The organism is Sphingobacteriales bacterium (assembly GCA_016700115.1).
Lineage (GTDB): Bacteria > Bacteroidota > Bacteroidia > Chitinophagales > UBA2359 > UBA2359.
Genome location: CP064999.1, coordinates 4,498,369 through 4,556,039, shown reverse-complemented (window position 1 = coordinate 4,556,039; position 57,671 = coordinate 4,498,369). Strand labels below are relative to the sequence as shown.

General features: G+C 41.2%; 28 protein-coding genes and 1 pseudogene (2 of these 29 only partly in view). 17 read left to right on the top strand and 12 right to left on the bottom strand.

Going from position 1 to position 57,671, the window contains the following annotated elements:
- From IPM47_16310 to IPM47_16300, 3 genes are all read left to right on the top strand, one after another.
- On the top strand, positions 1–98 hold the end of the coding sequence (locus IPM47_16310; GenBank protein QQS28407.1) for a thioredoxin family protein. 472 nt of this gene lie to the left of the window's left edge; only the last 98 of its 570 coding nucleotides appear in the window; its start codon lies beyond the left edge, outside the window; the stop codon is at positions 96–98.
- Positions 99–197: 99 nt separating this feature from the next.
- Positions 198–776, top strand: coding sequence for a hypothetical protein (locus IPM47_16305; protein ID QQS28406.1), 579 nt, complete (start codon positions 198–200; stop codon positions 774–776).
- A gap of 148 nt (positions 777–924) precedes the next feature.
- Complete coding sequence (locus IPM47_16300; GenBank protein ID QQS28405.1) at positions 925–1,551, top strand: DUF697 domain-containing protein; 627 nt, start codon at positions 925–927, stop codon at positions 1,549–1,551.
- A gap of 46 nt (positions 1,552–1,597) precedes the next feature.
- On the opposite strand, the gene gldH is transcribed toward IPM47_16300, so the two are convergent.
- Complete coding sequence (gldH, locus tag IPM47_16295) at positions 1,598–2,071, bottom strand: gliding motility lipoprotein GldH (protein ID QQS28404.1); 474 nt, start codon at positions 2,069–2,071, stop codon at positions 1,598–1,600.
- 56 nt (positions 2,072–2,127) lie between these two features.
- The gene (locus tag IPM47_16290) at positions 2,128–2,655 is read right to left on the bottom strand and encodes a putative metal-dependent hydrolase (GenBank protein ID QQS31505.1); all 528 of its coding nucleotides are present in this window, start codon (positions 2,653–2,655) and stop codon (positions 2,128–2,130) included.
- 106 nt (positions 2,656–2,761) lie between these two features.
- Between IPM47_16290 and IPM47_16285 the strand changes: the two genes are divergently transcribed.
- The 4 genes from IPM47_16285 to IPM47_16270 all read left to right on the top strand — a co-directional run bounded on the left by IPM47_16285 (position 2,762) and on the right by IPM47_16270 (position 11,043).
- Positions 2,762–4,069 carry a deoxyribodipyrimidine photo-lyase gene (locus tag IPM47_16285; GenBank protein ID QQS28403.1) on the top strand — a complete coding sequence of 436 codons (1,308 nt, stop codon included), beginning with the start codon at positions 2,762–2,764 and terminating at the stop codon, positions 4,067–4,069.
- 125 nt (positions 4,070–4,194) lie between these two features.
- Positions 4,195–6,180 (top strand): cation:proton antiporter, encoded by a 1,986-nt coding sequence (locus IPM47_16280; protein ID QQS28402.1) that lies wholly within the window; start codon positions 4,195–4,197, stop codon positions 6,178–6,180.
- Between the two features lie 318 nt (positions 6,181–6,498).
- On the top strand, positions 6,499–8,415 hold the full coding sequence (locus tag IPM47_16275; protein QQS28401.1) for a type IIA DNA topoisomerase subunit B: 1,917 nt from the start codon (positions 6,499–6,501) through the stop codon (positions 8,413–8,415).
- A 45-nt stretch (positions 8,416–8,460) separates the two neighbouring features.
- A complete protein-coding gene (locus IPM47_16270) occupies positions 8,461–11,043 on the top strand; it encodes a DNA gyrase/topoisomerase IV subunit A (protein ID QQS28400.1) in 2,583 nt (860 codons plus the stop codon).
- Between the two features lie 17 nt (positions 11,044–11,060).
- Here IPM47_16270 and IPM47_16265 read toward each other — a convergent pair whose 3' ends face one another.
- The 5 genes and pseudogenes from IPM47_16265 to IPM47_16245 form a co-directional block, all read right to left on the bottom strand.
- Positions 11,061–12,278, bottom strand: a complete 1,218-nt coding sequence (locus tag IPM47_16265) for a DUF4350 domain-containing protein (GenBank protein ID QQS28399.1) — start codon at positions 12,276–12,278, stop codon at positions 11,061–11,063.
- Entirely contained in the window at positions 12,278–13,060 is a 783-nt protein-coding gene (locus IPM47_16260) for a hypothetical protein (protein QQS28398.1), read from the bottom strand. The genes IPM47_16265 and IPM47_16260 overlap by 1 nt, the downstream gene beginning before the upstream one ends.
- Positions 13,061–13,107: 47 nt before the next feature.
- Positions 13,108–14,311, bottom strand: a pseudogene (locus IPM47_16255) (hypothetical protein).
- 73 nt (positions 14,312–14,384) lie between these two features.
- Positions 14,385–15,221: a GMP synthase gene (locus IPM47_16250; protein QQS28397.1), complete on the bottom strand. Its 837-nt coding sequence runs from the start codon at positions 15,219–15,221 to the stop codon at positions 14,385–14,387.
- A 145-nt stretch (positions 15,222–15,366) separates the two neighbouring features.
- On the bottom strand, positions 15,367–16,467 hold the full coding sequence (locus IPM47_16245) for a carboxylate-amine ligase (GenBank protein ID QQS28396.1): 1,101 nt from the start codon (positions 16,465–16,467) through the stop codon (positions 15,367–15,369).
- Positions 16,468–17,074: 607 nt separating this feature from the next.
- Between IPM47_16245 and IPM47_16240 the strand changes: the two genes are divergently transcribed.
- From IPM47_16240 to IPM47_16220, 5 genes are all read left to right on the top strand, one after another.
- The gene (locus IPM47_16240; protein ID QQS28395.1) at positions 17,075–19,177 is read left to right on the top strand and encodes an SUMF1/EgtB/PvdO family nonheme iron enzyme; all 2,103 of its coding nucleotides are present in this window, start codon (positions 17,075–17,077) and stop codon (positions 19,175–19,177) included.
- Positions 19,178–19,357: 180 nt separating this feature from the next.
- Positions 19,358–19,681 (top strand): hypothetical protein, encoded by a 324-nt coding sequence (locus IPM47_16235; protein ID QQS28394.1) that lies wholly within the window; start codon positions 19,358–19,360, stop codon positions 19,679–19,681.
- 119 nt (positions 19,682–19,800) lie between these two features.
- The gene (gene mazG / locus IPM47_16230; protein QQS28393.1) at positions 19,801–20,571 is read left to right on the top strand and encodes a nucleoside triphosphate pyrophosphohydrolase; all 771 of its coding nucleotides are present in this window, start codon (positions 19,801–19,803) and stop codon (positions 20,569–20,571) included.
- Positions 20,572–20,627: 56 nt separating this feature from the next.
- Positions 20,628–21,161: a DinB family protein gene (locus IPM47_16225; protein QQS28392.1), complete on the top strand. Its 534-nt coding sequence runs from the start codon at positions 20,628–20,630 to the stop codon at positions 21,159–21,161.
- Positions 21,158–21,766 (top strand): hypothetical protein, encoded by a 609-nt coding sequence (locus IPM47_16220; GenBank protein QQS28391.1) that lies wholly within the window; start codon positions 21,158–21,160, stop codon positions 21,764–21,766. Before IPM47_16225 ends, IPM47_16220 begins: the two co-directional genes overlap by 4 nt.
- A 14-nt stretch (positions 21,767–21,780) precedes the next feature.
- On the opposite strand, the gene IPM47_16215 is transcribed toward IPM47_16220, so the two are convergent.
- The 3 genes from IPM47_16215 to IPM47_16205 all read right to left on the bottom strand — a co-directional run bounded on the left by IPM47_16215 (position 21,781) and on the right by IPM47_16205 (position 25,731).
- Positions 21,781–23,295 (bottom strand): aminotransferase class V-fold PLP-dependent enzyme, encoded by a 1,515-nt coding sequence (locus IPM47_16215; GenBank protein QQS28390.1) that lies wholly within the window; start codon positions 23,293–23,295, stop codon positions 21,781–21,783.
- Positions 23,296–23,369: 74 nt separating this feature from the next.
- A complete protein-coding gene (locus IPM47_16210; protein ID QQS28389.1) occupies positions 23,370–24,425 on the bottom strand; it encodes a PhoH family protein in 1,056 nt (351 codons plus the stop codon).
- A gap of 220 nt (positions 24,426–24,645) precedes the next feature.
- The gene (locus tag IPM47_16205; protein ID QQS28388.1) at positions 24,646–25,731 is read right to left on the bottom strand and encodes an agmatinase family protein; all 1,086 of its coding nucleotides are present in this window, start codon (positions 25,729–25,731) and stop codon (positions 24,646–24,648) included.
- A gap of 109 nt (positions 25,732–25,840) precedes the next feature.
- On the opposite strand from IPM47_16205, the gene IPM47_16200 reads away from it, so the two are divergent.
- The 5 genes from IPM47_16200 to IPM47_16180 all read left to right on the top strand — a co-directional run bounded on the left by IPM47_16200 (position 25,841) and on the right by IPM47_16180 (position 30,806).
- Entirely contained in the window at positions 25,841–26,809 is a 969-nt protein-coding gene (locus tag IPM47_16200; GenBank protein ID QQS28387.1) for a hypothetical protein, read from the top strand.
- 11 nt (positions 26,810–26,820) lie between these two features.
- Positions 26,821–27,900, top strand: coding sequence for a chorismate synthase (gene aroC / locus IPM47_16195; GenBank protein ID QQS28386.1), 1,080 nt, complete (start codon positions 26,821–26,823; stop codon positions 27,898–27,900).
- A gap of 168 nt (positions 27,901–28,068) precedes the next feature.
- Positions 28,069–28,476: a hypothetical protein gene (locus IPM47_16190; GenBank protein QQS28385.1), complete on the top strand. Its 408-nt coding sequence runs from the start codon at positions 28,069–28,071 to the stop codon at positions 28,474–28,476.
- 553 nt (positions 28,477–29,029) lie between these two features.
- Complete coding sequence (locus IPM47_16185) at positions 29,030–29,182, top strand: hypothetical protein (protein QQS28384.1); 153 nt, start codon at positions 29,030–29,032, stop codon at positions 29,180–29,182.
- Positions 29,154–30,806, top strand: a complete 1,653-nt coding sequence (locus IPM47_16180) for a tetratricopeptide repeat protein (GenBank protein ID QQS28383.1) — start codon at positions 29,154–29,156, stop codon at positions 30,804–30,806. The genes IPM47_16185 and IPM47_16180 overlap by 29 nt, the downstream gene beginning before the upstream one ends.
- A gap of 245 nt (positions 30,807–31,051) precedes the next feature.
- Here the strand turns inward: IPM47_16180 and IPM47_16175 are convergent, their stop codons facing one another.
- Together IPM47_16175 and IPM47_16170 are read right to left on the bottom strand one after the other, a co-directional pair.
- Positions 31,052–31,936 carry an alpha/beta fold hydrolase gene (locus IPM47_16175; protein ID QQS28382.1) on the bottom strand — a complete coding sequence of 295 codons (885 nt, stop codon included), beginning with the start codon at positions 31,934–31,936 and terminating at the stop codon, positions 31,052–31,054.
- A 202-nt stretch (positions 31,937–32,138) separates the two neighbouring features.
- Positions 32,139–57,671, bottom strand: the 3' portion of a protein-coding gene (locus tag IPM47_16170) for a choice-of-anchor L domain-containing protein (protein ID QQS28381.1). The gene runs 744 nt beyond the window's last position; the window shows 25,533 of its 26,277 coding nt (coding positions 745–26,277); its start codon lies off the right edge, out of view; the stop codon is at positions 32,139–32,141.

Below are 57,671 nucleotides of genomic sequence, written 5' to 3'. Positions count from 1 at the left end.
AGGTGTTAAATGCTTTATTAAACGGCACAAAAATTGAGGAAAAACAATACCCTAGTATCGGATGTAGCATTAAATGGAAAAGTGAATCTCCTTATTAACAATTTTTAACTCACAAAAAACAGACAAACCAGAATTTGTTCTTATCTTGTCAGGCGATATTAACGATTTACAATTTTAACTTAAAATTAACAATTAACATGAAAAGATTTTTTAGTGTTTTATTATTAGCCGTTGCTTTATTGGCATTCAACCATGTATCTGCACAAACATATTCTGATGTTGATCAGAATCATAAATCTTCCTGCGCTGCCAAAAAAGCTGCCGCCAGTGCTGAAAATAATACAGACGAAAGCAGCACTAAAATGGTAGAAACTGCAGGTGTTTCAGAAGATGCAGCTAAAACCGGTACTTCTTGTGCATCTAAGGCTTCAGCTTCCGGTAAAAAATGCGATCCTGCTGCATGTGCTGCCAAAAAAGCTGCCGCCAGTGCTGAAAATAATACAGATGAAAGCAGCACTAAAATGGTAGAATCTGCCGGCGTTTCTGAAGGGGATGCTTCTAAAGTTGGAACTACCTGCGCTTCAAAAACTGCCGCTTCAGGCAAAAAGTGTGATCCGGCTGCTTGCGCAGGTAAAAAAGCTTCAGCAAACGTTGAAAACAATACCGAAGAAGGAAGCACGAAAATGATTGAATCTCCCGGTGTTTCATCTGAAAAAAAATCCGGATGCTGTGCAAACAAAGCTACGGGTTGCAAAAACAAAAAAGCAGAAAATTAAAATTGCCATTTGGTTTTTAAGTTTTTTTAGTGTTAATAAATTAGCATCGGATTCTTTAAAATCCGGTGCTTTTTTTATATTATGAATAGTTATTTACAAAGCGTTTAAAAAAACTCAATTATTACCAACCAAACCATTTGAATAAGTTATGACAGAGGAGGAGAAACGCCATCGCAAAGCCACTGATTTAATAACCCATCATGTTATCTTATCAATGGGAACAGCCATAATTCCTGTTCCAATGGCCGATATTTTGGCATTAACTACTCTGCAAATCAGGATGCTGAAAGAGTTATGTGATTTGTATGAAAAACCTTATTCTAAACAGGTTGCACAAAACATAATAACCGCTATTGCCGGGAATAGTCTTGCCCGGTTGGGGGCAAGTTTATTAAAAACAATTCCCGGTATAGGTACTATTATTGGTGGTGTTTCGGCGGTTATTTTATCGGGGGCATCCACTTATGCCATTGGAAAAGTTTTTTTACATAATTTCGATGCCGGTATATCGCCTGAAGAAATTGATTTGGATGAAGCGGAAGTTTTGTACGGGTCAGAATTTGAAGCAGGTAAGGAAGTGGCTGCGCAATTGGAAAATGAACTTGCTGTTGACCAAAAAGACTCTGAATTAGAAAAACTCAAAGTTTTAAAATCGCATATTCACAAATTAGAAACACTGGAATTAATCAAAGAACTGGGGGGTCTTAATGAACAAGGGTTTATTTCCGATGAAGAATTTAAAGCTAAAAAGCAGGAATTATTGGATTCAATTTAGTACTTCTCTGCGATAAGCTCTCTGTTTTGTTGATATTTCTTATATTTTACTCAGCCCGATATAGAGAAATGCCGATTTCACTGATAAAAAATACTTGTGCTTCGGGCATTAAATGGCTGATTTCAAAGGTGTATTTTCCGGGTTGTTTAAAAATATCCGTATTTTCTAACAAGGTAAATTCTTTATCCCAGATATTACCTAATCCATCTCCTGTAAGTTCGCCTTCTTGGGTTCTTATAGAAAGTTTGGAGGTTTCTTCTGCCACAAGAGATTTATCAGGCGCATAAATCAAAAATTTAACCTCAAACTCGCTATATTGAAAAGCGGAAGCATATCTCAAAAACAAGTGCAAATTTGTTTTTTCTGTTTCTTTATTAACTGGAATCACAAACCTGTATCTGTCACCGTTGTTCCAAACAGTTTCAGGAACTTTTATAACCCGATGGTAAAGCCTGTTTGAGTTACAGGATACGGTGAAGAGTATTAAAGTAAACAAAACGCCCTGAAATATGAATCGCATAAATTGAAAATGAGTAGCCCCGCAATTCAATGCTGTAAATAATTTGTTGATTGATTTTAATCCCATCCTTGTCTTTTTTTGAGGGACTGTATATGGGCAAGATGATGTTTCCCATGCCAGGCGTATAGACCAATGGCATATTGAAGCGTAAATTCACGCTTGTTTTCAGGGTGGTAATAGGTTTTGTTTAAATCTTGTTGGGTCAGAGAAAATAGCAGATGTACCCATCTTGCATGTAAATGAACGAGTAATTGAAAAGAGACCTGAACCGGCATTGAGTAATCTGGTAAATTGGCCCAACGCTCTTCAAAATAAGGCTTAATGGTGGGATTTTCTTCTGTTAAAGCCAACTTAAACCGGATAAAACTATTGAGATGACTATCTGCAATATGGTGGATGACTTGCCGAAGAGTCCATCCTTCCGGCCGGTAAGGTGTATTTAGCTGTAACTCGTTTAAATGCCCGGCTTCAGTTTGAAGCTGAACGGGCAATTCGTCAATTTCTTTTATCCATGTATTGATTAAACTTACCGGATATTCCTGAGGTTCTAAAAATTCTCCAATTGGAAAACGAAGTTGGTACAAATTTGTATTTTGCATGTGGGTAAATTGGTTTAAGAAGGAAGTAAGCGGCAAACCGAATTTTGCAAATATAGAGTTTTTTGAGTAAATTTCATCAAAACAAACAACTATGAAACCTAAAATAGCCATACATTGGTTCAGAAGGGATTTGAGATTGCACGACAATACCGCACTTTGGAATGCCTTATCGGGAAACTTACCGGTACTTCCGTTATTTATATTTGATAAAAACATTTTAGATCAACTTCCTGATAAAGATGATTCAAGGGTAAGTTTTATTTATCAAAGCATTATTTTGCTGCGGAGAGATTTGTTGTCTAATAAATCCAATATAATAATCGCTATTGGTAAACCTTTGGAAGTATGGAAAAAAGTGCTGGAAGAATTTGAAGTTGGGGCTGTTTATTTTAACCGCGATTATGAACCTTATGCTCAACAACGCGACCGTCAGATTTATGAATTTTTGTCTTCAAAAGGCATTCCCTTTTATGGGTTTAAAGACCATGTGATTTTTGAAAAAAGTGAAATATTAACCGGCACAGGAAAGCCGTACACTGTTTTTACCCCATATAGTAAAAACTGGAAAGCACAGTTCGATAAAAATCCGCCAATAATTACAGGCAATGCGCTCGACATAAAAAATTTTTATCCCTATCAACCTTTTATACTGCCTTCTTTAGAAATGATAGGGTTCTCCTCCAAAAGAAATGATTTCATTCCTATTACAGTCAAAGACAATTTGATTGAGAATTACGAAGTGTTTAGGGATTTTCCTGCTGTTAACGGCACTTCAAGATTGGGCGTACATTTCCGTTTCGGTACAATCAGCATCCGTGAAATGGTTCTGAAAGCCACAAGCTTTAGCCACAAATGGTTGAATGAACTGATTTGGAGAGATTTTTATCAAATGATACTATATCATTTTCCACATGTTGTTACTCGTTCATTCAAGCCGCAGTTCGATGCCATAGAATGGAGGAACAATGAGGAAGAGTTTGAAAAATGGTGTCAAGGAATGACCGGCTATCCTTTTGTAGATGCAGGAATGAGAGAACTCAACGCAACCGGGTTCATGCATAACCGGTTGAGAATGATTACAGCAAGCTTTTTAACCAAACACCTGTTAATTGACTGGAGGTGGGGAGAGGCTTATTTTGCCGGAAAGTTATTGGACTACGAACTTGCATCCAATAACGGTGGCTGGCAATGGGCAGCAGGTACCGGTTGTGATGCAGCTCCTTATTTCAGAATTTTTAATCCTGCAACTCAGGCAAAAGAATATGACCCGGATTTTACCTATATAAAAAAATGGGTACCGGAATACAATAAGGTAACTTACCCCAAACCAATCGTTGAACACAATTTCGCAAGGTTGCGAGCACTTGAAACATACAAAAAGGCAGCAAAAGACTTATAAACCAATTTTGTAAGTAAGAATTCAGACATTCCGGCCAGTTTTAAACTCACCTGTTTTTCCCCTTTGATGCAGAGATATATTGTCCTATCTTTGGCCATACAAACATTTAAAAGTTTTCAAGTGTTATGCAAATTCCATTGCTGCAAGATGTAATCGTAATATTAAGCCTGTCTGTTTTGGTGGTTTTAGCGTTTTACCGCTTCAAGCTACCATCCATCATCGGATTTCTGGCAACCGGAATCCTGATAGGCCCAAATGGTTTAAGTCTTGTTCATGCAACCCATGAAGTAGAATTATTGGCTGAAATTGGAGTCATCTTGCTGCTTTTTGTTATCGGATTGGAACTTTCACTTAAACAGCTTATTGCCATCCGAAAAACTGTTTTTATAGGAGGGGCTATTCAGGTCGGATTGACAATTTTAGCAGCAATAGTAACACTTGTTTTGTTTAAGATACATTGGGCATCCGCAGTTTTTATAGGTTTCCTGTTTTCGTTGTCAAGTACGGCTGTTGTACTTCGTATATTGCAGGAAAAGAACGAAATCAATGCACCACATGGTCGAATTTCATTAGGTATCCTCATTTTTCAGGATATTGTGGTCGTTCCTATGATGCTTATCACCCCAATTTTAGCCGGCAATTCTGAAAATGTGGCGTTAGAAGTTTTAATGTTATTGCTTAAAACAATCGGAGTTTTGGTAATTACGCTGCTTAGTGCAAAATATGTTGTGCCAAAATTGTTTTATTTAGTAACCAGAACTCGCAGTAAAGACCTGTTTATACTTACAACAATTGCAGTTTGTTTCTTAGTAGCTTTCCTCACATCTTTTGCAGGTTTGTCACTCGCTTTGGGTGCTTTTTTAGCCGGACTTATCATCTCTGAATCTGAGTATAGTCATCAGGCAACAAGCAATATCATTCCTTTCAGGGAGTTGTTTACAAGTTTCTTTTTTGTGTCAATCGGCATGTTGCTCGATATGAATTTTTTATTGTCCCATTTAGCCTTGATTTTATTCTTAGCAGTTATTGTCATTTTCTTAAAGGCAATAATTGCCGGATTAGCTGCTGCTTTTTTGCGTTTTCCCTTTCGGGTTGTCATACTAACGGGGCTATCTCTATTTCAGGTTGGAGAGTTTTCGTTTATACTCTCACAGACCGGCATCAAAGAAGGACTTTTAAGTTCGCTTCACAATCAATATTTTTTGTCAGTTTCTATTATTACTATGGGAATAACCCCATTTATCCTGCTCAATTCTGAACAGATATTTAGATTTTTACTAAAACTTCCTATATTCAAACAATTTAGTCTTAAACAGACCCCTCAGCCGGCAAGCCTTGGAACTTCAGAGAATTCATCCATTGACAATCATTTAGTAATTATTGGTTATGGAGTAAATGGAAGAAATGTATCACGGGCAGCCCGTTATGCCAATATTCCCACGCTTATTGTAGAACTGAATATGGAAGCTGTGTTAGAAGGTAAAGAAAGAGGGGAGAAGATGGTGTATGGTGATGCTACTCAAGAACATATCCTACATGAAGTGCAACTTGAAAATGCAAGAGTGGCGGTCATAGCCATTTCAGATCCACAAGCAACCAAAACGATGGTAGCGAACATCCGAAACTTATCTCCAACAGTTTACCTCATTGTTCGTACTCGTTTTGTAAAAGAAACAGATGAATTACTTAATCTCGGAGCTGACGAAGTTATCCCCGAAGAATTTGAAACATCCATCGAAATTTTTGCAAGGGCACTTCAAAAATTTTTAGTTCCTATAAACGACCTCGACAAATTGGTTCAGGACATACGTTCCGACAATTATCAAATGCTAAGGCCTATCAGAGCTTCTAATCCTTTGCCACAAACCGAAACCTTACCAAACTTTAATATTGAATGTGTCAGAGTGATTGCCGACAGTGGTGAAGTAGTAGGCAAAACCATTCACGAAGCAAATATCAGAAAGAATTATTCAGTCAATATTCTGGCAATTTCAAGAAACGGAGAGTTGATTTCCAATATCACTCCGGAATTGAAAATCCTTCAAAATGATTTACTTTACCTGAGTGGAAACACAAAACATATAGCCGCTTTTTACAAAGAAGTAAACTGAAATGGATTAGTCGGTTTTTCTGTTCAACAACTCTGAACAATCAGGTCTTTGTATCCTAAGGTTCATTTGTAATTACATTTTGTAATTAGTTGCTTTAGAATCATAATCTGGTTATTGATTTCCTTAAAGATGCAAAATATTTTTGTATTTTTTTTAAAAAAAGAATGAAATTCTTTTGAAAAGCTAATATTGTTGGTATTTTTGCCCCATAAGGTAAGAACAAGGGTTAATTTGCTAATTTTGCACATTCAATCAGACTATTTGAAAGCTTGTAATAACCTGACAATATTGAAAACACCCCCGGATAAAAAATAGAAAATGTCAAAAGAAAAAACCACAACACAAGATTTGCTTACGGTTGAATATACAGAAGACAATATCAGGTCGCTCGATTGGAGGGAGCATATAAGATTGCGTCCGGGTATGTACATCGGTAAGACAGGAGACGGTAGTTCGGCAGACGATGGTATTTACATACTCATCAAAGAAATCATAGACAATTCTATTGATGAATATGTAATGGGATTTGGGAAAAAAATAGAGATAAAACTAAATGGCCAGCGAATTGAAGTTCGAGATTATGGACGTGGTATTCCTTTGGGCAAAGTGTTGGATTGTGTTTCAAAAATCAATACAGGTGGAAAATATGATTCAAAGGCATTTAAAAAATCTGTCGGACTGAATGGCGTGGGAACTAAAGCAGTTAATGCTTTGGCAAAGAAATTTTCAATTTATGCGGTACGGGACGGTCAGATGAAAAAGGCTGAATTTGAACGAGGAGAATTGGTTAGTGATCCCCCGGTGATGCCAACCAAAGAGCCAAACGGCACATTTATCTCTTTTGAACCGGACGATCAGATTTTCAGGAATTACCATTTCATTGCTGAACATATTGAAAATCAGGTTTGGAACTATGCCTATTTGAATGCCGGACTGAGCATTTATTTAAATGGACAGCAATACTTATCAAAAAACGGATTGCTCGATTTGTTAGGTCGTAAAACCAATCCGGATGAATTGCGCTACCCGATTATACATCTGAAAGGGCATGATATGGAAGTTGCCCTAACGCACGGCGATCAATATGGGGAAGAATATTATGCTTTTGTAAATGGACAATATACTCCACTTGGAGGCACGCATTTGGTAGCATTCAAAGAGGCATTAGTTAAAACTATTCGTGAATTTTACAATAAAAACTTTGATACTTCCGATATACGTGCTTCTGTCATTGCAGCAATCAGCATCCGGATTGAAGAGCCTGTGTTTGAATCTCAAACAAAAACAAAACTCGGTTCAGCAAACGTTGGCCCTGACGGAGTAACCGTCCGATCTTTTGTTACGGATTTTTTAAAAGAACACCTCGACAATTATCTGCACAAAAATCCTGCTATTGCTGATGCATTGCTAAAACGAATAATGCAGTCAGAAAGAGAGCGAAAAGAATTGAGTGGTATTAAACAATTGGCCAAACAACAGGCCAAAAAAGCAAATCTTCACAACAAAAAACTGCGGGATTGCCGCTATCATCTTAACGAAGACGGTGGAGGTGAAAAAAGGTTTGATAGTTCTTTATTTATAACAGAAGGAGATTCCGCAAGTGGTTCAATTACCAAAGCCCGGAGTGTTGAAACTCAGGCAGTGTTTAGCCTTAGGGGAAAACCCCTGAACTGTTTTGGCTCAAGCAAAAAAATTGTCTATCAAAACGAAGAGTTTAACCTCCTCCAACACGCCTTAAATATAGAAGATGGATTGGATGGACTTCGGTACAACCAAATTATAGTGGCTACTGATGCCGATGTGGACGGAATGCATATCCGCCTCCTTCTTTTGACTTTTTTCCTTCAGTTTTTTCCGGATTTGGTTCGAAACGGACATGTCTATATTCTCGATACTCCTCTGTTCCGGGTGCGTGATAAACAACAGACCTTTTATTGTTACAATGAACAGGAAAAACAAGAGGCTATCAATCGCCTGAGAGGAAAACCTGAAATTACACGATTTAAAGGTTTAGGTGAAATATCCCCCGATGAATTTGGCAAATTTATTGGTAAAGACATCCGGCTTCAACCTGTTTTACTTAGTCAGGATTCTACAATTTCCAAACTCCTTTCTTATTATATGGGCAAGAATACACCTGACAGACAGGAGTTTATCATCGAAAACCTCCGCTTAGAAGAGGAATTGGCAGAAGTTTTTCTTCAGGAAGAAGAAACTGACCTTTTAGCAGTTTAAGATGTATATTACTATTTTATAGACTTTCTAACTACTTTTTCCACAATGTCTGAAAAAAACGGAACCCCTCCCCATAGTGGCAGTCATGAAGTTACCCATGTCAATGATTTATACAAAACCTGGTTTTTGGAGTATGCATCCTATGTGATTTTAGACAGAGCAGTTCCTACACTTGAAGATGGACTGAAGCCTGTTCAGCGCAGATTAATGCATGCTTTGAAAGAAATGGATGATGGACGCTACAACAAGGTAGCCAATGTCATCGGTCAAACTATGCAATATCATCCCCATGGTGATGCCTCAATTTATGAAGCACTGGTTAACTTAGGACAAAAAAACCTGCTCATTGATACTCAGGGAAACTGGGGAGATTTTAGAACAGGAGACAGTGCCGCCGCTGCTCGTTATATTGAAGCAAGGTTGTCAAAATTTGCCCTTGAAGTTGCTTTTAATCCTGACATTACGGAATGGCAGCTTTCTTATGACGGCAGAAAAAAAGAGCCTGTCAACCTGCCTTTAAAATTTCCTTTACTGTTGGCACAAGGCGTTGACGGAATTGCCGTAGGTCTTTCGACCCGGATTTTACCGCATAATTTTCAGGAATTGTGTAAGGCTTCGATTGCCATTTTACAGGGAAAAGACTTCACCCTGTATCCGGATTTTATGACCGGAGGGATGGCAGACTGCTCTGATTATCGGGAAGGACAACGTGGCGGTAAGGTTAGAATCAGGGCAAAAATTGAAACCCCGGATAAAAAAACGCTTATTATACGTGAAATTCCATTTAGTACAACTACCTCCAGCCTTATTGAGTCAATCATAAAAGCCAATGATAAAGGAAAAATTAAAATCAAAAAAGTAATTGACAATACTGCAAAAGAAGTAGAAATCAGCATAGAACTTCCTCCGGGGGTATCTCCTGATGTTACAATTGATGCCCTTTATGCATTTACAGACTGCGAAGTATCTGTTTCGCCTTCCTGTTGTTTGATTATAGACAAAAAACCGCGATTTATTGGAGTAGATGAGTTGCTCAAATTTTCTACCGAACATACCTTGTTGTTGCTGAAAGCAGAGCTTTCTTTTAAACTTAAAACCCTGTTGGAGCGGTTGTTTTTTGCATCGCTTGAAAAGATTTTTATAGAAAAACGCATTTACCGGAAAATAGAAGAATGTGAAACTTTTGAGGCAGTCATTGATACTATAGACAAAGGATTGAAACCTTATGTCAAAGACTTCATCAGAGAAGTAACCCGCGATGATATTATCAGGCTGACAGAAATTAAAATTAAGCGCATCAGCAAATATGACTCATTTAAAGCAGAGGATGCTATTAAATCTTTAGAAGAAGAAATTGCCTTAATCAGACATCATCTTGATCACTTGACTGAATATGCCATCGGTTATTTTAACGATTTGTTAAAGAAATATGGCAAAGGCAGAGAGCGTAAGACCGAGTTGAGAAATTTTGATACCATTGCAGTTGCTCAGGTAGCACAAGCCAATCAAAAATTGTACGTCAACAGAAAAGACGGTTTTATGGGCTATGGTCTGAAAAAGGACGAATACGTTACAGACTGCTCCGATATTGATGATATCATTGTGTTTCGTGCTGACGGCAGGTTTTTGGTTACTAAAGTTTCAGAAAAAACATTTGTAGGAAAAGACATTGTACATATTGATGTTTGGCGGAAAAACGATGAACGGCGAATTTATCACGCCATTTATTTAGATGCAACAGCCGGCAAAAACTTTGTCAAACGATTCGCAGTAACTGCCATTACCCGCGATAAGGAATACGACATGACTTCAGGAGCAGGTAAAGGTTCAAAACTCCTCTATCTTTCCGTCCACCCAAACAGCGAAGCAGAAAAAGTTTTGATTTCTCTCCATCCTACAAGCAAGGCTAAAATAAAAGAATTCGAATACGATTTTGGCGAATTGCTTATAAAAGGCCGGGATGCAAAAGGCAATATTCTGACTCCGCACCCCATCAGAAAAGTGGTGCAAAAAGGAGTAGGAGCTTCCACTCAGGGGGGGAGAAAAATTTGGCTGGATGAAAGTATTGGCCGCCTCAACACAGATGGACGTGGAAAACTGTTGGGTGAATTTGACACGGGAGACCGCATTACCATTATTCACAAAGATGGCAGTTTTGAGTTGACGGATTATGAACTGAGTAACCGTTTTGATTTGCCGACGATTTCAATTGTTGAAAAGTATAACCCTCAAACCGTAGTTTCTGCCATTTATTACCATCCTGAGAAAAAGGCTTATTATGTAAAGCGCTTTCAGATTGATGTGGTGAAAACCGGGCAAAAGTTCTACTTTACAGGAGAAGATAAAAAATTCGAACTATTGTTTGTGTCCACATCTTCACAAGTCAGTATTGTCTATCATTATATCACCGACAAATCTAAGACCAAAGGACATACAGTTGTGGATTTAGATGAAGCCGTCAATGTTCAGGGTTGGCGTACTTTGGGCAACAAAATCACATCCTATAAAATTACCAAAGTAGAACAAAACAGCATTGAAGCCAGAAAAAAAGTTCATTCAGAAACAGCACTACCGGTAGAAGATTCTCCGGCTGAAACTTCAGAAAAAGAACAGGGAGAGTTGTTTTAACAGAAACCTGTTTCTGGTCAGGATTCAAAATGTTTGTAAAAACGTTCTATGTTACGGCTCAAAACCATTAATTCTTCGGCATGAATTGATGTTTTTTGATTGATGTCTTCTATGGTATTGAACAAACGGACAATTTCGTTCAGTGGTATCCCTGTTTTTGAAGAAATATATTGATAAGTTGCCTGAGAAAAGGTCAGGTCTTTTAGGAATAGTTTTGTTCTGAGCCACGACAAAAAGTAAGTTATTTTCTTTTCTGCTAAATCTTTATGGTTGCCATGTTGAAAATAGAGGTTCCCGACTGTTTTGGTAAACTCTAATGTTGTATTTGACAAGGGCTTGATTACCGGAATGATGCGCTGCATACGTTTTGATTTAAAAAAGATGAACAGAAGTAAAGTGGAAAGACCTATATAGATAGCCCATCTTAATGCCTCAATCGAAAGAACATACCTAAGCGGAGAATCCCCTTTGCGTCCAAAAGCCTTGTTATTTGGTTTGTAATATTCATCCCAAAAGACAGTTGCAACCGGCAAATAGGACAAGATTTTTTCAGCGTATGTATGGTTGATGCCATTCACTAAGTAGTAATTGGTAAATGCTACAGGAACTGAACTTAAATAAAAGTTTCCTTCACCATATTCTATCTGTAAAAAATTAGCCCGGTCTCCAATATTCATACCCAACACTGTAGTGCTGTCTGTTTTGAATTTATCGAAATAATAATTAGCTCTGTGGAAAGTTTGAAAATTATAGTCTTCATTTGAAGCTAACAGGGTGTCGGTAAAATTCAGTCCGATTAGCGTATCATTGAAAACAAAATAATAGTCCAGACTAAATTTAAGGGTATCTTGAATTTTATATCCAAAATTGGAAGCAGCAATAAAAACGTTGTTGCCTTTATCCACATATTTTAACAATTGTTCAACATCTGTTCGATCAGGCTCAAAGCTATCAGTAATGATGATATAATTAGAAGTAAAGGAGCTATCTAACATGCTTAATTCACCCTGTGGCGATAAATAAAGTGATTCATATAAAGTAACTGATACCGGATTGATATCTACAGAGGGGAAAACACTGTTTAACAAACTAAACATCACTTCACAACCAAAAGGGTCTTTTGAAGCAGAGGTGTAGTCAGGCTCCCATTTTATACTCTTGGGTTGGTTCAATTCCAGGACTATTAACAGGATAAACAGGAGTGCGATTGCCGCTATGATTAATTTATTGCGCATCAAACTTTTTCAGCTTTAATCATTGAACCGAACTGTTCAAATGCCAGACTTATTGAAGAGTATTCAAATTCTTTGATGGTAAAATTTCCGTACCAAACATAGTTAAATGCACGGGTTATATTTGTAAATGGTTTGTACAATCTGCTTTGTCTGAGTTCAGATTGGTAATCTTTATTGGTTTTATAGGCTTCCCAGGCAATCAATTCTTTATCGCTCAACTGTTTCAGTGCTTTAAGATAGTTTAATCTTACTGCCTTGCGGTAATCTTGTTGTTTTAATGATTCAGAAATCAGGGCTTCGAAATCAAGCTCATGAATATTTTCGTCAAATACCTCATAAGCCGGACCAACTGACCGGGAATTGCGGCGAAAAAAAAGTTTATTGATTGGCACATTCAACAACAAACTGACCAACAAAACCAGTATGAATGCAATTAAGACATATTGAAGCACATCGAAAGTTTTATTTACTCCGGCACGAGGGAAAAATCTTTCGATTAAACTATGTAACCACTGTAAAAAACGACCGATAAAAGAAACTTTTTCATCAGAGCGGTGATATTGGTAATCAGGGTCAGATTGAAATTTTTTTAAGGCAGCCTCATCAAAATTGCGCAATTCGGGCGATTTATAACCTGAGACTTTATCCGGGGTTAAAAACTTATCAGACTCTTTTTCGAATACATTAGGGGGATCACCACCTTTGATATGGGAAAAAGTACAAAAAACAAAGAAAACCCAAACCCAAAATGAAAAAATTGGGCGTTTAATTTTCTTTTTCAAAATGACTGTTGATATCATAGATTACCGCCTAAAAAAGGTAATCCGTTTCAGTCTTTTTCAAACAGTGCGACTGAACCGCCTACCCAGGGTTTTGTTTTTATTGTATTTTACCCCGATTAAATCAGCGCGACTGAACCGCGCAAGACTGATAATTTTTTCAGGTCTTTTAAGTTCAGGTTCCCAAAAATACATGATACGCACTTCTGTTTTTACCAATCCTTCGTCAGTGGTTTGTACAACCGGCTCGTATTTTACCTTTTTCTGTAAAAGGAAATTTTTCCGCTCGTCTTGAGGAATGGAATCTATATCTTGTTGGGTCGGATGAAAAATTACACCGGAACCCGAAAATGAGAAAAGCGGCTTTAGCACATAATTGTCCAAATCTTCAGGAAATACTTCAAAATCATTCAGAAACTTACAGGCAGGAATATATCGGCTTTTCATAAACGGCATGATGAATTTGCTGATTCGCAAAAACCAATTAGGATGTCCCGCCCATTCCACATCCACTTCTTCTGTCATGTTGAATTGACAGGTTAAGTCGGTTCTTTGGACAAATTCGTCAAATATTACCCGGTTATAGATGCGATAAACCGGTGTTTTTATCCCATTCCTTAAATAATACAATTTCCTTCCTTCCCGGATTAGTTCACTGATACAAACCGGTTTAATTCCGGTATAATGCTCATTAACTATAAAGTCAATAGCTGTATTTTGTTTGAGAGGTTCAATTTCGAGCAGGATTACATTTTCTGGAGCAAAGTTGTTGAGCAATACTTTTTTTAAGCGTTCACGGTAAGTTTCCGGGTTTAGTCCTGAGAACAAATGTGAAAAATTTTCGGGAACCGGGAAATGTTCGCGGTATTTTGCCGTCAAAAAGTCCTGATAGGCAAACAAAGAGGGAAACCCTTGCAATTCTATCAATTGTGGAATTAAATGACCTTCCTCATCCCGGCAAATCGCAAAATCAACTCCAAGAAACAAAGTATGTTTATCCTCATTCGGAACGTTTAATGAAGGAGGTATTGCGTGAACTGTCAGCTCATTGATGTTGGTGTCAACTAAAAAATCAATGATTTCATCACAGGCTGCAAACAAATGACGTTTAAGGTCTGAAGGTATAAACACAGGCGATTCGGCAACCCTGAATTTAATAGGGAACTGATAGGAGGAGTCCAGATCTTTTAAAAAATCCTGGTATTTTTCTTCGGTAAATGCCCGGTTATACTGCTGACGCAATGCAGGAATCATAATTGTAGCACTGAAATTTAAAAGATGGACTTAACTTAGAACAAGAATAGGCCTGAAAATCAAAATATCAGCATTAAAAGATAAGAACTTCGCTGCTTGTCTTGATCGTCATATCCAAAAATTTTGGTAAAATAGTGTTGTGAGTATGAACCAGTTTATCCGGGTCTTCAAGATGAAACAGGGTGTCGTAATACTTTTGCTCCCCATGTTGTTTGATGAGCAGATTTCTCTTTTCCTCCAATTGTAAATAATGAAAAAACCCGAAGGGATCTGCTTCGGGATGAAACTGTGTGCCGATGATAGAATCATTGAAACGGATACACATGACCGCTCTTTCTAAAGGAACGTGGGGACGAAATTTTTCGATACAGAGCACATTACCGCCCATTGCCTTTATTTGTTCAATATTGGGTTTAGTAACCTGATAATCGCGGGAGTCCACCGCCCAAAAAGGATTGTTAAGATCTTCAAACAAGGGTTCGGATTTACCCATCTCCGTTTTATGAATTGGCATAATGCCAAAAGAAGTGGATTTGCGGAGCGATACATGAGCAAGACCATAATATCTGCAGAAAATCTGGAAGGAATGGCAGATCAGAAAAACGCTTTTTTTGTTGTAAGGGCAGAGTAAATTATGCCGCATGATGTTATCTATAAGAGCAAAATACCGCTTTTCCCATAAACTGCCGGCACTATCTAAAGGACTACCGGGGCCACCGGTAGAAATATATAAATCGTAATCCAAACCGGGAACCTCAGCGTTACCTCTGGTATTAAAAACCTTGTACTCTATATCGGCATCTTTTTGAAGAGAAAAAGTGTCAATAATTTCGAGTATGCTTCTCATGCCTTGATTGGCATGACCGTCATACATATCAATAATTGCGACACGCGCATAAGGAGAAGGCATATTGAGTAATAATTTTCACTAAAAATGTTTTGACTTGCCTGTTACCAATAAGTTACTGCGGAGGAGTTATGACTTTCGCTGTATTTTTTCTCAGTAAGGCGGCAAGTTTTGTTGTTTTTTAAAAGGAGGTAAAAGTTAGCGCATGTTAAACTCCTTGCAAAGTTTGTTCCAAAATATAATCAACTACTTTAATCAGGCTTCCGGATTCTTCGTAAACTGCAAGCTGACGATCTGCACCGGTTCCGTTTTCCAAAATGGTGTGTACATAATTCACGGCATTTCTGCTGCCGAGATCATCCACGACATCATCAATAAATTCGAGCAATTCGATGATTAAAGATCTGGCGCGAACTTCCATTTCTTTTCCAAAATCAATCAAATTGCCATCAATGCCGTATCTGCTTGCCCGCCATTTGTTTTCGTTTATCAGAGCGCGAGGGTATATCATAAAGTTCAGGTTTTGGCTTCTCAGTTTATAAATTTTGGCGACCAAAGCCTGAAAAATTGCAGCGATAGCAATGGTTTCTTCGACTAAAAGAGGGATATCGCAAATGCGAAACTCGATGGTATCGAAAAAAGGATGCACTCTGATGTCCCACCATATTTTTTTGGCATTGTCAATACATCCGGTTTTTACCAAAAGATTAACATAGCTGATAAATTCGGCGTAGCTGTTAAAAAAGTCAGGTATTCCTGTTCGCGGAAACTTATCAAAGACCTTGGTTCTGAAAGACCGGAACCCTGTGTTTCTGCCTTCCCAAAAAGGGGAATTGGTAGAAAGGGCATAGACATGAGGTAAAAAATACCGCACCGTATTGGCTATATGGATGGCCAGATTTTTATCGGCAATTCCAACATGTACGTGTAATCCGAAAATGAGATTTGAGCGGGCTGCCTCCTGCATCTCATTGATGATATCTTCATATCGCGGATTTGGGGTGATGAGCTGGGTTGACCAATGTGAAAAAGGATGGGTGCCTGATGCACCTATTCTTAATCCGATACTTTGTGCTATGTCTGAAACCGCACGTCTTAAATGGGTGATTTCCCTTCTTGCATGTTCGACATCATCACAAATTGTCGTTCCTACTTCAACAACTGCCTGATGCATTTCGGCTTTTACCTTGTCATCAAGGGTTTTAGCAGCCATTTCAACAATTCGTTGGTCGTGCGATTTCAGTTCTCGGGTTTCGGGGTCAATCACCATATACTCTTCTTCGATTCCGAGTGTAAATTTTGGCTGCATATAAGCTGATTGGCTGGAAGAATGATTGTTGCTTTATATAATCAAGGCAAAGTTAAAACATTAAGTGCAAATATAGTAATACCCTTTAAAACCGAAGAATACTTTTGTCAAATACCTTTAATTCCTATGTGATTTTTTAGGACAACAAACCATGCAAATGATAATGTCTTAGAATCAGTGTTACCGTTTTTATTCGATAACAGTTCAACAACTATAAGGTTTTGCAAAAAGCACCCAAAACCGTGTATTCAGCAAGGGGTTCAATTCGATGCCATCTTACAAGTAGATGACCACTAATAATTGACCATTGAAAATGCAATAACTATCTCATTATCAACCATTTATAAAAATCGGAAGTCCATACCAATTTTAACGAAGTCCATAATTTTAATGTTTAACGCCAAAATATCACACAGCATATTGCCTAAACGGAACAACAACAAACATCAATAATAAAACATAATAGAGATAATTGATTATTTTTGCAAACCCAAAATCTAACCCAAGCAAAACACATAGCTCCCATTATATTTCACCATAAACTTTTAGTTTTTCACTTTTAGTTTTTAGTTTTTCACTTTTAGTTTTTCACTTTAAACTTTCCCTCATGCTGTTAAACGACCGTTACGAATACAATCCCGATACCGACCTGATTGGCAAAGGAGGGCTTGCCGAAGTGTTTAAGGCCTACGACAAGCAAAGGGGTATATTCGTAGCCCTAAAAAAGTTTCTTACTGCCGATAGCCTAAAGTACGGCATTAGGGAAGAGTTTCAAAAGTCTATCCAATTTGCACATGGAAACATCGTGCGGGCTTATGACTTTTTCACGGTCGTCAGAAAATTTGATGACGGAGAAACCCACGAAACGCAGTACGGGGTGATGGAACTGATAGAAGGTGGCGACCTGACAGGTTACCTGAATAAGAAACCGGATAATGGGGAGTTGCTGGAAGTGGTTAAAGGCATCCTTCGGGGATTGGACTACCTGCACAAACCCGACTCTACGACTGATAAGGGCAGCATCATCCACCGCGATATCAAGCCGGGTAATATCCTGATTTTTTACAACAACGAAGGAAAACCCATACCCAAGATTGCCGATTTTAATGTGGCCAAAGAAATGAGCGGTAATCTGGAAAGCAGCGTGAGCATGGTCGGAACTTATGAATATATGGCTCCCGAGCAGTTGAACGTTACCAAGTACGGCATGGGAAATCACGTCCACGCCAACGCCGACTTATGGGCATTAGGAGTTATTTTGTGTGACTATTTTATGGGAAAGTCGCTGTTTGGCAGGCGGAGCGAAGGAAACACACAGGGGCAAATTATAGGGAATATTTTAGATAAGCCGATACCCTCCGAGGTCATTAAAAGTTTCCCTGCCCCGTTTAACGGCATCATTGCCCGGTGCTTGGTGCGAAACGCTAAAGACAGGGTGCAGAGTGCCGGGGAGTTGTTGGAGTTTATCAGTAAGAATTTGGTTTTGGATACAACATTTATTGATGAGAAGAGTGCTAAAGGCAGGAATACGGAAGTTACGACGGAGAATAAAAACAAACCGAAACCTAAATATACTATCGTATTTGCCACGGCAGCACTACTATTCGCAATATTATTGGGGTTAATTATTTTTTTGCCTAATGATACTGATGAGCCGATTGTCATCCAAAAAGACACAACAACCGATAGCATTCCTATTGCATCTGTTCAGACAAACAACGATACTGTCGAACAAGTTGAAAGATTGCTAAACGAAGCGAATGCCTTGTTTGTAGAAAATCGCTACAATGAAGCTAAAGAGAAAGCACAATCAATCTTAAAAATTGAACCCAATAATTTGCAAGCCAACAACTTAGTAAAGAAATGCGAAGCACAATTAAACCCTCCCAAGAACAATGAAACAATAACAGAAAAGAAAACCCCTCTTAACGATAACATAAATGGCAACAGCATTAATAATCCTAAACCTGCAGACAATAAAACTTCCCCAAGTAATAAACCAAGCAGTAGCAGCAGTACGAAAGTAAACGACCCCTTTGCCGCCGATATGGTCTATGTAGAAGGGGGAACATTTATGATGGGCAGCCCCGACTTCGAAGCTGGCCGCAGAAATGATGAATATCAACATCAAGTTACAGTGAGCAGTTTTAAAATGGGAAAATATGAAGTAACGCAAGCACAATGGCAATCTGTGATGGGGAACAACCCAAGTTACCATGAAAGCTGTAACCAATGCCCGGTAAAACAGATATCATGGAACGACATTCAGGAGTTTTTATTCAAGCTGAACAACAAAACCGGTAGAAAATATCGCCTTCCTACCGAAGCGGAATGGGAATTTGCTGCGCGAGGGGGTAATAGAAGCAGAAGTTACCTATATTCAGGCAGCAACGCTTTGAGCGAAGTGGGATGGTACTACGAAAATTCGAGCGGTACAACACATCCTGTAGGGGAAAAAACTCCCAATGAATTAGGTTTGTACGATATGAGTGGCAACGTTTGGGAATGGTGCAGCGATTGGTTTGATTCGGAATACTACAAAAACAGCCCCTCTAACAACCCAAAGGGTCCATCAACCGGTGCGTTACGCGTTTTGCGCGGCGGTGGTTGGGACGGCGGTTGGCGGTTCTGCCGGCTGGCTTACCGCCACCTCTTCCTCCCCGGTAACCGCTACGGCAGCGGCGGCTTCCGCCTTGTGGTCGTCCCGTAGTTCCGGCTGTTATGCTTTTCCTTTTTTTACCTTTAAGCTGAAGTTGTGACATGAGTTTGCACTTAAATAGGCAAAGCGGAACGAAGCGGTTGCAAAGTGTAGCAAGTTTTTTTTAACTGGCAAACGAAGAGATAACCTGAAGAAGGGGAGGGCAGAATTTTAAAACAGACATTCTGGGTTTTGTCTGGAATTTCGTTGGATTCAACCGATAAAACGCTGACAGCGTTAAAAACCGTCAATCATCCATCAAAATTTGTCAATCATCAATCCATCCCACGATGTTTTGATATGGGTTACTTCACCTCCTCTTTACCGCAGGCTTCCCCGCTTTCCCGGCCGCAAACCGTGCATTTGCCGATTTGTTTTTCCAACATCGGATTGTTACTGGAACATGACCCTCTGTATTGCCCGTCTTTGATAAGTAAAATTCGCATTCCGATACCTGCCACTGCAATTACAAGCAAAATAAGAGTTAGAAGAAGTGTTACCGGGAACATGATTTAGTGTTTGGTATAAAAACGCCGGAGATATGCGATAAGTTTAAAAAAATGTAATTTTGCTTCTAATCGGGTTGTGAAACTGAATGAAACAGGTACCCCATTTAAAAAAAAATATAGAGTAGTATGCAAAACAAAACGGCGGCATTTGAACGGCTTCTGTTGATTATGAACGACCTGAGAGAACAATGTCCATGGGATCAAAAGCAAACCATCGAATCGCTAAGACCACTGACCATTGAGGAAACTTATGAGTTATCCGATGCAATTGCAAAAGGCGATATGAACGCAATTAAAGAGGAGTTGGGGGATTTACTGTTGCATATCGTATTTTACTCAAAAATCGGAGCAGAACAAGAATCATTTGACATTGAATCGGTGATCAATTCCTTATGTGATAAGTTAATCCGAAGACATCCGCACATTTACGGTGGGGTAGAGGTGTCGGGAGAAGAAGAGGTAAAGCGCAACTGGGAACAAATTAAATTAAGCGAGGGTAAAAAGTCAGCCTTAGAAGGCGTACCTTCCTCTTTACCGGCATTGATAAAATCTGTCAGAGTTCAGGAAAAAGCCCGAAAAGTAGGTTTTGACTGGGACACCGCAGATCAGGTTTGGGAAAAAGTAGAAGAAGAACTGAATGAATTTAAATGGTCGTTATTGCATCAAACCAAAGAAGAACAAACCAAAGAATTTGGAGATGTATTGTTCGCTTTGGTCAATTATGCCCGGTTTGTTGACATTGACCCGGAATTGGCTCTTGAAAAAACCAACCTGAAATTTATTTCCCGTTTTCAGAAAATGGAAATTATAGCGGAGGCAAACGGCAAACGATTGTCCGATATGACCCTTCAGGAAATGGATGAAATCTGGAATGAGGTGAAGAAAGTTTTCCCCTGATTTTATTTACAGACATGCCCCACTAAATTAATAGATTAACAACAATTCTTAAAGACATGACCCCTTTTTCAAAACCTGAAATTCAACAAGCCCTGACCGAAGCATTTACCCGGTTTTCCAATTATATGGTTCATTTATCCGACGAGCATTTTGTGGCTACGGCAACCGGTAAATGGAATGCAGGGCAGCATTTGGAGCATCTCATTAAAAGCATAAAACCCATTAACCGCGCCCTTCAGTTACCGCGTTTGGTACTTCGCACGATGTTTGGAAAAAGCGGCAGGGAAAGCAAGACCTATTCCCATGTAGTAGAGATTTATACAAAGGCTTTGGCCGAAGGTGGCGTATCAACCTCTGAATACCTGCCTAAAAGGATTACCAAAGACGATAAAGAAAAGTTATTGCAATCTTATCAAAAACAATTAGATCTGATAAAGGATAACCTGGCTACAGTAACCGAGAAAGAATTAGACAGTATTTTGCTTCCTCATCCGTTATTGGGGAAATTAACGCTGCGGGAAATATTGTTTTTTACCATCTACCATACACAACACCATTTAGTTTCTGCTAATCAAAATACCGGAACATGAGAACAATTGAATTTTCACATATTCTCTTCCTGGCTTTTTTGTCTTTGAATGTATGGTTCAATTTAAAGGCGCAGGAACTAAATCCGAAAGTAAAACCGGAACAATACTTTCTGAATTTTGGAAGTGGAGGTGGAACCGGAGGTACTATGGGGGCTGGATTTAGTATTTTACCTGCCAAAAACAAGGGTATTCATTTTGGGTATCGCTTTATTACTCATGATGCATCCAACAAACCCGATGATTATCATGCAGGGCTTTGCATTTTTGGAAATTGTCAGCCTCAGGACTATTTCCACCTGGCAACAGTAGCTTATAAAATGATGTTCAATACACGCAAAGAGAGGATAAAATATGGTTTTGAAACCGGACCCTCCCTTGTGTTCAACAATAAGGCCTATTTCACTCCTCAAACTCCCGGATGGTTTGGCAGCAATTATCAGATAAACCGCCGGATTGAAACGACAGTTGGCTTAAACTTAAGGGGAGTGGTTGACTTTAATTTACTGAAAAGGTTTGGACTTGAAATAGCGGGTTTTACCAACTTGAATCCTGAAAGATTTATAGGCGGAGCAGAATTATGCTTGTTATTGGGGAAAATCCGGTAAAAGCCACGTAGAGTTTAATCCCAGTCAAACCAACTGTTCACAATTGTTTGAACGCTATCTGTTCCTGAAAGATGACAAAACTCGTTGGTATGGGAGTTATAGGTATAATCTTTACCCCATTCTTTGTGATGGATGGCCAATTGTTTGATTGCACTGACCAAAAAAACAACCTCTTCGTCGGTCATAACCGGATGAATGGAAGCGCGAATCCATCCCGGTTTGTTTGATAAATCGCCTTCATCAATCTGATGGGTGATATTATGAGAAATTGATTCCGGAATATTCAACAGGAAATGCCCGTAAGTTCCGGCACAAGAGCAACCACCGCGCACCTGAATTCCAAAACGGTCATTTAAAATTCTGACCCCGAGGTTGTAATGAAGGTCTTCAATATAGAAGGAAATCACCCCTAACCGGTCTTCGATGTTTTCGGCCAAAATATGGAGTTTGTCTATTTTTTTCAGTCCGGTAAATAAAATTTCCAGCAACTCTTTTTCACGAAGCAACATTTTTTCGGGGTTCATCAACTCTTTCAACTGTATTGCCATGGCTGCTTTGATGGTTTGCAGAAAAGCAGGAGTGCCTCCGTCTTCCCTTGCTTCTATATCGTCCCAAAACCGGTGTTCGCCCCAGGGATTGGTCCAGGCTACGGTGCCCCCTCCCGGACAATCGGGCACTTTGTTGGTATAAAGTTTTGAATCAAAAATCAGCACTCCCGGCGTTCCGGGACCTCCTAAAAATTTATGCGGTGAAAAATAAATGGCATCTAATTTTGCTTCTTCGTCCTGTTCCGGGTGCATGTCAATTTTAATATAAGGAGCCGAGCAGGCGAAATCTACAAAACACAATCCCCCGTGTCTGTGCATCATCCGGGCAATTTCATGATAAGGAGTTTGAACTCCCGTTACATTTGAACAAGCAGTAACGGAAGCAATCTTGACTTGCCGGTCCTGATATTTGTCCAACAATTGTTCCAGGTTATGGAGGTTCACCAATCCTTGTTCGTCTGGTAAAATACATTCAACCGTAGCGATTGTTTCTAACCAGGAAGTATGATTGGAATGATGTTCCATGTGCGTTACAAAAACAACCGGACGTTCAATTTCGGGAATATTACAAAGCGGCGACCATTTTTCAGGCAACCGAAGCCCGAGTATTCTTTGTAACCGGTTAACTGCTCCGGTCATTCCCGTTCCGGCAAGCAGCAAAACATCATTTGCGTTGGCGTTGACATGCGATTTTATGATTTTTTGAGCTTTGTGATAAGCTAATGTCATAGCCTTTCCGGTTTCTGTGGTTTCTGTGTGGGTGTTCCCAACATAGGGGCCAAGTTCTTCGGATAAACGATGTTCTATAGGAGCATAAAGACGACCGCTTGCCGTCCAGTCGGCATAAAGCAGTCGTTGTTGTCCATAAGGGGTTTGAAAAAACTGTTGATAACCGACAATTTGATTTCTGAAAGCGGTAAAATACGCTTCTAACCGGCTTTTGTGCGGGTGTTTTAAAGGAATGACAGTATTGGCGGTCATTTTGATAGAATTTACCGCAAAAATACAATAATTATAGTGAAACCTGAACAGACTGAACAAGTATCACTTCTTAGCTATTTATTTTCGAGATCAGGGGCTTCTTTTTTAACCGGATTTTGGTTGTCGGAGGTTGTGAGTTCGGAATTATTCATTAACTCCCGCTTTTTTTCCCGGTATGCCTGTTCTTCTAATTCCACATTTTCGTAAGCCTTGATGATTTTCTTCACCAACCTATGCCTGATTACATCTTCCTCGTTTAAATAAACCACGCCAATACCTTTAATATCTTCAAGTATCCGGATGGCTTTATCTAATCCCGATTTTTGGTTTTTCGGCAAATCTATCTGGGTCAAATCACCGGTGATGATGCTTTTTGCAGAAGGGCCTAATCTGGTTAAAAACATCTTTAACTGAAGGTTCGTCGCATTTTGTGCTTCGTCCAAAATGATAAAAGCATTGTCAATCGTGCGTCCCCGCATAAAAGCAAGGGGTGCAATTTCGATGACTCTGTTTGCCATAAACTCGTTGAGTTTTGGGATTGGAATCATATCGTCAAGCGCATCGTAAAGGGGGCGAAGGTAAGGGTCAACTTTGTCTTTTAAATCTCCGGGAAGAAAACCGAGGTTTTCACCGGCTTCTACCGCCGGACGGGTCAGGACAATTTTTTTGACCAATTTGTTTTTTAATGCCCGGACTGCCAACGCAACTGCCGTATAAGTTTTACCGGTTCCTGCAGGACCGATGGCAAACACAATATCGTTGTCTTCAATTTGGTGAACCATTCTTTTTTGGTTCGGTGTGCGTGCTTTAATCGCATTGCCATAAGGGCCGTAAAGTATCAGGTCTTTATTGTGTTCGACCGGTACATTTGTAGGAGCAGTTCCGGCGAGAATCTCTTCTATATTGATTAAAGAGATGGAGCCAAACTGAAAAATAAAATCGGTAATGACATTCACCTTCTCTTCAAAAATCATGATCTGCTCGTCATCTCCGATAGCCTGAATTATATTTCCTCTATTGACTAATTTTAACTTAGGGAAAGCACGGCGGATTACATCAAATTTAGAATTATTTACTCCGAAAAACTCTACCAGATTAACGCCTGCAACGGTAATTTTTACTTCGCTCAAATTGATGATGGGGTTTTAAACCAGAGAAAAGGTTTGTTTGAATGTTCGCAATTAATTTTTTAAAAAAACCGGGCTATCCGGAAAAATCATGGGTTCGAGATGCAAAGTTAAATTGAAAACCTACAAAGTCTTGACAGAATCGCGACTTAAGGAAATATTTTACAAAATATAAAATGGAATTATCAAGATGAAAACAGGTAAATGCTGCATAAACAAACAATTATTGCTTTGCTAATCGTTGAATTCCAGCAAGTGCAGATAACTTATACAATACCCTTGCTCCGACATTTGCATCCCATTCGTTCCCGTTATTGGACGATGGAGCTACTTCACAAAGATCAAAACCTATGATTTCTCTACCTGAAGCAACTACTTGCGAAAGCAGATAAAAAACCGGTTGTAACTCAAACCCTCCCGGAACCGGAGTGCCGGTATTGGGGCACAGTTTGGGATCTAATCCGTCTATATCAAAACTGATATAGACCTTGTCAGGTAAATGGCCGATGATTTCATTGCAAAGTTCTGACCATGAAATACTGTTTTCGATGACTGTTCGTCTTTTGATGTCATGGTCGTAAAAAGTGATAATTCTATTTTCGGAAGATTCAATCATGTTAACCTCTTCTTCACAAATATCCCGAACCCCTACCTGTACCAATTTGCTGACCTGAGGATACTTTAAGGCATTGTACATAATGGAGGCATGAGAAAAAACAAATCCCTCGTAACTTTTCCTCAAATCGGCATGAGCATCAATTTGTAAAATACCGAAACCGGCATGTTTTTTTGATAGTGCTTCTATCAGGCCTAACGGAGTGCTGTGATCACCACCTAATACGGCAGGAATTTTACCATCGGCCAAAATTTTAGAAGCCACTCTGATTAACCATTGATTCAAATGATAGGCGGTGGAGTTTATCTCCGCCAATATCGAATACAAATGAATGTTGTTTTCTACCTTTCCGCCTAATTCCAAAAAATTAATGTAATGGATGGCCTTTTCGCGAAGAATTATGTTTTTCTGTTGCCATTCCTGACTGATAGGCAATAAATGAAAGCCGATTTTCCAGGCATCCGGAACGTCAAAATCATATAAATCTAATTGGGGCGATGCTTTCAAAACAGCCTCCGGACCCAAAGCGGTGCCTCCTCCGTAAGAAGTGGTAACTTCCCAGGGAACCGGGATAATCACAATTTCAGAATCGGAATAATCAAAGGGCAACCCGAATATTCCTGAAGAAGTATTGCCAACCCCACTTGGGTTAAATTTGGCAATTTTGTCTGCTTTTGTGGGCTGAATGGGCATTTAAGATGGGTAGTTTCGTGCAATATTAGCTATTTTTTATTGCTTATCAGAACAAACCCTTAACTTTGCATCTAATATTATTTTTCTTCTGCTTCAACACCTATTCATAATGAAACAGTTGTCCTTAATTTTTCTGGTTGCCTTTACATTTAATTGTGCCGGACTTGTTGCTCAAAATCCCGGTAAAATCCGTTTGGTGATTACAGATTCAAATAAAAATGGGGTAGCAACCATTGATACCATATTAAAAGCTGGAACAGATATTGAAATGGTGCTGAAATCTTTGGGTTATGATCAAAAAAGTATCGCAAATGAAGGCGTTGACGGAAAACGTCAGGTAACCATAGCAACGGAAGAAATCATGGAAGACCCCGCAGTATGGAAAGACCGCGAAGGTAAAACTTTCGGTACAACAGAGAAAACGGTTACTTTAGACATCTCACCGAGCATTTCACACGAAAACACGCTGAAACCTGAAGACTTTGTCAAAATACCTGAAGGGGCAGTAGTCGAGGAATTGCCCGATGGCACCAAAAGATTTACTACCACCGAAACCGATGCGAACGGAAAAACCTATACCAAAAGAACAACCATCTCTCCGGCAAAAAAAGAGCGCATTGCAGATGAAGGAGGATATACCAATAGTTGGGTCAATATGGAAGGACAACCTATTCCTCCTTTGGCCGAGTCTTTGAGTTGGGAAACTGAAACCTATTCTCAATCTACCGGAACTTATCCGACTGTTCAAATCACTTTGGCAGAATGTGATATGTTCGATATGTCCACCCTCAATTCCAGAGATAAATCCATCCTAAATTATGAACAACTGCCGGTTGAAAAATTTACCGTAAAACCGGATTACAAAGAAGGATATTTCAGATTTTCTTTTTCTGTTCCTAATGCAGAGCCGGCCGATTTTGTAATTTACGATGTTGTTGGCAGTTTACTTTACTCTGAAAATGTAACAGGAAATTACAGCAAGTTTATTCCCGACTTCAACCTTTACCGCAAAGGAACCTTCCTGATTTTGATTAAACAAGCCGGCAAAAAATTTACCCACCGCCTCACTATTGACTAAAACTTTTGGATATGCCGGGCAACAGTTTCGGAAAGATTTTTCGCATTACCACTTTTGGCGAATCTCATGGCCCGGCTATAGGTGTGGTGATTGATGGATGTCCTGCAGAATTGACCATTGACCTCGATTTTATTCAATATGAATTAGACCGGCGAAGACCCGGTCAATCTTCTTTGGTATCTCAGCGAAGGGAAAAAGATAAAGTCGAAATCTTGTCGGGCATTTTTGAAGGGAAAAGTACAGGCGCGCCTATTTCCATGTTGATTAGGAACACCGATCAACGCGAAAAAGATTACAACCATCTGAAAGACAAGTTTCGCCCGTCTCATGCCGATTTTACCTGGCAGGAAAAATACAAAATCAGGGATTACAGAGGCGGAGGACGCTCATCTGCACGGGAAACTGCTGCCAGAGTTGCAGCAGGTGCAATCGCTAAAATGTTATTGGCAAAACATGGAATTAATGTTTGGGGATATGTCAGTCAGGTAGGGCATTTGATTTTAAAAACGCCTTATACCCAACTTGACAAAAACAATGTCGAACAAAACGAAGTTCGTTGCCCCGATGTGGAAATGGCCGCTGACATGTCCGATTTGATTAAAAAAATCAGAAAACAAGGTGATACCATCGGAGGAGTGGTCAGTGCCGTGATTTCAGGACTTCCTCCCGGTTTGGGAGAACCTGTTTTCGACAAACTACATGCCCGGCTCGGAATGGCTATGTTAAGCATCAATGCTGCAAAAGGTTTTGAATTTGGATCCGGTTTTAATGGCGTTTCGATGAAAGGTTCTGAGCACAATGACTTGTTTTTTGTTAACTCAGAAGGCAAAATTGACACTCATACCAATTATTCCGGAGGTATTCAGGGAGGTATCAGCAACGGAATGGATATTTATTTCAGGGTTGCTTTTAAACCTGTAGCTACAATATTAAAACCTCAACCTACCATTGATATATATGGAAATCCGGTGATGGTAGAAGGTATTGGCAGACACGACCCCTGTGTCTTACCCCGGGCCGTTCCAATTGTTGAAGCGATGGCAGCATTAGTCATTGCCGATTTTCTGTTACTGAAACAGGCTGTTGTTTAGCAAGTGGTCAAATTGCAGGTGTTCTTCAAGAAATTTAAAACGACAGGTTATAGCTTTAACCATTTGTTTGAAAATTTACAAAAACTGAAAAGTCCGGCATTTTAATAAAACCCTATTGATTGCTAATGCTAAAGAGGTTTTAAAACAAATCACTACTATCCGTAAAATTTGAAAACCCAAAGAAAGATAAGGGTGAATAATGAAACAAGAAACACCTCATTTCTTACTTTAAAAATCATTCATGAAACAAGAAACGGTTCATTTCTAACTTCAATAATCTTCCATGAAACAAGAAACGGTTCATTTCTAACTTCAATAATCTTCCATGAAACAAGAAACGGTTCATTTCTTACTTTAATAATCTTCCATGAAACAAGAAACCATCCAATTCTTATTTTAACAGCTTCAAATGAAGAAAGAAACAGGTTGTTTCCTGCTTCAAATTCTAACAAGGAAGTAAGAAACGGTTCAAATCCTGTTTCAAAAATTTTTGGAAAGTCAATTTTATACTTTATAAAGTCAAAAAAATTTGCTTTGTTTGATTTAAATCACCCTATTTCAATGATTATGGGCTGATAAATTGGCATCAAATTAAAATAAAAGGACTATTTACATAGGGGTTTCAACACTTTTCACAAGATTGTTAAGTTTGCGTTCCCATTTAATCTCTCAAAAAGTTTGGCATAATCCAAATCAAGCTTATTGCATAAGTTAAGGATAATACTGTCTTAACTTCCTGCTTTCTAGAACAGTCCCTACTAAAACTTTCCGGCATTATCAGCCACTTTTAGTCAAGTAAAATTGTATTATACAACAGTCCTTTGTATTTACAGCAAAAGGAGAGATAGCGGTTCTGTTAAGATTCCATAGTTTGAGATACCTAAGAAAATATATTGAGTATCAGTGCGAAATGATTACGGAGGTATTACAGAAGTGTCTGTATTAAATATGATACAATTTTTATTGATTTCTCTTTTGATTTAAGAAGAAGCATACTTATCAATTTTTTATAGCTTTGTGTTTATCGCAGATGAATATTAGTAGTACAAATGGTTTGTCCTTGATAAACTGCTCTCCATTTGAGATAAATTGACTAAATGCAAATCCTGTATTTAAAACTGACTTTATAATGAGATACTTATTTATCTTTTTTCTTGTCTTTAGCATACAAGTTACAGCTCAATGGAATAATGAAGTTATGGAGTTAATTAACAAGTATGATACAACAACAGTGGACAGTCTTCGTATGACTTATGCCCGAAGCATTAAAATATCTGAATGAAGCCAATAAACTAATACATGAGGGGGTTGAGTTTTCAAAAACTGGGCACTCCAAACTAAAAACCAAGATTGATATCTATAATCTGTTGGCGACAGCTTATGAGTATGTTGGCGATATTAAAAAGTCAATTCAATTTCACATGGAAGAAGTTGCCATTGCAGAAAAATCTGAAATTAAGAGTTCGGTAAGTCTTGCCTACAACAACCTCTCATCATCACATAAAAATCAGGGCAATATTGAGGAAGCTTTAAAATACCAAATCAAATCATTGGATGCAGCATTAAGTCAGGACGACCCCTATTTTATTGGGATTGCTTATGGAAATCTTGGATCAATATTTATTGAATTACAAAAAATTGATTCAGCACTGTATTATAATGAATTATGTATTTCTTACCTGCTTAAAATAAAAGACAACAAAGAAGGTCAGTATGGCGCTTTGGGTTGGGTGTCAAATATCCAGGGCAATATATACTTAAAAGAGTCAAAATTGGATTCGGCATATCGTTTTTATCATCGTTCAAGAAAATACAGAGAAGAAATCAATCACAATCTTGGGAAGTTTTTAATCTACAGAGATATTGCCAATTTGCACCATCAGTGGAAAAGCAATGACAGTGCCTTTTATTATATCAATCAAAGTATTGCATTGGGTAGAGAAAATGGATTTCTTCGTGATTTGGACCATTCGTATTTGCTTCGAAGCGAAATGTTGCAACATAAGGGAAGGTTTAAAGAAGCACTTTCTGATTATGTTACAAGTATTCAGATTCGCGATTCTGTTATCAACGAAGAAAATGGCAAAAATTTATTACGCCAATCTCTACAGTACGAACACAATTTACAACAGCTGGCCGACTCGCTTCAGTATGCCGGTAAAGAACAAGTGCTAAAAGAGCGAACCCAAAAACAGCGATTGGGTTTATATGCTACAGTTTTAGGTTTATTTTTAGTGATTGCGCTCGCATATTCAATTTACCATGGTAAAAAAATCAGCGATCAGCTTTTACTCAATATCCTGCCTGAAGAAACAGCAAAAGAGCTTAAACAAAAAGGGAGTTCAGAAGCAAAGCTTATTGATCAAGTTACAGTGTTGTTCACCGACTTTAAAGGATTTACACAAATTTCAGAAAAACTGTCTCCGCAAGAATTGGTTACCGAGATTGACACCTGCTTTCGAGCCTTTGATAATATAGTTCAAAAATACGGTGTGGAAAAGATAAAAACGATTGGCGACAGTTACATGTGTGCAGGCGGATTGCCGGTGCCAAATGCCACACATGCTGTTGATGTTATTCAAGCAGCATTGGATATGCAGCAATTTATGATCAAACATAAAAATGAAAGGGAAACAGTAGGCAAGTTATTTTTTGAAATAAGAATTGGAGTTCATACAGGGCCTGTAGTTGCTGGAATAGTCGGGATTAAAAAATATTCTTATGATATTTGGGGAGATACTGTTAATACTGCTAGCAGGATGGAATCCAGCAGTGAAGCAGGGAAAGTAAATATCAGTGGAACAACTTATGAGTTGGTGAAAAATAAATTTAAGTTCGAGTATAGAGGAAAAATCGAAGCTAAGCATAAAGGAGAGATAGACATGTATTTTGTAGAAACTATATAGTTAATATATTCAATAACCCGGACCTAATGAAATGGCAGTTGAATATGTAAAAACAAACTCTGTGTATAAATTACTTTAGTACCTAATCTGAGTGAAATAAGAAAATACGACTTTTTGCGATTTTATCTCCTCGAAAAATCAATCTGAAATTGTCTTTTGAACCATCTCAATTATAATTTTATAAAATAGACAATTTTAAAATACAAAATTACTATTCAAAAGATTTAGAGCTATAGCTTAGTAAGCTAAAGCAAATCCTCAGTTTTAGATTCTGATTCTAAAAATGATAATATTGCCTGACCTACCAAAGCGGGTTGTTCTTCCTGCGGGAAATGTCCGCAGGTTTCTAAAGTAATGGTTTTTGAACTGGTAAAACCGGACTGGAATTTGGTTAAATATTTTGGGGTAATAAAAGGGTCTTTCATTCCCCAGATAAAGAGGGTTGGCTTATCGGCTATCATCCCTCTTTGGTTCCAAAGTTCTTCAAACCAAGGTTGGTCATTTAACAAAGATTTTGCGAATGTCAGGGGGCCTTTGCGGCTGTTGCTGTTCGGAAAAGGTCGGGTGTATTGAGTTAATAATTTTTTACTCAACTTATTTGCGCCAAAGGATTTAGGCAATAAGAAGCGCGAAGAGAAGTTTAAATACAGGTAAAGAAAAGGTAAAAGCGGACTTTTTAAGATTTTAGCAAACTTTATAAACTCCGGTTCATTTGCACTGCTCCACATCCATGTATTCAACAGAACTAACTGTTTTACCTTTTCCGGAAACCTGACCGCATAGTTTAAGCCGATTGGTCCGCCAAAATCATGAAGAACTAAGGTAATTTTGTCCAACTTCAATTCTTCAATAAATTTTACAAGGGTTTCACTGTGATTTTTGGTGCTGTAATCGTAGTTTGAAGGTTTATCGGAAAGTCCAAAACCGATATGATCAATGGCTATACAGCGGTAATGCGGAGACAACAGTTTAATTACATTTCTGAAATCAAAACTCCAGGAAGGGGTTCCATGAACAAATAAAATGGTATTTCCCTGCCCCTCGTCAATATAATGAAGCCGGCTTCCATTTACAGTAAAATAGTTTGAGGTAAATGGATATTCGTATTTGTCCAAAAAATCTGTTTTCATTTTTTTTTTGCAAAGATGCAGGGTTCAAATCTTAAGAATCTTGGTCTATACCAAACATTTACTCAACAAAAATTGCCTGCAAAAAAAATCAGTCATACCTGCAATTATTGATGCCTGTATGACTGATTTTAAGTTTTTGATAGGTTATGGGAGTAATAAATACATTGCCCTATCAAAAAATAGATGCAATTTTTTCGAAAACCTATCTTATCAAAGTAACATTTCCTTTGAGAACTTCTGTTGTACCGTTTGTAAAGGTAACGATGGCATAATACACATAGACACCTAATTCGCAGTCAATACCCCGGTGAGTTCCATCCCAACCTTTGCCGATATCGGTATCTTCGATAGAAAACATTTCTCCACCCCAACGGTCAAATACATGCAACTCGAACGAAGCGATATTGACCCCGGCCAATCTGAAAATGTCGTTTCTTCCATCTTCATTTGGTGAGAATGCGTTGGGAATAATCACCAGATTTTCATATTGCCAGGTAGCAGATATAGTAGCAGAGGCACTACATCCGTTCGTATTATAGACGGTTAACGTATAAATCGTATTGTGTTCAGAGGGGATAGCAGTAGTCGTTGGACAAGAAGGGCAGTCAATCGTACCGCTTGTTGCTGTCCATTCATATATAACACTACCTCCGCCACCGGCAGTTATTACGGCAGTAAGCGTAACAGCATCTCCCGGGAATATCAATCCTTCGGGGCTGATTGTTGCGATAACATCAATTTCTGAAACGGTAATATGTTGACTGTAGCTGCTTGTACATCCATTAGCATCGGTTATGTTTAATGTAATGGTATGTACACCAGTATTTGTCCAGGTTACGGTATGAGGTCCTATTCCGTTGAATTGTCCGGCAGATCCAAAATTCCATTGGTAAACAGCGCCCGGAGTTGCAATTCCGGTAAAGGTAAAGGTGGCATTGTCGCCAAGACAAACCGAAGATGGCCCGCTAAAGAAAGCAACCGGTACAGGTAAATCAATAATGATTGCACTTACTATAGTAGTACATCCGTTGGCATCAGTTACCGTAACTGTATAGGTGCCGTCCGGTAAACCGTCAATATCTTGTGAGGTTTCGCCATTACTCCAGTTATAGGTGTAAGGGATAGTTCCCCCGGTAACAGTTAAATCAATGCTTCCATTTTCCAATCCACAGGTTGCATCAGTAGTAACCGTTGATGCCATTGCTCCTGCGGTATCCGTAACTGTCGCATTGGTGGTATAGAGACAGCCATTGGCATCCGTAACGGTTACAGAATAGTCGCCTGCAAAAACATTGGTTAAATCTTCCGTTACGCTGCCGTTATCCCAAATGTAAGTAAAAGGAGCCGTTCCTCCGGTTATTGTCAGGTCAATGCTGCCGTTTGCCGCTCCACAAGTACTACCGGTAGCAGTTGCAGATGCGGTTTGTCCTGCAATATTGTTGACTGTAGCAAAAGTGGTTGCTGTACATCCGTTCGCATCGGTTACGGTAACCGTATAAGTACCGGCTATGAGGTCGGTCAGGTCTTCTGTAATTCCGCCGTTATCCCATAAATAGGTAAAGGGTTCAGTGCCTCCATTTACAGTAAGGTCAATACTTCCGTTTGCATCTCCACAGGTACTTTCTGTCGGAGAAGCAGAAGCAGTCGGCCCTGCAATATCAATCACGGTAATACCAATCGAAACGGAACAACTATTGGCATCGGTAACAGTAACAGAATAGTCGCCTGCGGGAATGTTGTTCAGGTCTTCGGTAGTCGCAGTATTGCTCCAAACATAGGTAATGGGAGGAGTACCACCCGAAATTGTCAGATCAATCGCTCCATTTGCATCTCCACAAGTGGTGTTAGTAGCAGATATTTCTGCTTCAGGACCTGCTATATCGCTAATAACGGCACTGACGAAAGCCTCACAACTGTTGCTGTCTGTGATTGTTACGTCATAATTGCCTGCTGCCATATTTGTTAAATCCTCGGTATCAGCACCGTTGCTCCATATAAAATCATAGGGCGCAGTTCCACCGGCGACGGTTAGATCTATACTTCCATTTGCATATCCGCATGTACTTTCTATTGCAGAGGAACTTGCAGTAGGGCCGTCAAAATTGGTAATTGAAACGGAAAGAGATACTATACAACCATTGGCATCTGTAACGGTTACGGAGTAAGTTCCTGCAAAAATATTGTTCAGATCTTCGGAAGTGGCACCATTGTCCCAAATAAAATCAAAGGGTGCAGTTCCACCGGAAACGGTGATGTCAATACTGCCATTGTCATTACCACAGGTGCTTTCAACTGTACTTGCACTAATGGAAGGTCCTGCTGTATTTTGAATATCAACAGCAACTTCAACGGAGCAGTTGTTGGCATCAGTAACGGTAAGATTGTAACTGCCTGCTGCAACATCGGTTAAATCTTCGGAAGTTGCTCCATTATCCCAAACAAATTCATAAGGGCTGGTTCCTCCGTTTATTGTTATATCCGCGCTTCCGTTGTCATTTCCACAGGTACTGTTTGCAGTTAATACACTGACTGTTGGGCCGGAAACATTGTTGATGGTAACTGAAGCAGTAACCGAACATCCGGCAGCATCTGTAATTGTAACAGTATAATCTCCGGCTGAAATATTTGTCAGGTCTTCCAAAGAACTTCCATTGTCCCAGCTAAAATTATAAGGGATAATTCCACCGGAAACGGTGATATCCACACTGCCGTTTGAATTACCACAGGTACTGTCTGTTGAAGTAACTGTGACCACCGGAGAATCTGAATTATTTACCGTAGCACTGAAAACTGCCTGACAATTCATCGCATCTGTTACAGTAACCGAATAAGTTCCTGCAGGCAGATTTGACAAGTCTTCAGTAGTGAGGCTATTGTCCCAGACAAACTCATAAGGCGCAGTTCCGTCTGAAACTGTTAAGTCAATACTTCCATTTGCATCCCCACAAAAACTATGACCGATCAATGCCAAAATTTCAGGGCCATCAGTATTGTTAACAATTGCACTTGCAAAAGCGGTGCAATTGTTTGCGTCTGTAACCGTAACATCATAAGTTCCTGCAGGCAAATCAATCAAATCCTGAGTAGTTTCGCCGTTACTCCAGTTGAAGGTAAATGGTGAAACACCTCCGGAAATAGCAAGTGTAATGGCACCAACGGCATTGCCGCAAGTCGAATCGAAAGCTGTAGCCACCACTGTTTGAGCAGGTAAGTCGTTGACGACTGCGTTTGCAGAGATAGAACATCCATTGCTGTCAGTTACTGTTACCGTATAAGAACCGGAAACTACACCGGTTAAATCCTGATTTGTAGTTCCGTTGCTCCATTCAAAATTGAAAGGAGCGTTGCCTCCGGTAATAGTTATTGCAACACTACCATTATCTTGTCCGCAGGTAGAATCAAGGGTTATGGCAGAAATAGCTGAAGCCCCGTCTGTATTGTTGAGTGTGGCTGTAAAGTTGGCTATGCAACCGTTTGCATCTGTAACGGTCAGTGAATAGGTGCCTGCAATTATATTTGCCAAATCTTCAGAATTTGCCAGATTACTCCATTCAAAGTTATAAGGAGCAGTACCGCCGGAAACAGAAACATCAATATTTCCATTAGAATCACCACAAGAAGTATCTGTTAAAACAGCACTTAGAGTTGGACCACCAATATTTGTAACCGTAGCATTTGTTGTGGCGGTGCAACTATTTGCATCGGTAACAGTTACCACGTAAATACCGGCCGGAACATTAATTAAATCCTGAGTATTGTCACCATTACTCCATTCAAAGGAATAAGGCAAAACTCCACCTGAAATAGTTAGAGTTACACTTCCGTCAGCATTGCCACAGGAAGCATCCGTAGCCAAAGCTGAAACAGTAGGACATCCAATATTATTGACATCAATGCTCAATATAGCCTCACAACCATTGGCATCGGTTACAGTTACGGAATAGGTTCCTTCAGACAATCCGGAAATATCTTCGGTTATTTCTCCATTGCTCCAGATATAAGTATATGGGAAAGTACCTCCTGAAACAGTAAGATCAATGCTGCCGTTATTGTTTCCATTTGTCGCATTTGTGGCTACAGCGGTCAAGGTTTGCGTTCCAAAACTGTTAATGGAATCAGAGGTAATGATAGCACAACCGTTACTATCTGTTACCGTAACTGTATATACTCCCGGCCCTAATCCGGTTATATCTTCAGTGGTATCACCATTACTCCAGATATATGAATACGGGGCATTGCCATCAGTAACCGTTAAATCTATACTGCCATTCAATAAATCACAAATAGCATCAGTTGCGACAGTACTTGCCAAAGGAGCTCCTGAATTGTTGACAACAGCCATTACTGACGTTGTACATCCATTGTTATCAGTTACAGTTACAGTATATGTACCGGCGAGAACATTGGTTAAATCTTCGGTTATTGAACCGGCCGCATCATCCCAGATAAAGGAGAAAGGAGAAGAACTTCCGGTTACTGTAACATCAATGCCGCCATCTGAATTTCCACAGCTTGCATCCGTAACAACAGCAGATGCGACAGGAGTTGCAGAATCATTAATCGTTACTGTAAGTGTAACCACACAGTTTGAAGCATCGGTAACAGTTACAGTATAATCTCCTGCCAAAACATTGGTTAAGTCTTCAGAAGTCTGACCATTGTTCCATTGGAAACTGTAGGGAGAAGCGCCGCCGGATACACTCAGGTCAACACTTCCATCCGGATTGTTACAAGTGGCATCTACAGTAGTTGCGATAGCAGTGGGCGCTCCTTCATTTGTAACAGTTGCCGTTGCTGTTACAGTACAATTATTAACATCTGTTACGGTAACAATATATATACCTGCACCGATAGCGGTTAAGTCTTCCGATGTAGCCCCATTGCTCCAGTCAAATGAATAGGGTGAATTGCCGCCTGACACTACGAGATTTATGCTTCCATTGTTGTTTCCACAAGTAGCATCAATTGCTGTTGCACTTGCACTCGGTCCCGGAATATTCACAACTGTTGAGCCGGTAGAAGCGCTGCAATTGTTTGCATCTGTAACTGTTACAGAATAAAATCCGGATACTACGCCATTCAGATCTTCGGTAGTTGCCGAATTACTCCAGTTAAAAGTGTAAGGCAGTGTACCACCGGAAACAGTAAGATTTATATTTCCGTTAGGATCGCCACAAAAAGCATTAGAAGCAGTAGCAGAAACAATTGGTCCGGTAGCATTGGATATAGTGGTGCTGACTGTAACAGTACAGCCATTAGAAGAAGTTACTGTTACAGAATAAGTTCCGGCACCAAGGTTATTTAAATCTTCAGTGATTGCCGTATTACTCCAGTTATAGGTATAGGGGGCAGTACCACCTGCAACCGATAGATTAATGCTTCCATTGTTAAATCCACAAATAGCGTTTACTGATGCTAAACTTGCGGTTGGTGCTGAAGAAGGGGAGAGCGTAACACTCTCAACTGTACTACAACCGTTTCCGTCAGTCAGCGTTACCGTATAAGTTCCTGCTGCAAGTCCGTTTGCAGTGGCGCTGCTCAATGATGAATTGTGTGACCAATCATAAGAATAACCACCATTTCCGCCCACTGCGAAAGCTTGTATAATACCGTTTGAATCGCCGCAAGTTGGATTTGTTGGATTGAAGAACAATTCAGGGCCATCCGCATTTGGAACAGTTATACTGACAGTTGCAGTACAATCGTTAGCATCTGTAACCGTTACACTATATAATCCTCCGGCTAACCCGTTAGCCAAACCACTTGTCAATGTAGAACTATGCGACCATTCATAAGTAACGGCACCGGAGCCTCCAATTGCTATAACAGAAGCACTACCATTTGATTCGCCGCATGTAGCGGTTATCACATTGGCAATATTTAAAGTAGGACCGTTTATTTCAGGAACAGTTAGGTTAACTGTTGAGATGCATCCATTGCTGTCCGTTACAGTAACTGTGTAATTTCCTGAGAATATACCGGACGCTGAGCTATTGTTCAACGTAGTGTCGTGTGACCATTCAAAGCTATAACCGCCCGAGCCACCACTTACAGTAACTGCTGCACTTCCATTAGGCATTCCACAGGTAGCACCGGTTGTATTCAGGACACTGATATTTGGCCCGGGAGTATTTCCTAAACTTGCAGTTAAAGTGGCAGTACAATTATTGGAATCAGTAACTGTAACTGTATAAAACCCAACCGTTAAATTTGTTGCACTTCCGCTGTCAAGTAAAATATCGTGAGACCAACTATATGAATAGGGAGGTATTCCTGAATTTGCAGTCAAAATAATACTGCCAACACCTTGGCTACATTGATCATTGCTCAGAGATTGCAATAAAATGGAAGGGCCATTGATAACAGGAATATCTATTGTTTCAACTGAGGCACAACCGGCTTCATCAGTAACCGTGACGAAATAACTGCCTGCGGAAAGGTTTGTTGCAATCGGATCATTCAGAGTTAAGTCATGAGACCATGTGTATGTATATGCTGAACCTGATCCCCCCGTTGCATTAACTTCTGCACTGCCGTTTAATTGTCCACATGCTTCTCCGGAAATATTAACGATTGAAACATCAGGTGCACCAATATCTCCGATGGCAATTGGCAATACTGCTTCACAGCCACTTTCATCCGTAACACTTACTATATAACCCCCACTTGACAAATTAGATGCTGTCGGGCTATTAAGCGATAGATTGTGTGACCAACTAAAAGTGACAGTTCCAGTACTTCCACTGACACTAACAGTAGCACTTCCTGTATTTTCACCACAACTGGCATCAATTAAATCAATCAGAGAAATTACAGGACCGCTTGTATTATTTACGGTAAAGGTTGATTCTGCTGTACAATTATTGGCATCAGAAATTGTTACGGAATAGTTTCCTTCGCTTAATCCTGTTGCTAAATTGCTGTTCAAGGTGAGGTCATGTGCCCATAAATAGTTGATAATTCCGGTTCCCCCTGTTACAGTTACATCAATACTTCCTGCGTTGGAACTACAGATATCATCAACCACAATAAAAGAGGATATTGAAGGAGGTGGCAAATCGGTAATAATAGCTGAAATGACACTCGTACAACTATTAGCGTCCGTTACAGTTAAAGTGTAAGTACCTGCTGACAAACCAAATGCTGAAGGACTGTTCAATCCGGAATCATGCGACCAAAGATAATTAATGGCACCTGTTCCACCGGTTACTAAAACTGAAATGCTGCCGGTAGCCTGTTCACAATAGGCTTGAGTTATATTTGATACTTGAAGTGTGGGCGCTGCCTCATTGAATACATCAACTGAAATGACGGCTGTACAACCATTTTCATCTGTTACGGTTACCATATAGAAACCGGCGGGAAGATTCGTTGCAATTGGACTGTTCAAAGAGAGTTGATGTGACCAGCTATAAGTTAAACTACCAACACCTCCGGTTCCTATAACTTCAATGCTTCCGTTACTTTGGCTGCATGTGGCATAATTTGTATTAATTATGTTCAATTCCGGAATATTGTCTGTTCCAACATTAACATCAACTTCCAATGTGCAGTTATTTGTATCTGAAATGGTTACCGTATAATTACCTGCCGGTACAATTGATGTCAGTATATTGGTAGGAGGTAAGCCGCCTGACCATATATAGGTATATGGCGATGTGCCGCCTGTTACAGACAGATTGATGGATCCGCCATCAAAACATGTTGCGTTAACAGTTGTAAATGTAGCGTCCAAAGGTGGTGCAACTGTAACTGTTACATCATCTTCTGCACTACATCCACCGGCTGAAGTAACAGTAACGATATAGGTTGTAGTTACTGTCGGTGTAACCAACAAATCGAAAGTAGTTTCTCCGGTATTCCACAAATAAGACCCGCCTCCGGTTGCTGTTAACAAGGCAAATCCACCTTCACAGATTGTAACGTCAGTTCCGGCATTAGCGTTTGGTAAAGAAGATACATTTACAGTTACCGATGCGGTGTCCGTACACCCATTGTTTAAACTGACAGTAACCGTATAAGTAGTTGTGGCTAAAGGAGAAACGGTAATTGTATTATTTACTGAACCTGTGCTCCATAAATAATTGTCACCACCTGTAGCTGTCAGAGATACACTGCCGCCATCACAAATACTTTGATCGCTTCCGGCATCTGCAACAGGGATATTGTTAACAGTAACAACTACTGAATCGGTATCGCTACATCCATCAGAATTAGTAACTGTAACGGTATAAGTAGTTGTTGTAACCGGTGCTACGGTAATATTATTGCTTGTTTCGCCTGTATTCCAAACATAATTGCCTATACCGGATACGGTTAAATCAACAATTTCTCCTTGGCAAATAGTTTGGTCAATTCCGGCATCTGCGATTGGAACAATTCCTACAAAAACAGTAATGTTGTCCGTCGCAGTACATCCATTTGTGCTGGTTACAGTTACAGTATAAACAGTTGTGATGGAAGGACTGACAATTATACTCTCTGTACTTTCTGAATTACTCCATTCATAAGTTACTCCTCCGGTTGCAGTTAATGTTACGGAACCAGTGCCTTCACATAAACTTTGGTCTGTACCGGCATCAGCAAATGGTATAACATCCACATTAACTGTAACAAAAGCATCATCTGTACATCCGTTAATATCTGTAACTGTTACCGAATAGACTGTTGTTGATGATGGAGTAACCATAATAGTCGCTGTTGTCTGTCCGGTATTCCATACATAATCTATACCTCCGCTTGCAATTAGTGTAGCACTTTCTAATTCACAGATTGTCTGATCTAAACCTGCATCGGCATTTGGGATTGGATTAACAAAAATAGTAACAGAGTCTTCATCTGTACATCCGTTTGCTTCAGTAACCGTAACCGTATAAGTTGTGGTTGCATTTGGAGAAACGATCAAACCCGGTAAGGTTTCACCGGTATTCCATAAATATGATATTCCTCCTGTAGCAATAATATTAGCATTTTCACCCAAACAAATACTTTGATCAACTCCGGCATCTGCAACTGGAATTGCTCCAACATTCACTGTAACACTGTCAATATCAGTACAACCATTAATATCTGTAACTGTAACCTGATAGATTGTCGTTGAAATCGGACTTACGGTTATACTTGATGTCAATTCACCGGAACTCCATACAAAAGTTGTTCCACCAGTTGCAGTTAATGTTATTGTGCCTGATCCTTCACATAAACTCTGATCCGCACCTGCATCAGCAACAGGAAGCGGGTTGACATTGACGGTAACGGTATCTTCGTCAGAGCATCCGTTTGCATCGGATATTGTTACTGTATAAGTAGTGGTTGAAGCAGGAGTTACGGTAATGGTTGCGGTAGTTTCACCGGTATTCCATTGATAATCCACGCCACCGGAAGCATTCAACGTAGCACTGTCTTGATTACAAATAGTTTGATCAGCACCTGCATCGGCAACAGGAAGCGGATTGACAACCACATTTACCTCATCGGTAGCAGAACAACCTGCAGCATCAGAAACAGTTACTGTATAAAGTGTTGAAACGACAGGTACAACAGTAATGCCCGGAGTCGTTTCACCGGTACTCCAAAGATAATCCACCCCACCGGAAGCGTTTAAAGTAGCAGCTTCCCCCACACAAATACTTTGATCGGTACCGGCATTAGCGGTGGGCAGGTTATTCACGAATACGGTTACCTCATCCTGGTCAGAGCAACCATTGGCATCGGTAACAGTTACCTGATAGTTGGTAGTAGCAAGAGGGGTTACGGTGATGGAAGCCGAGGTTTCACCGGTACTCCAAAGATAATCCACCCCACCGGAAGCGTTTAAAGTAGCAGCTTCCCCCACACAAATACTTTGATCGGTACCGGCATTAGCGGTGGGCAGGTTATTCACGAATACGGTAACCTCATCCTGGTCAGAGCAACCATTGGCATCAGTAACAGTTACCTGATAGTTGGTGGTAGCAAGAGGGGTTACGGTGATGGAGGCCGAAGTTTCACCGGTGTTCCAAAGATAGTCCACTCCACCGGATGCGGTAAGCGTTGCATCGAAGCCAAGGCAGATAGTTTGATCCGCACCTGCATCAGCAACGGGTAGCGGGTTGACATTGACGGTAACGGTATCTTCGTCAGAACATCCGTTTCCATCAGTTACTGTTACAGTATAAGTAGTGGTTGAAGCAGGGGTTACGGTAATGGTTGCGGTAGTTTCACCGGTATTCCATTGATAATCCACTCCACCGGAAGCAGTCAGCGTAGCACTGTCTTGATTACAAATAGTTTGATCAGCACCTGCATCGGCAACAGGAAGCGGATTGACAATAACTGTAACATCATCATTTGAAGAACAACCATTTGCATCAGAAACAGTAACAGAGTAAGTGGTTGTTGAGACAGGGCTAACAGAAATGCCCGGTGTTGTTTCACCGGTACTCCAAAGATAATCCACCCCACCGGAAGCGTTTAAAGTAGCAACTTCACCCACACAAATACTTTGATCGGTACCGGCATTAGCGGTGGGCAGGTTATTCACGAATACGGTTACCTCATCCTGGTCAGAGCAACCATTGGCATCGGTAACAGTTACCTGATAGTTGGTGGTAGCAAGAGGGGTTACGATGATGGAAGCCGAGGTTTCACCGGTACTCCAAAGATAGTCCACCCCACCGGAAGCGGTGAGCGTTGCATCGAAGCCAAGGCAGATAGTTTGATCAGCACCTGCATCAGCAACGGGTAGTGGGTTGACATTGACGGTAACGGTATCTTCATCCGAACATCCGTTTCCATCGGTTACTGTTACTGTATAAGTAGTGGTTGAAGCAGGAGTTATGATAATGGTTGCGGTAGTTTCACCGGTATTCCATTGATAATCCACTCCACCGGAAGCAGTCAGCGTAACACTGTCTTGATTACAAATAGTTTGATCAGCACCTGCATCGGCAACGGGAAGTGGATTGACAATAACTGTAACATCATCATTTGACGAACAACCATTTGCATCAGAAACAGTAACAGAATAAGTGGCTGTTGAGACAGGGCTAACAGAAATGCCCGGTGTTGTTTCACCGGTACTCCAAAGATAATCCACCCCACCGGAAGCGTTTAAAGTAGCAGCTTCCCCCACACAAATACTTTGATCGGTACCGGCATTAGCGGTGGGCAGGTTATTCACGAATACGGTTACCTCATCCTGGTCAGAGCAACCATTGGCATCGGTAACAGTTACCTGATAGTTGGTAGTAGCAAGAGGGGTTACGGTGATGGAAGCCGAGGTTTCACCGGTACTCCAAAGATAATCCACCCCACCGGATGCGGTAAGCGTTGCATCGAAGCCAAGGCAGATAGTTTGATCCGCACCTGCATCAGCAACAGGAAGCGGGTTGACATTGACGGTAACGGTATCTTCATCCGAACATCCGTTTCCATCGGTTACTGTTACTGTATAAGTAGTGGTTGAAGCAGGAGTTACGGTAATGGTTGCGGTAGTTTCACCGGTATTCCATAGGTAATCCACCCCACCGGAAGCAGTCAGTGTAGCACTGTCTTGATTGCAAATAGTTTGATCAGCACCTGCATCGGCAACAGGAAGCGGATTGACAACCACATTTACCTCATCGGTAGCAGAACAACCTGCAGCATCAGAAACAGTTACTGTATAAAGTGTTGAAACGACAGGTACAACAGTAATGCCCGGTGTTGTTTCACCGGTACTCCAAAGATAATCCACCCCACCGGAAGCGTTTAAAGTAGCAGCTTCCCCCACACAAATACTTTGATCGGTACCGGCATTAGCGGTGGGCAGGTTATTCACGAATACGGTAACCTCATCCTGGTCAGAGCAACCATTGGCATCAGTAACAGTTACCTGATAGTTGGTGGTAGCAAGAGGGGTTACGATGATGGAAGCCGAGGTTTCACCGGTACTCCAAACATAATCCACCCCACCGGATGCGGAAAGCGTTGCATCGAAGCCAAGGCAGATAGTTTGATCAGCACCGGCATCAGCAACAGGTAGTGGGTTGACATTGACGGTAACGGTATCTTCATCCGAACATCCGTTTCCATCGGTTACTGTTACTGTATAAGTAGTGGTTGAAGCAGGAGTTACGGTAATGGTTGCGGTAGTTTCACCGGTATTCCATTGATAATCCACGCCACCGGAAGCAGTCAGTGTAGCACTGTCTTGATTACAAATAGTTTGTTCAGCACCTGCATCGGCAACAGGAAGCGGATTGACAATAACTGTAACATCATCATTTGAAGAACAACCATTTGCATCAGAAACAGTAACAGAGTAAGTGGTTGTTGAGACAGGGCTAACAGTAATGCCCGGAGTTGTTTCACCGGTACTCCAAAGATAATCCACCCCACCGGAAGCGTTTAAAGTAGCAGCTTCCCCCACACAAATACTTTGATCGGTACCGGCATTAGCGGTAGGCAGGTTATTCACGAATACGGTTACCTCATCCTGATCAGAGCAACCATTGGCATCGGTAACAGTTACCTGATAGTTGGTGGTAGCAAGAGGGGTTACGATGATGGAAGCAGAGGTTTCACCGGTACTCCAAATATAATCCACCCCACCGGAAGCGGTAAGCGTTGCATCGAAGCCAAGGCAGATAGTTTGATCCGCACCTGCATCAGCAACAGGAAGCGGGTTGACATTGACGGTAACGGTATCTTCATCCGAACATCCGTTTCCATCGGTTACTGTTACTGTATAAGTAGTGGTTGAAGCAGGGGTTACGATAATGGTTGCGGTAGTTTCACCGGTATTCCATTGATAATCCACGCCACCGGAAGCAGTCAGCGTAGCACTGTCTTGATTACAAATAGTTTGATCAGCACCTGCATCGGCAACAGGAAGAGGATTGACAATAACTGTAACATCATCATTTGAAGAACAACCATTTGCATCAGAAACAGTAACAGAGTAAGTGGTTGTTGAGACAGGGCTAACAGAAATGCCCGGTGTTGTTTCACCGGTACTCCAAAGATAATCCACTCCTCCGGAAGCGTTTAAAGTAGCAGCTTCCCCCACACAAATACTTTGATCAATACCGGCATTAGCGGTGGGCAGGTTATTCACGAATACGGTAACCTCATCCTGGTCAGAGCAACCATTGGCATCAGTAACAGTTACCTGATAGTTGGTGGTAGCAAGAGGGGTTACGGTGATGGAAGCAGAGGTTTCACCGGTACTCCAAATATAATCCACCCCACCGGATGCGGTAAGCGTTGCATCGAAGCCAAGGCAGATAGTTTGATCCGCACCTGCATCAGCAACAGGTAGTGGGTTGACATTAACGGTAACGGTATCTTCATCCGAACATCCGTTTCCATCGGTTACTGTTACTGTATAAGTAGTGGTTGAAGCAGGAGTTACGGCAATGGTTGCGGTAGTTTCACCGGTATTCCATAGGTAATCCATGCCACCGGAAGCAGTCAGCGTAGCACTGTCTTGGTTGCAAATAGTTTGATCAGCACCTGCATCGGCAACCGGAAGCGGATTAACCGTTACGGTAACGGAGTCGTCGTCAGTACAGCCATTGGCATCAGAAACGGTTAGAGTATAGGTAGCAGTTGCCGTTGGGCTAACAGTAATTGTAGAAGTAGTTTCTCCGGTACTCCATAAATAATCAGTACCTCCGGAAGCATTTAAAGTTGCGGTAAAACCGGTACAAATACTTTGGTCAGCCCCTGCATCGGCAGTTGGTAATGTATTGACATTTACTGTTACGGCATCTTCATCGGTACAACCATTGGCATCGGTAACAGTTACCTGATAGTTGGTGGTAGCAAGAGGAGTTACGATGATGGAAGCCGAAGTTTCACCGGTACTCCAAAGATAGTCCACTCCACCGGATGCGGTAAGCGTTGCATCGAAGCCAAGGCAGATAGTTTGATCAGCACCGGCATCAGCAACAGGTAGTGGGTTGACATTGACGGTAACGGTATCTTCATCCGAACATCCGTTTCCATCGGTTACAGTTACTGTATAAGTAGTGGTTGAAGCAGGAGTTACGGTAATAGTTGCGGTAGTTTCACCGGTATTCCATTGATAATCCACTCCACCGGAAGCAGTCAGCGTAGCACTGTCTTGATTACAAATAGTTTGATCAGCACCTGCATCGGCAACAGGAAGTGGATTAACCGTTACGGTAACGGAGTCGTCGTCAGTACAGCCATTGGCATCAGAAACGGTTAGAGTATAGGTAGCAGTTGCCGTTGGGCTAACAGTAATTGTAGAAGTAGTTTCTCCGGTACTCCATAAATAATCAGTACCTCCGGAAGCATTTAAAGTTGCGGTAAAACCGGTACAAATACTTTGGTCAGCCCCTGCATCGGCAGTTGGTAATGTATTGACATTTACTGTTACGGCATCTTCATCGGTACAACCATTTGCATCGGTAACAGTTACCTGATAGTTGGTGGTAGCAAGAGGGGTTACGATGATGGAAGCCGAAGTTTCACCGGTACTCCAAAGATAGTCCACTCCACCGGATGCTGTAAGCGTTGCATCGAAGCCAATGCAGATAGTTTGGTCAGCACCTGCATCAGCAACGGGTAGTGGGTTGACATATATTGTTACTTCGTCCTCTGCAGAGCAACCATTTAAATCACTAACAGTAACCGAATAAGTTGTTGTAGCAATAGGACTCACATTAATTGTTGCACTTGTCGAGCCTGTATTCCATTCAAATAAAGTGCCTCCAACAGCGATTAATGTGGTGCTTTCAGTAATACAAATTGTTTGATCTATTCCAGCATCTGCTATTGGTAATGAATTAACATTTATTGTCACAGAATCATCATCTGTACAACCATTCACATCTGTAACAGTAACTGTATATGTTGTTGTAGCTAAAGGAGATATTGTAATTGTTGCGGTGGTTTCACCCGTATTCCATAAATAATTTATGCCTCCAGTGGCTGTAATGCTTGTACTTGTTGAAATACAAATGCTTTGGTCTAATCCGGCATTTGCAACAGGCAATGGATTGACATTTACAGTTACAGTATCGTCATCTGTACATCCATTGGCATCCGTAACAATTACTGTATAAGTTGTAGTTGTTGCTGGACTAACAGAAATGGTAGCAGTAGTTTCTCCGGTACTCCAAAGGTAGTTTACTCCACCGGAAGCTGACAATACAGAAGTTTCACCATTACAAATGGTATCATCAACGCCGGCATTTGCTGTAGGAATTGGATTGACGTTAACAGTAACAGAGTCGTCATCGCTACAACCATTCGAATCTGTAACTGTAACCGAATAAATAGTAGTTGTAGAAGGATTAACGGTGATAGAAGCTGAAGTTGATCCGGTGTTCCATATATAATTAACCCCTCCTGAGGCAGTAAGTGTTGCAGAATCTAAGTTGCAGATTGTTTGGTCTGTACCGGCATTAGCAATAGGCAAAGGGTTTACAACAACTATAACAGAGTCATCATCTGTACAGCCATTGACATCTGTAACTGTAACAGTATAGGTTGTTGTTGATGAGGGAGTTACTGTTATTGAAGAGGTAATTTCTCCCGTATTCCAAATAAAACCAGTTCCGCCAGATGCTGTTAGAACAGAATTTTCACCCAGGCAGATCACATCATCCGCACCTGCATCAGCAACGGGCAATGGATTGACATTTACAGTTACTGAATCGTCATCAGTACAACCATTGGCATCCGTAACAATAACTGTATAAGTTGTAGTTGTTATTGGATTAACAGATATGGTAGCTGTTGTTGCACCGGTATTCCAAAGGTAGTTTACTCCACCGGAAGCTGACAATACAGAAGTTTCACCATTACAAATGGTATCATCAACGCCGGCATTTGCTGTAGGAATTGGATTGACGTTAACAGTAACAGAGTCGTCATCGGTACATCCATTCGAATCTGTAACTGTAACAGAATAAATAGTAGTTGTAGAAGGATTAACGGAGATAGAAGCTGAAGTTGATCCGGTGTTCCATATATAATTAACCCCTCCTGAGGCAGTAAGTGTTGCAGAATTAAGATTACAGATTGTTTGGTCTGTACCGGCATTTGCAATTGGCAAGGGGTTAACAGTAACAGTTGTTGAAGCAGTATTATTACAGCCTAATGCACTTGTAACTGTAACAAAATAAGTTGTTGTTGAACTTGGAGTAACTGTGATGGAAGCACTGGTAGAGCCGGTGTTCCATAAATATGAACTACCACCTGTTGCTGTCAAAATTGCATCCTGACCATTGCAAATAGTTTGCGGAGTACCGGCACTTGGTGTTGGTAATGGGTTTACATTAACAACAACAGAAGATGCTGCAGAACAACCCAAAGCACTTGAGACTGTTACTGTATAAGTAGTAGTAATAATAGGATTTACAGTAATCGAGGCAGTTGTAGCCCCGGTACTCCATTGATATGTACCTCCTCCAGATGCTGTTAATGTTGTATTGTCGCCGTTACAGATGGTTACCGGAGAACCTGCGCTAGGGGTTGGTAGTGAGTTTACATTAACAATTGTTGATGTTGTTGATGTACATCCGGCAGAACTTGTTACGGTCAGATAGTAAGTAGTTGTTGTTGCAGGGCTAACATTGATAGAAGATGTTGTTGCTCCTGTATTCCATAAATAGGTGCCTCCACCTGATGCAGTTAAAACAGCAGTTTCACCGAAGCAAATAGTTTGTGGTAATCCTGCGTTTGCATTAGGTAAAGGGTTAACCGTAACTACAGTTGAAGCAGTTGCTGTACAACCTGTACCACTGGTAACTGTTACATTATAAGTTGTGGTTCCAGTTGGGTTTACAGAAATAGCAGCCGTAGTTTCCCCGGTGCTCCAGAGATAAGTGCCTCCGCCAGAGGCAGTAAGTGTTGCACTTTGTCCGTTACAGATAGTTTGAGGAGCACCGGCACTTGGAGTTGGAAGTGGATTAACGGTTACGGTTGTATTGGCAGTAGCGGTACAACCTGCACCACTTGTTACAGTAACTGAATAAGTTGTATTTGAAGTTGGGCTTACAGAAATAGCAGCCGTTGTTGCTCCGGTATTCCAAAGATAGGTACCTCCACCGGAGGCAGTAAGTGTTGCGCTTTGTCCATTACAGATTGTCTGAGGAGCTCCGGCACTTGGAGTTGGAAGTGGGTTAACGGTTACGGTAGTATTGGCAGTGGCAGTACAACCCGCAACATTAGTTACAGTAACAGAATAAGTTGTATTTGAAGTCGGGCTTATAGTAATAGCAGCCGTAGTTGCTCCGGTATTCCAAAGATAGGTGCCTCCACCGGAGGCAGTAAGAGTTGCGCTTTGCCCGTTACAGATTGTTTGAGGAGCACCTGCACTTGCAACAGGAAGCGGGTTAACAGTTACGGTTGTATTGGCAGTAGCGGTACAACCGGCACCACTAGTTACGGTAACCGTATAAGTAGAGGTAGTTAATGGACTGACAGTTAGAGAAGCCGTTGTTGCTCCGGTATTCCAGAGATAGGTACCTCCGCCGGATGCAGTAAGCGTTGCGCTTTGTCCGTTACAAATTGTTTGAGGAGCTCCGGCACTTGGAGTTGGAAGTGGATTAACAGTTACGGTTGTATTAGCAGTAGCGGTACAACCTGCACCACTTGTTACAGTAACTGAATAAGTTGTGTTTGAAGTTGGGCTTACAGATATAATTGCAGTTGTTGCTCCGGTATTCCAAAGATAGGTACCTCCACCGGATGCAGTAAGCGTTGCGCTTTGTCCATTACAGATTGTCTGAGGAGCACCTGCACTTGCAACCGGAAGTGGGTTAACAGTTACGGTAGTATTGGCAGTGGCAGTACAACCCGCAACATTAGTTACGGTTACTGTATAAGTAGAAGTAGTTAATGGACTGACAGTTAGAGAAGCTGTTGTTGCTCCGGTATTCCAAAGATAGGTACCTCCACCGGAGGCAGTAAGCGTTGCGCTTTGCCCGTTACAGATTGTTTGAGGAGCACCGGCACTTGCAACGGGAAGCGGGTTAACGGTAACGGTTGTATTGGCAGTAGCGGTACAACCGGCACCACTAGTTACAGTAACCGTATAAGTAGAGGTAGTTAATGGACTGACAGTTAGTGAAGCCGTTGTTGCTCCGGTATTCCAGAGATAGGTACCTCCGCCGGAGGCAGTAAGCGTTGCGCTTTGCCCGTTACAGATAGTCTGAGGAGCACCGGCACTAGGAGTTGGAAGTGGATTAACGGTTACGGTAGTATTGGCAGTGGCGGTACAACCTGCACCACTTGTTACAGTAACTGAATAAGTTGTATTTGAAGTTGGGCTTACAGAAATAGCAGCTGTTGTTGCTCCGGTATTCCAAAGATAAGTACCTCCGCCGGAAGCAGTAAGTGTTGCGCTTTGTCCGTTACAGATTGTCTGAGGAGCACCTGCACTTGCAACAGGAAGTGGGTTAACAGTTACGGTTGTATTGGCAGTAGCGGTACAACCCGCAACACTCGTTACAGTAACTGAATAAGTTGTATTTGAAGTCGGGCTTACAGAAATAGAAGCTGTTGTTGCTCCGGTATTCCAAAGATAGGTACCTCCACCGGAAGCTGTGAGTGTTGCGCTTTGTCCGTTACAGATTGTCTGAGGAGCACCTGCACTTGCAACAGGAAGTGGATTAACAGTTACGGTTGTATTGGCAGTAGCGGTACAACCGGCACCACTAGTTACGGTAACCGTATAAGTAGAGGTAGTTAATGGACTGACGGTTAAAGAAGCCGTTGTTGCTCCGGTATTCCAGAGATAGGTACCTCCACCGGAGGCAGTAAGTGTTGCGCTTTGCCCGTTACAAATTGTCTGAGGAGCTCCGGCACTTGGAGTTGGAAGTGGGTTAACAGTAACGGTAGTATTGGCAGTAGCGGTACAACCTGCACCACTTGTTACAGTAACAGAATAAGTTGTATTTGAAGTTGGGCTTACAGAAATAGCAGCCGTAGTTGCTCCGGTATTCCAAAGATAGGTGCCTCCACCGGAGGCAGTAAGTGTTGCGCTTTGACCATTACAGATTGTTTGAGGTGTACCTGCACTTGCAATAGGAAGCGGGTTAACGGTTACGGTTGTATTGGCTGAAGCAGTGCATCCTGCAGCAGTGGTTACGGTTACTGTATAAGTAGAATTAGTTAATGGACTGACAGTTAGTGAAGCCGTTGTTGCTCCGGTATTCCAGAGATAGGTACCTCCACCGGATGCAGTAAGCGTTGCGCTTTGTCCGTTACAGATAGTTTGAGGAGCACCGGCACTTGGAGTTGGAAGTGGATTAACGGTTACGGTTGTATTGGCAGTAGCGGTACAACCTGCACCACTTGTTACAGTAACTGAATAAGTTGTATTTGAAGTCGGGCTTACAGAAATAGCAGCCGTTGTTGCTCCGGTATTCCAAAGATAGGTACCTCCGCCGGAGGCAGTAAGGGTTGCGCTTTGCCCGTTACAGATTGTTTGAGGAGCACCTGCACTTGCAACAGGAAGCGGGTTAACAGTTACGGTTGTATTGGCAGAAGCGGTGCATCCTGCAGCAGTGGTTACGGTAACCGTATAAGTAGAGGTAGTTAATGGACTGACAGTTAGAGAAGCCGTTGTTGCTCCGGTATTCCAGAGATAAGTGCCTCCGCCGGAGGCAGTAAGGGTTGCGCTTTGCCCGTTACAGATTGTTTGAGGAGCACCGGCACTTGGAGTTGGAAGGGGATTAACGGTTACGGTTGTATTGGCAGTAGCGGTACAACCGGCACCACTTGTTACAGTAACTGAATAAGTTGTATTTGAAGTTGGGCTTACAGAAATTGCAGCCGTAGTTGCTCCGGTATTCCAGAGATAGGTACCTCCGCCGGATGCAGTAAGCGTTGCGCTTTGTCCATTACAGATTGTCTGAGGAGCTCCGGCACTTGCTACAGGAAGCGGGTTAACGGTTACGGTAGTATTGGCAGTAGCGGTACAACCGGCACCACTTGTTACAGTAACTGAGTAAGTTGTGTTTGAAGTCGGGCTTACAGAAATAGAAGCGGTAGTTGCTCCGGTATTCCAAAGATAAGTACCTCCGCCGGAGGCAGTAAGTGTTGCACTTTGTCCATTACAGATTGTCTGAGGAGCACCGGCACTTGCAACGGGAAGCGGGTTAACAGTTACGGTTGTATTGGCAGAAGCGGTGCATCCTGCAGCAGTGGTTACGGTAACTGTATAAGTAGAAGTAGTTAATGGACTGACAGTTAGAGAAGCCGTTGTTGCTCCGGTATTCCAGAGATAGGTGCCTCCACCGGATGCAGTAAGCGTTGCGCTTTGTCCGTTACAGATAGTTTGAGGAGCACCGGCACTTGGAGTTGGAAGCGGGTTAACGGTTACGGTTGTATTGGCAGTGGCGGTACAACCTGCACCACTTGTTACAGTAACTGAATAAGTTGTGTTTGAAGTCGGGCTTACAGAAATAGAAGCCGTTGTTGCCCCGGTATTCCAAAGATAGGTACCTCCGCCGGATGCAGTAAGCGTTGCGCTTTGTCCGTTACAAATTGTTTGAGGAGCTCCGGCACTTGGAGTTGGAAGCGGGTTAACGGTTACGGTTGTATTGGCAGTAGCGGTACAACCTGCACCACTTGTTACAGTAACTGAATAAGTTGTATTTGAAGTTGGGCTTACGGAAATAGAAGCTGTTGTAGCTCCTGTATTCCAAAGATAAGTACCTCCGCCGGAGGCAGTAAGTGTTGCGCTTTGTCCGTTACAGATTGTTTGAGGAGCTCCGGCACTTGCAACAGGAAGTGGGTTAACAGTTACGGTTGTATTGGCAGAAGCGGTGCATCCTGCAGCAGTTGTTACAGTAACCGTATAAGTAGAGGTAGTTAATGGACTGACAGTTAGAGAAGCCGTTGTTGCGCCGGTATTCCAGAGATAAGTACCTCCGCCCGAAGCTGTAAGTGTTGCGCTTTGTCCGTTACAGATTGTTTGAGGAGCTCCGGCACTTGGAGTGGGTAAAGGATTAACATTTACTACTGTGCTTGCTGATGATGTACAACCTGCTGCATTAGTTACAGTAACTATATACGTTGTTGTAGTTACAGGTGTTACAGAAATAAATGTAGTAGTTGCACCGTTACTCCAAAGATAGGTACCACCACCTGAAGCAGTAAGAGTTGCACTTTGCCCGTTACAGATTGTTTGAGGAGTACCGGCATTTGCTACAGGTAATGAGTTTACTGTAATTAAAGAGCTAGCTGAGGCAGTACATCCCGAACCAGAAGTTACTGTTACAGTATATAATTGGGTGGAAGTTGGGGAAACAGAAATAGTAGCTGTTGTTGCCCCGGTACTCCAAAGATAGGTGCTTCCACCTGAAGCAGTAAGCGTCGCACTTTGACCGTTACAGATTGATTGAGGAGCGCCGGCACTTGCAACTGGAAGCGGGTTAACTGTAATAGTGGTATTGGCAGTTGCTGAGCATCCTGCAGCACTTGTTACTGTTACGGTATAAGTCGTAGATGTCGAAGGATTTACTGAAATAGTTGCTGTTGTTGCTCCGGTATTCCATAAATATGTACTTCCGCCAGTTGCTGTCAGGTTAGTACTTTGTCCGTTGCATATAGTTTGAGGTGCACCGGCATTTGCAATTGGAGGAGGACTGATATTAACAAGTACTGAGGCTGAAGAAGTACAGCCGGCCGCATTGGTAACAGTTACAGAATAGGTCGTACTTGAAGAAGGTGATACTGAAATAAATGGAGTTGTAGCACCTGTACTCCAAAAATAGGTGCCTCCTCCCGATGCTGTAAGTGTGGCACTCTGACCATTACAAATAGTTTGAGTAGTTCCGGCATTTGCAGTAGGAGTAGCATTAACTGTTACAACAGTGGAAGCTGTTGCACTGCATCCTCCGGCATTAGTAACTGTAACAAAGTATGTAGTGGTTGTAATTGGATTCACAGAAATAGTTGAAGATACAGAACCGGTGTTCCATAAATATGAGGTACCTCCTGATGCTGTTAATGTTGCACTTTGTCCGTTACAAATACTTTGGGGAGCACCTGCATTAGCCAAAGGTAAAGGTGATACTGTAATCAAAGTATTTGCGGATGATGTACATCCGGCAGCATTAGTTACTGTTACGGTATAAGTTGTATTTGAAGTTGGGCTAACTGTAATGCTTGCTGTACTTGCACCTGTATTCCACAAATAACTTACTCCTCCTGATGCAGTAATCGTTGCACTTTGACCGTTACAAATTGTTTGAGGGGTTCCAGCATTTGCGACCGGAAGGGCGTTTACATTAACCGTAGTTGAGGCAGAAGCAGTACATCCACCAATTCCTGTAACGGTTACGGTATAATTTGTAGTAAGCGCCGGACTGACAGATATAGTTGCGGATGTTGAACCTGTACTCCATAAATATGTTCCTCCGCCTGTTGCTGTTAAGCTTGCACTGTTTCCGGCACAGATACTTTGTGGTGCGCCTGCATTTGCTACTGGTAATGGATTTACAGTAACAACTTTTGAGGCAGTTGCCGTACATCCGCCGGCTCCGGTTACAGTAACTGTATAGGTTGTTGTTGTGGTTGGGTTAACTGAAATTGTTGCTGTCGTTCCACCGGTACTCCACAAATAAGTTCCACCGCCGGTAGCAGTAATATTGATTGTAGCACCATTGCAAATTGTTTGTGGAGGTCCGGCATTAGCATTTGGTACTGGGTTTACAGTTACTACTTTTGAAGCTGAAGCTGTGCATCCACCGATTCCCGTTACAGTTACTGTATAAGTAGTTGTAATAGAAGGTGTTACAGATATGGTCGCAGAAGTTGAACCAGTATTCCATAAATATGTGCCTCCTCCGGTTGCAGTTATATTTATACTGGTGCCATTGCAAATTGTTTGTGGAGGGCCTGCACTTGCAGTTGGTAAAGGATTTACAGTAACAACTTTTGAGGCTGATGCAGTACATCCTCCTGCATTTGTAACTGTAACGGTATAAGTAGTGGTAGCAGCAGGACTAACTGAAATTGTAGCAGTCGTTCCTCCTGTACTCCACAAATAAGTACCGCCACCCGTTGCAGTCATATTAATAGTAGCGCCACTGCAAATTGTTTGCGGTGGCCCGGCATTTGCAGTTGGAGCAGGTGAAACAGTTACAGTTTTTGATGCAGATGCTGTACATCCTGCGGCATTGGTTACCGTCACTGTATAGGTTGTTGTTGAAGAAGGGCTTACGGATATGGTGGCAGTAGTTGCACCATTACTCCATACATAGGTTCCACCGCCGGTAGCTGTGATGGTTAAACTGCTTCCGCTACAGATCGTTTGATTAGGGCCGGCATTGGCTGTAGGAGCGGGGTTAACAGTTACAGTTTTTGATGCAGAGGCAGTACAGCCCGATGCATTAGTAACTGTAACTGTATAGGTAGTTGTTGCCAATGGAGAAACGGAAATAGAAGCTGTTGTTGCCCCGGTATTCCAAAAATATGAACCTCCACCAGTAGCTGTTATTGTTAAACTGGAACCGCTGCAAATAGTTTGAGGAGCACCTGCATTTGCTGAGGGAGTAGGGTTGACTGTTACAAGAACAGAAGAAGACGCACTACAACCTCCGGCGTTTGTAACAGTTACTATATATGTAGTTGTAGTAGAAGGGCTAACAGAAATAGTAGCAGAATTTGCACCGGTGCTCCATAAATAGCTTCCACCACCCGTTGCAGTTAAATTTACACTATTTCCATTACATATTGATTGAGGAGCACCTGCACTCGCTATGGGTTGGGGGTTAACAGTAACAACTGTTGAAGCCGTAGCCGTACATCCTCCTGCAGCAGAAACAGTAACAATATATGTTGTTGTAGTAGATGGGCTGACATTAATTGAAGCAGTAGTAGCACCAGTATTCCATAAATATGTACCGCCTCCTGATGCAGTTAAAGCAACATTGCTTCCCCCACAGATAGACTGAGGAGGAGTAACATTTGCAATAGGTTGAGGATTTACAGTTACTGTTGTTGATGCTGATGCAGTACAACCTCCACCAAGGCTAACGGTAACACTATAAGTTGTTGTTGAAGTGGGATTTACTGAAATAACGGAAGATGTAGCTCCGGTATTCCAAAGATATGTCCCACCTCCCGTAGCAGTTAATGTTGTGCTGTTTCCATTACAAATGGATTGAGGCGGACCGGCACTTGCTGGCGGCTGAGTATTGACAGTTACTAAACTTGATGCACTTGCGGTACACCCGGCTGCATTAGTAACTGTAACAATATAGGTTGTAGTTGATGATGGACTTATTGTGATACTTGCGGTAGAAGCTCCTGTATTCCATAAATAAGTTCCTCCACCTGTTGCCGTTAGAGTTACACTACTACCCAAGCAAATTGTTTGTGGTCCACCGGCACTTGCTGTTGGTGCTGCAGCAACTGAAATAGAAGTTGTACTGCTTCCACTGCAAGGTGGAGGTGCGGTATTTGTGATAGTATAGGGTCCCGGGCCGGTTAAAGCTGCCAAAACAAGGCTAAATTGTCCAGTAGTATTTGTGCCTCCTACAATACCCGGACCAGACCATGTTCCACCTGATATATTTGAGGTCAAATTAATTAAAACAGTTGAACCTGAACAAAGAGGAGAAACGGGATTTATAACAGGTGCTGTTGATGGGTTTACAATTATTTGTATGCTTTGTGTGTCTGTTCCACATGAGTTAGAAACTGTATAAGATATCGTATAAGGGCTTGAACCACTGGCATAAGCTGTAGCTGGGTTAAACAAACCCGTTGCCGAATTAACACCTGGACCTGACCATGTTCCTCCACTACTTGCAGCAACCAATGTTACAGGTGATGAATTATCACAAAAAGGGCCGGCTGGTGTAATGGCTGCACTTGGGGCGGCTGCACTGACATTAACCTGAATAGAAGTTCCGGTTGTTCTTCCACATGCATCTGTAACAGTAACACTGTAAGTTGTTGTAGCTAATGGACTTACAAATATAGCCGGTCCTGAACTTCCATTGCTCCAATTATATGTATATGGCGTAAACTGACTACCGGAAGCTATTACAGCTATTAATGCAGAAGATCCGGGACATATTGTTGGAGGGTTACTGATAAAAGCAGTAAATGGTTCAGGAGAATCATACACGTTTAGTTGTGCAGGGGGGGGGTAAGTACAATCACATTGAAGTTCATTGATTTGAACGATGATAGATTCACTACCTTCAAATAAAAAATCCTGATAGGCTATTACCGGTAAGGTTGTTGAAATTTGTCCTGCCGGAATCACTACCGTAACCGGTAAGGTTTGGTAATCGGTACCCGGTGTAGCAGTACCACTAATAACTATATTTAAAGTGATAGGAGAGCTTAAATCTGTAATATCTCCTCTGACAAATTCAAAATATCCGTCCTGACATCCTTCATAAGCATCTTGTGTGCCTGTACTTGGCACAAAAGAAGTAACAGTTACAGCGTTTCCTGCATTAAAACTGTTTGCAGCCAAAAACACAGCCGAGTCTAATATGGAGTCCCCGGCATCTGCAACTGCCAATTTAATAGTATAAGTCTGACAAGGAGTTAAACCGGTAGCTACTGCATACATGGGTGTTGTAAAACCATCGTATTGAGAAACTGTACTACCGCTTGGATTGTTTGTATAATAAGTAGTGTTGTTTACATTGTTAACGGTATTAATCCCTACATAAGTAGAAGTTCCGGGAATTAAGGCTATGTTTTGCAAAGGTACTCCGGGTCCACTGATGAAGAAACCAAAAACATCATTAAAACTTGAACA

What these genes read in the sequence shown, in the direction of transcription:
- IPM47_16285 (QQS28403.1), top strand. Translation starts at nt 2,762, where the DNA reads ATGAAACCTAAAATAGCCATACATTGGTTCAGAAGGGATTTGAGATTG.
- IPM47_16300 (QQS28405.1), top strand. Translation starts at nt 925, where the DNA reads ATGACAGAGGAGGAGAAACGCCATCGCAAAGCCACTGATTTAATAACC.
- gldH (QQS28404.1), bottom strand. Translation starts at nt 2,071, where the DNA reads ATGCGATTCATATTTCAGGGCGTTTTGTTTACTTTAATACTCTTCACC.
- IPM47_16280 (QQS28402.1), top strand. Translation starts at nt 4,195, where the DNA reads ATGCAAATTCCATTGCTGCAAGATGTAATCGTAATATTAAGCCTGTCT.
- IPM47_16250 (QQS28397.1), bottom strand. Translation starts at nt 15,221, where the DNA reads ATGCCTTCTCCTTATGCGCGTGTCGCAATTATTGATATGTATGACGGT.
- IPM47_16305 (QQS28406.1), top strand. Translation starts at nt 198, where the DNA reads ATGAAAAGATTTTTTAGTGTTTTATTATTAGCCGTTGCTTTATTGGCA.
- IPM47_16265 (QQS28399.1), bottom strand. Translation starts at nt 12,278, where the DNA reads ATGCGCAATAAATTAATCATAGCGGCAATCGCACTCCTGTTTATCCTG.
- IPM47_16185 (QQS28384.1), top strand. Translation starts at nt 29,030, where the DNA reads ATGAGATACTTATTTATCTTTTTTCTTGTCTTTAGCATACAAGTTACA.
- IPM47_16240 (QQS28395.1), top strand. Translation starts at nt 17,075, where the DNA reads ATGCTGTTAAACGACCGTTACGAATACAATCCCGATACCGACCTGATT.
- IPM47_16220 (QQS28391.1), top strand. Translation starts at nt 21,158, where the DNA reads ATGAGAACAATTGAATTTTCACATATTCTCTTCCTGGCTTTTTTGTCT.
- IPM47_16180 (QQS28383.1), top strand. Translation starts at nt 29,154, where the DNA reads ATGCCCGAAGCATTAAAATATCTGAATGAAGCCAATAAACTAATACAT.
- aroC (QQS28386.1), top strand. Translation starts at nt 26,821, where the DNA reads ATGCCGGGCAACAGTTTCGGAAAGATTTTTCGCATTACCACTTTTGGC.
- IPM47_16275 (QQS28401.1), top strand. Translation starts at nt 6,499, where the DNA reads ATGTCAAAAGAAAAAACCACAACACAAGATTTGCTTACGGTTGAATAT.
- mazG (QQS28393.1), top strand. Translation starts at nt 19,801, where the DNA reads ATGCAAAACAAAACGGCGGCATTTGAACGGCTTCTGTTGATTATGAAC.
- IPM47_16200 (QQS28387.1), top strand. Translation starts at nt 25,841, where the DNA reads ATGAAACAGTTGTCCTTAATTTTTCTGGTTGCCTTTACATTTAATTGT.
- IPM47_16215 (QQS28390.1), bottom strand. Translation starts at nt 23,295, where the DNA reads ATGACCGCCAATACTGTCATTCCTTTAAAACACCCGCACAAAAGCCGG.
- IPM47_16175 (QQS28382.1), bottom strand. Translation starts at nt 31,936, where the DNA reads ATGAAAACAGATTTTTTGGACAAATACGAATATCCATTTACCTCAAAC.
- IPM47_16245 (QQS28396.1), bottom strand. Translation starts at nt 16,467, where the DNA reads ATGCAGCCAAAATTTACACTCGGAATCGAAGAAGAGTATATGGTGATT.
- IPM47_16205 (QQS28388.1), bottom strand. Translation starts at nt 25,731, where the DNA reads ATGCCCATTCAGCCCACAAAAGCAGACAAAATTGCCAAATTTAACCCA.
- IPM47_16270 (QQS28400.1), top strand. Translation starts at nt 8,461, where the DNA reads ATGTCTGAAAAAAACGGAACCCCTCCCCATAGTGGCAGTCATGAAGTT.
- IPM47_16225 (QQS28392.1), top strand. Translation starts at nt 20,628, where the DNA reads ATGACCCCTTTTTCAAAACCTGAAATTCAACAAGCCCTGACCGAAGCA.